The sequence below is a fragment of the Bacteroides sp. GM023 genome (assembly GCF_014750685.1).
GTDB lineage: Bacteria > Bacteroidota > Bacteroidia > Bacteroidales > Bacteroidaceae > Bacteroides.
The window spans coordinates 1-57,671 of the sequence record NZ_JAAXGE010000001.1; the positions used below are offsets into that span (position 1 = coordinate 1).

The 57,671-nt window shown below is 42.0% G+C and carries 45 protein-coding genes (1 of these 45 running past the window's edge); 30 read left to right on the plus strand and 15 right to left on the minus strand.

Annotation, left to right across the window (positions count from 1 at the left end; all coding sequences use genetic code 11):
• The first annotated feature begins 393 nt into the window (after positions 1-393).
• From HC965_RS00005 to leuB, 5 genes are all read left to right on the plus strand, one after another.
• Positions 394-1,890: a 2-isopropylmalate synthase gene (locus tag HC965_RS00005; RefSeq protein WP_191029500.1), complete on the plus strand. Its 1,497-nt coding sequence runs from the start codon at positions 394-396 to the stop codon at positions 1,888-1,890.
• 70 nt (positions 1,891-1,960) lie between these two features.
• Positions 1,961-3,355 carry a 3-isopropylmalate dehydratase large subunit gene (gene leuC, locus HC965_RS00010; protein ID WP_191029501.1) on the plus strand — a complete coding sequence of 465 codons (1,395 nt, stop codon included), beginning with the start codon at positions 1,961-1,963 and terminating at the stop codon, positions 3,353-3,355.
• A gap of 42 nt (positions 3,356-3,397) precedes the next feature.
• Positions 3,398-3,994 carry a 3-isopropylmalate dehydratase small subunit gene (gene leuD / locus HC965_RS00015; protein WP_073342741.1) on the plus strand — a complete coding sequence of 199 codons (597 nt, stop codon included), beginning with the start codon at positions 3,398-3,400 and terminating at the stop codon, positions 3,992-3,994.
• Entirely contained in the window at positions 3,976-5,526 is a 1,551-nt protein-coding gene (locus HC965_RS00020; RefSeq protein ID WP_191029502.1) for an alpha-isopropylmalate synthase regulatory domain-containing protein, read from the plus strand. Before leuD ends, HC965_RS00020 begins: the two co-directional genes overlap by 19 nt.
• 88 nt (positions 5,527-5,614) lie before the next feature.
• Positions 5,615-6,676, plus strand: a complete 1,062-nt coding sequence (gene leuB, locus HC965_RS00025; RefSeq protein WP_191029503.1) for a 3-isopropylmalate dehydrogenase — start codon at positions 5,615-5,617, stop codon at positions 6,674-6,676.
• Between the two features lie 93 nt (positions 6,677-6,769).
• Here leuB and HC965_RS00030 read toward each other — a convergent pair whose 3' ends face one another.
• Both HC965_RS00030 and HC965_RS00035 read right to left on the minus strand, forming a co-directional pair.
• Positions 6,770-7,459, minus strand: a complete 690-nt coding sequence (locus HC965_RS00030) for a phosphatase PAP2 family protein (protein ID WP_191030023.1) — start codon at positions 7,457-7,459, stop codon at positions 6,770-6,772.
• Positions 7,460-7,555: 96 nt separating this feature from the next.
• Complete coding sequence (locus tag HC965_RS00035; RefSeq protein WP_191029504.1) at positions 7,556-9,391, minus strand: LTA synthase family protein; 1,836 nt, start codon at positions 9,389-9,391, stop codon at positions 7,556-7,558.
• A gap of 131 nt (positions 9,392-9,522) precedes the next feature.
• Between HC965_RS00035 and cysK the strand changes: the two genes are divergently transcribed.
• Positions 9,523-10,473 carry a cysteine synthase A gene (gene cysK, locus HC965_RS00040; RefSeq protein WP_191029505.1) on the plus strand — a complete coding sequence of 317 codons (951 nt, stop codon included), beginning with the start codon at positions 9,523-9,525 and terminating at the stop codon, positions 10,471-10,473.
• A 23-nt stretch (positions 10,474-10,496) separates the two neighbouring features.
• Positions 10,497-11,315, plus strand: coding sequence for a lipopolysaccharide assembly protein LapB (locus HC965_RS00045; RefSeq protein ID WP_191029506.1), 819 nt, complete (start codon positions 10,497-10,499; stop codon positions 11,313-11,315).
• A 227-nt stretch (positions 11,316-11,542) separates the two neighbouring features.
• Here HC965_RS00045 and recQ read toward each other — a convergent pair whose 3' ends face one another.
• The gene (gene recQ / locus HC965_RS00050) at positions 11,543-13,351 is read right to left on the minus strand and encodes a DNA helicase RecQ (RefSeq protein WP_191029507.1); all 1,809 of its coding nucleotides are present in this window, start codon (positions 13,349-13,351) and stop codon (positions 11,543-11,545) included.
• Between the two features lie 269 nt (positions 13,352-13,620).
• Between recQ and HC965_RS00055 the strand changes: the two genes are divergently transcribed.
• The 7 genes from HC965_RS00055 to HC965_RS00085 all read left to right on the plus strand — a co-directional run bounded on the left by HC965_RS00055 (position 13,621) and on the right by HC965_RS00085 (position 20,947).
• Positions 13,621-14,085, plus strand: a complete 465-nt coding sequence (locus tag HC965_RS00055; protein WP_167966763.1) for an AraC family transcriptional regulator — start codon at positions 13,621-13,623, stop codon at positions 14,083-14,085.
• Positions 14,086-14,181: 96 nt separating this feature from the next.
• Positions 14,182-16,230: a dihydrofolate reductase gene (locus HC965_RS00060; protein ID WP_191029508.1), complete on the plus strand. Its 2,049-nt coding sequence runs from the start codon at positions 14,182-14,184 to the stop codon at positions 16,228-16,230.
• Positions 16,231-16,237: 7 nt separating this feature from the next.
• Entirely contained in the window at positions 16,238-16,897 is a 660-nt protein-coding gene (locus HC965_RS00065) for a DNA alkylation repair protein (protein ID WP_191029509.1), read from the plus strand.
• 80 nt (positions 16,898-16,977) lie between these two features.
• Positions 16,978-17,466, plus strand: coding sequence for a Fur family transcriptional regulator (locus HC965_RS00070; RefSeq protein WP_191030024.1), 489 nt, complete (start codon positions 16,978-16,980; stop codon positions 17,464-17,466).
• Positions 17,463-18,734: an adenylosuccinate synthase gene (locus HC965_RS00075; RefSeq protein WP_191029510.1), complete on the plus strand. Its 1,272-nt coding sequence runs from the start codon at positions 17,463-17,465 to the stop codon at positions 18,732-18,734. Before HC965_RS00070 ends, HC965_RS00075 begins: the two co-directional genes overlap by 4 nt.
• A gap of 105 nt (positions 18,735-18,839) precedes the next feature.
• Positions 18,840-20,147: an alpha-L-fucosidase gene (locus HC965_RS00080; RefSeq protein ID WP_191029511.1), complete on the plus strand. Its 1,308-nt coding sequence runs from the start codon at positions 18,840-18,842 to the stop codon at positions 20,145-20,147.
• A gap of 119 nt (positions 20,148-20,266) precedes the next feature.
• Entirely contained in the window at positions 20,267-20,947 is a 681-nt protein-coding gene (locus tag HC965_RS00085; RefSeq protein ID WP_191029512.1) for a zinc metallopeptidase, read from the plus strand.
• A 172-nt stretch (positions 20,948-21,119) separates the two neighbouring features.
• Here HC965_RS00085 and HC965_RS00090 read toward each other — a convergent pair whose 3' ends face one another.
• A complete protein-coding gene (locus tag HC965_RS00090; protein WP_223854618.1) occupies positions 21,120-22,715 on the minus strand; it encodes a hypothetical protein in 1,596 nt (531 codons plus the stop codon).
• A gap of 180 nt (positions 22,716-22,895) precedes the next feature.
• On the opposite strand from HC965_RS00090, the gene hisS reads away from it, so the two are divergent.
• Entirely contained in the window at positions 22,896-24,260 is a 1,365-nt protein-coding gene (gene hisS, locus HC965_RS00095; protein ID WP_191029513.1) for a histidine--tRNA ligase, read from the plus strand.
• A gap of 78 nt (positions 24,261-24,338) precedes the next feature.
• Here the strand turns inward: hisS and HC965_RS00100 are convergent, their stop codons facing one another.
• The 5 genes from HC965_RS00100 to HC965_RS00120 form a co-directional block, all read right to left on the minus strand.
• Entirely contained in the window at positions 24,339-26,882 is a 2,544-nt protein-coding gene (locus HC965_RS00100) for a S9 family peptidase (protein WP_191029514.1), read from the minus strand.
• An 85-nt stretch (positions 26,883-26,967) separates the two neighbouring features.
• Positions 26,968-28,158: a [FeFe] hydrogenase H-cluster maturation GTPase HydF gene (gene hydF, locus HC965_RS00105; RefSeq protein ID WP_191029515.1), complete on the minus strand. Its 1,191-nt coding sequence runs from the start codon at positions 28,156-28,158 to the stop codon at positions 26,968-26,970.
• A 59-nt stretch (positions 28,159-28,217) separates the two neighbouring features.
• A complete protein-coding gene (gene hydG / locus HC965_RS00110) occupies positions 28,218-29,639 on the minus strand; it encodes a [FeFe] hydrogenase H-cluster radical SAM maturase HydG (RefSeq protein WP_191029516.1) in 1,422 nt (473 codons plus the stop codon).
• The gene (hydE, locus tag HC965_RS00115) at positions 29,636-30,682 is read right to left on the minus strand and encodes a [FeFe] hydrogenase H-cluster radical SAM maturase HydE (protein WP_191029517.1); all 1,047 of its coding nucleotides are present in this window, start codon (positions 30,680-30,682) and stop codon (positions 29,636-29,638) included. Before hydE ends, hydG begins: the two co-directional genes overlap by 4 nt.
• Positions 30,663-32,132: a 4Fe-4S dicluster domain-containing protein gene (locus HC965_RS00120; protein WP_191029518.1), complete on the minus strand. Its 1,470-nt coding sequence runs from the start codon at positions 32,130-32,132 to the stop codon at positions 30,663-30,665. The genes hydE and HC965_RS00120 overlap by 20 nt, the downstream gene beginning before the upstream one ends.
• A gap of 145 nt (positions 32,133-32,277) precedes the next feature.
• Between HC965_RS00120 and HC965_RS00125 the strand changes: the two genes are divergently transcribed.
• The 3 genes from HC965_RS00125 (at position 32,278) to HC965_RS00135 (ending at position 33,799) form a co-directional block, all read left to right on the plus strand.
• Positions 32,278-32,451, plus strand: a complete 174-nt coding sequence (locus HC965_RS00125) for a hypothetical protein (RefSeq protein WP_162842103.1) — start codon at positions 32,278-32,280, stop codon at positions 32,449-32,451.
• 74 nt (positions 32,452-32,525) lie between these two features.
• Positions 32,526-33,074, plus strand: coding sequence for an NUDIX hydrolase (locus HC965_RS00130; RefSeq protein ID WP_191029519.1), 549 nt, complete (start codon positions 32,526-32,528; stop codon positions 33,072-33,074).
• Positions 33,075-33,091: 17 nt separating this feature from the next.
• The gene (locus HC965_RS00135) at positions 33,092-33,799 is read left to right on the plus strand and encodes a DUF5039 family protein (RefSeq protein WP_191029520.1); all 708 of its coding nucleotides are present in this window, start codon (positions 33,092-33,094) and stop codon (positions 33,797-33,799) included.
• Positions 33,800-34,097: 298 nt separating this feature from the next.
• Here the strand turns inward: HC965_RS00135 and HC965_RS00140 are convergent, their stop codons facing one another.
• Entirely contained in the window at positions 34,098-35,144 is a 1,047-nt protein-coding gene (locus HC965_RS00140; protein WP_370539954.1) for a L,D-transpeptidase family protein, read from the minus strand.
• A gap of 246 nt (positions 35,145-35,390) precedes the next feature.
• On the opposite strand from HC965_RS00140, the gene HC965_RS00145 reads away from it, so the two are divergent.
• The 6 genes from HC965_RS00145 (at position 35,391) to HC965_RS00170 (ending at position 43,423) form a co-directional block, all read left to right on the plus strand.
• Positions 35,391-35,663 carry a co-chaperone GroES gene (locus HC965_RS00145; RefSeq protein WP_004314007.1) on the plus strand — a complete coding sequence of 91 codons (273 nt, stop codon included), beginning with the start codon at positions 35,391-35,393 and terminating at the stop codon, positions 35,661-35,663.
• A 43-nt stretch (positions 35,664-35,706) separates the two neighbouring features.
• On the plus strand, positions 35,707-37,344 hold the full coding sequence (groL, locus tag HC965_RS00150) for a chaperonin GroEL (RefSeq protein WP_191029522.1): 1,638 nt from the start codon (positions 35,707-35,709) through the stop codon (positions 37,342-37,344).
• A gap of 142 nt (positions 37,345-37,486) precedes the next feature.
• Positions 37,487-38,776, plus strand: a complete 1,290-nt coding sequence (locus HC965_RS00155; RefSeq protein WP_191029523.1) for an AAA family ATPase — start codon at positions 37,487-37,489, stop codon at positions 38,774-38,776.
• The gene (locus HC965_RS00160; RefSeq protein WP_191029524.1) at positions 38,760-39,284 is read left to right on the plus strand and encodes a hypothetical protein; all 525 of its coding nucleotides are present in this window, start codon (positions 38,760-38,762) and stop codon (positions 39,282-39,284) included. The genes HC965_RS00155 and HC965_RS00160 overlap by 17 nt, the downstream gene beginning before the upstream one ends.
• Before the next feature lie 184 nt (positions 39,285-39,468).
• Positions 39,469-40,407, plus strand: a complete 939-nt coding sequence (locus tag HC965_RS00165) for a site-specific integrase (RefSeq protein ID WP_191029525.1) — start codon at positions 39,469-39,471, stop codon at positions 40,405-40,407.
• A gap of 373 nt (positions 40,408-40,780) precedes the next feature.
• Complete coding sequence (locus HC965_RS00170) at positions 40,781-43,423, plus strand: PL29 family lyase N-terminal domain-containing protein (protein WP_191029526.1); 2,643 nt, start codon at positions 40,781-40,783, stop codon at positions 43,421-43,423.
• A 351-nt stretch (positions 43,424-43,774) separates the two neighbouring features.
• On the opposite strand, the gene HC965_RS00175 is transcribed toward HC965_RS00170, so the two are convergent.
• Positions 43,775-45,523 carry an ATP-binding protein gene (locus HC965_RS00175; protein WP_191029527.1) on the minus strand — a complete coding sequence of 583 codons (1,749 nt, stop codon included), beginning with the start codon at positions 45,521-45,523 and terminating at the stop codon, positions 43,775-43,777.
• A gap of 206 nt (positions 45,524-45,729) precedes the next feature.
• On the opposite strand from HC965_RS00175, the gene HC965_RS00180 reads away from it, so the two are divergent.
• The 6 genes from HC965_RS00180 (at position 45,730) to HC965_RS00205 (ending at position 53,834) form a co-directional block, all read left to right on the plus strand.
• Positions 45,730-46,668: a site-specific integrase gene (locus HC965_RS00180; protein WP_191029528.1), complete on the plus strand. Its 939-nt coding sequence runs from the start codon at positions 45,730-45,732 to the stop codon at positions 46,666-46,668.
• 375 nt (positions 46,669-47,043) lie between these two features.
• On the plus strand, positions 47,044-49,668 hold the full coding sequence (locus HC965_RS00185; RefSeq protein ID WP_191029529.1) for a hypothetical protein: 2,625 nt from the start codon (positions 47,044-47,046) through the stop codon (positions 49,666-49,668).
• Between the two features lie 365 nt (positions 49,669-50,033).
• Positions 50,034-50,993 carry an ABC transporter substrate-binding protein gene (locus HC965_RS00190; protein ID WP_191029530.1) on the plus strand — a complete coding sequence of 320 codons (960 nt, stop codon included), beginning with the start codon at positions 50,034-50,036 and terminating at the stop codon, positions 50,991-50,993.
• Between the two features lie 16 nt (positions 50,994-51,009).
• Positions 51,010-52,356 carry a hypothetical protein gene (locus tag HC965_RS00195; protein ID WP_191029531.1) on the plus strand — a complete coding sequence of 449 codons (1,347 nt, stop codon included), beginning with the start codon at positions 51,010-51,012 and terminating at the stop codon, positions 52,354-52,356.
• Entirely contained in the window at positions 52,346-53,077 is a 732-nt protein-coding gene (locus HC965_RS00200) for an ABC transporter ATP-binding protein (RefSeq protein ID WP_191029532.1), read from the plus strand. The genes HC965_RS00195 and HC965_RS00200 overlap by 11 nt, the downstream gene beginning before the upstream one ends.
• Positions 53,067-53,834 carry an ABC transporter permease gene (locus tag HC965_RS00205; RefSeq protein WP_191029533.1) on the plus strand — a complete coding sequence of 256 codons (768 nt, stop codon included), beginning with the start codon at positions 53,067-53,069 and terminating at the stop codon, positions 53,832-53,834. The genes HC965_RS00200 and HC965_RS00205 overlap by 11 nt, the downstream gene beginning before the upstream one ends.
• Positions 53,835-53,854: 20 nt before the next feature.
• Here the strand turns inward: HC965_RS00205 and HC965_RS00210 are convergent, their stop codons facing one another.
• From HC965_RS00210 to HC965_RS00225, 4 genes are all read right to left on the minus strand, one after another.
• Positions 53,855-54,358, minus strand: a complete 504-nt coding sequence (locus HC965_RS00210; RefSeq protein ID WP_191029534.1) for a GDYXXLXY domain-containing protein — start codon at positions 54,356-54,358, stop codon at positions 53,855-53,857.
• Entirely contained in the window at positions 54,345-55,313 is a 969-nt protein-coding gene (locus HC965_RS00215; RefSeq protein ID WP_191029535.1) for a DUF4401 domain-containing protein, read from the minus strand. The genes HC965_RS00210 and HC965_RS00215 overlap by 14 nt, the downstream gene beginning before the upstream one ends.
• Positions 55,297-56,244 (minus strand): DUF2157 domain-containing protein, encoded by a 948-nt coding sequence (locus HC965_RS00220; protein WP_191029536.1) that lies wholly within the window; start codon positions 56,242-56,244, stop codon positions 55,297-55,299. The genes HC965_RS00215 and HC965_RS00220 overlap by 17 nt, the downstream gene beginning before the upstream one ends.
• 66 nt (positions 56,245-56,310) lie before the next feature.
• Positions 56,311-57,671, minus strand: the 3' portion of a protein-coding gene (locus tag HC965_RS00225) for a thiamine pyrophosphate-dependent enzyme (RefSeq protein ID WP_191029537.1). 379 nt of this gene lie beyond the right edge of the window; the window shows 1,361 of its 1,740 coding nt (coding positions 380-1,740); its start codon lies off the right edge, out of view; its stop codon occupies positions 56,311-56,313.

A 57,671-nucleotide genomic window follows, 5' to 3' on the forward strand; every position in this document is an offset into this window, starting at 1 on the left:
TGTGAGAGGTCGGAAAATGAAAGTAGGAAGAAAACTACTTTTATTTTCCTCCTACTCGATTTAATGGAATATGTCTCTCTATTCGTGATATATTTTAGCTAATATTCGGGTTTAACTTATGAAATGAAATTTTATTCGATAAAAAAGTAACGTTTTATTTGGTGGTAACGAAATAATCCATACCTTTGCACCGTCAAACTATAAAAAGAGACAAGAAATGAATCAAATGTTTATACATATTCTACTATGCGGTATTATTATTCTACTATCAAAGGTTAGTGGAAGTGAGTGCTGCGCGTAAGTGTGTATAAATGAAGATATACGAAAGCCTTTCTCACTTCCAAGTGTGAAAGGCTTTTTTTAATGCTAATAATTACATAATATAAAAAGAATATGGACAATAGGTTATTTATTTTTGATACCACCCTTAGGGATGGCGAACAGGTTCCGGGATGCCAGTTGAATACAGTGGAAAAGATTCAGGTAGCAAAGGCATTGGAACTACTGGGGGTAGACGTGATTGAAGCCGGATTTCCCATTTCAAGCCCGGGTGACTTTAATTCAGTGATTGAAATTTCGAAAGCGGTGACTTGGCCTACTATCTGTGCTCTGACCCGTGCCGTTCAAAAAGATATTGATGTAGCTGTCGATGCGTTGAGATTTGCAAAGCATAAACGTATTCATACAGGTATCGGCACTTCCGATTCACACATTAAATATAAGTTCAACTCGAATCGTGAAGAAATTATCGAACGTGCGGTAGCTGCTGTGAAATATGCCCGTCGTTTTGTAGACGATGTAGAGTTCTATGCGGAAGATGCCGGTCGTACGGACAACGAATATTTGGCGCGTGTAGTAGAAGCTGTTATCAAGGCAGGAGCTACGGTAGTCAATATACCAGATACGACTGGTTATTGCTTGCCTTCGGAATATGGCGCTAAGATTAAATACTTGATAGACCATGTAGACGGCGTTGAAAATGCAATCCTTTCCACTCACTGCCACAATGACTTGGGTATGGCTACTGCCAATACGATTGCAGGTGTTTTGAATGGCGCACGCCAGGTGGAAGTTACCATCAACGGTATCGGCGAACGTGCCGGAAATACTGCGCTCGAAGAAATTGCAATGATTATCAAGAGCCACCACGAAATTGACATTCAAACTAATATCAATACACAGAAGATTTATCCGACCAGCCGCATGGTATCCAGCTTGATGAATATGCCGGTACAGCCGAATAAGGCTATCGTAGGTCGCAATGCCTTTGCCCACTCTTCGGGTATCCATCAGGATGGTGTGTTGAAGAATGTACAGACGTATGAGATTATCGATCCGCACGATGTGGGCATTGACGACAACTCAATCGTATTGACTGCCCGTAGCGGACGTGCCGCTTTGAAGAACCGCCTGACTATCCTGGGTGTTGAGTTAGACCAGGAAAAACTGGACAAGGTTTACGAAGAGTTCTTGAAGTTGGCAGATAAGAAGAAGGATATTAACGATGATGATATTTTGGTATTGGCAGGTGCAGACCGTAGCCAGAACCACCGCATCAAACTGGAATACCTGCAAGTGACGAGTGGTGTCGGTGTTCGTTCCGTAGCCAGCCTGGGATTGAATATTGCCGGTGAGAAGTTTGAAGGTTGTGCCAGCGGTAACGGTCCGGTAGATGCAGCTATCAAGGCATTGAAGAAGATTGTAGACCGCCACATGACGCTGAAAGAATTTACTATTCAGGCCATTAGCAAGGGAAGTGATGATGTAGGTAAAGTTCATATGCAGGTGGAATACGATAACCAGGTTTATTATGGTTTCGGCGCAAATACGGATATTATTGCCGCTTCAGTAGAAGCCTATATCGACTGTATCAACAAATTCAATTCGTAAAAAGCAGGCTTGGAAGTAGATAAGCCGGTTAAAAAAGAAAATAGTAATTAGTAAAATAGTAAATAAACAGATGAATACATTATTTGATAAGATATGGGATGCCCATGTGGTGACTACCGTGGAAGATGGCCCTACACAGCTTTACATTGATCGTCTATATTGTCATGAAGTAACAAGCCCGCAAGCCTTTGCCGGATTGCGCGAACGTGGAATCGGGGTGTTACGTCCGGAAAAGGTATTCTGTATGCCCGACCACAATACGCCGACTCACGATCAGGATAAACCGATTGAAGATGCTATCTCCAAGACACAAGTGGATACTCTGACGCAGAATGCTAAGGATTTCGGCCTGACACATTACGGCATGATGCATCCGAAGAATGGTATTATCCATGTGGTAGGCCCGGAGCGCGGTCTGACTTTGCCGGGAATGACCATTGTTTGCGGTGACTCCCATACTTCTACTCATGGTGCCATGGGAGCGATTGCTTTCGGTATCGGAACGAGTGAAGTGGAAATGGTACTGGCTTCGCAATGTATCCTTCAGTCAAGACCGAAAACGATGCGTATCACTGTGAATGGTGAACTGGGTAAAGGTGTGACTGCAAAAGATGTGGCTCTGTATATGATGTCCAAGATGACTACCAGTGGCGCTACCGGATACTTTGTAGAATATGCAGGTTCGGTTATCCGCAACATGACTATGGAAGGACGCCTTACGCTCTGTAACCTTTCTATCGAAATGGGTGCACGTGGTGGTATGGTTGCTCCTGATGAAGCGACTTTTGAATATATCAAAGGTCGTGAGAATGCTCCGAAAGGAGAAGAGTGGGAAAAAGCTTTGGCACACTGGAAAACACTGAAGAGTGATGATGATGCCGTATTCGATAAGGAAGTACGCTTTGACGCAGCTGATATCGAGCCGATGATTACCTACGGAACTAATCCGGGAATGGGTATGGGTATCACTCAGCATATCCCTACTACTGAAGGAATGGGCGAAGCCGCACAGGTTTCTTTCAAGAAATCATTGGATTATATGGGATTCGAGCCGGGTGAGTCTTTACTGGGCAAGAAGATTGACTATGTATTCCTGGGTGCTTGTACAAACGGTCGTATTGAAGATTTCCGTGCATTTGCTTCTCTTGTGAAAGGTCGCAAGAAAGCGGATAACGTAATCGCATGGCTGGTTCCGGGTTCCTGGATGGTAGATGCGCAGATTCGTAAGGAAGGCATTGACAAGATACTGACTGAAGCAGGTTTTGCTATCCGTCAGCCGGGATGTTCTGCTTGTCTGGCGATGAATGATGATAAGATTCCTGCCGGCAAATATTCGGTATCTACCAGCAACCGTAACTTTGAAGGTCGCCAGGGACCGGGTGCACGTACATTGTTGGCTAGTCCGCTGGTAGCGGCTGCGGCTGCGGTGACAGGTGTGATTACCGATCCGAGGGAATTGATGTGATTTCAATCGTAAATCGTAAATATTTAAATAGTAAATAAACAGATGGCTAAGACAAAATTTAATATCATAACAAGTACTTGTGTACCCCTGCCTTTAGAAAATGTAGATACCGACCAGATTATTCCGGCTCGTTTCCTGAAAGCAACTACTCGTGAAGAGAAATTCTTTGGTGATAACCTTTTCCGTGACTGGCGTTACAATGCCGACGGTTCTCTGAATCAGGATTTTGTGTTGAATAATCCTACGTACAGCGGACAGGTATTAGTGGCAGGAAAGAATTTCGGTTCGGGTTCGAGCCGCGAACACGCAGCCTGGGCGATTGCCGGATATGGCTTCCGTGTGGTGGTATCCAGTTTCTTTGCCGATATTCATAAAAACAACGAGTTGAACAACTTTGTGCTTCCGGTGGTTGTTACCGAAGAATTCCTGCAAGAACTGTTCGATTCGATTGAAGCGGATCCGAAGATGGAAGTGGAAGTGAACCTTCCCGAACAGACCATCACCAACAAGGCGACAGGTAAAAGTGAACATTTCGAAATCAATGCTTACAAGAAACATTGTTTGATGAACGGATTGGACGATATAGATTTCCTGCTAAGCAATAAAGACAAAATAGAAGAATGGGAAAAGAAGGCGTGAAAATAGAAGTCATGGACACAACGCTCCGTGATGGTGAACAAACCAGCGGAGTATCTTTTGTGCCTCATGAGAAGCTAATGATCGCCCGTTTGCTATTGGAAGATTTGAAGGTAGACCGGGTAGAGGTTGCCTCGGCACGAGTATCGGAAGGCGAGTTTGAAGCCGTGAAGATGATTTGTGACTGGGCAGCCCGGCGCAATCTGCTCCAAAAAGTGGAGGTGCTGGGATTTGTAGACGGCCACACTTCGGTAGACTGGATACAGAGTGCCGGTTGCCGTGTGATTAATCTCCTTTGCAAAGGTTCGCTGAAGCATTGTACGCAACAACTGAAAAAGACACCGGAAGAACATTTGGCGGACGTTATCGACGTGGTGCACTATGCCGACGAGCAGGATATAACCGTCAATGTCTATCTGGAAGACTGGAGTAACGGCATAAAAGATTCTCCCGAATATGTATTCCAGTTGGTGGACGGATTGAAGGAAACGAGTATCAAGCGTTTCATGCTGCCCGATACGTTGGGAGTCCTGAATCCGTTGCAGGTAATAGAGTATATGCGGAAGATGAAGAAACGTTATCCGAATACTCATTTCGATTTCCATGCGCACAATGATTATGATTTGGCGGTGAGCAATGTGCTGGCAGCGGTATTGAGCGGTGTCAAAGGATTGCATACTACCATCAACGGACTGGGCGAACGGGCGGGCAATGCTCCTCTCGCAAGTGTACAGGCTATTCTGAAAGATCATTTCAATGCGGTGACCAATATCGACGAAAGCCGTTTGAACGATGTCAGTCGGGTGGTTGAGTCATATTCGGGTATCATGATACCTGCCAATAAGCCGATTGTGGGCGAGAATGTCTTTACGCAAGTGGCGGGCGTGCATGCCGACGGTGACAATAAAAATAACCTGTATTGCAATGACTTGCTTCCCGAGCGGTTCGGGCGTAAGCGCGAATATGCGTTGGGCAAGACAAGTGGCAAGGCGAATATCCGCAAGAACCTCGAAGACCTCGGACTGCAACTGGACGAAGATTCCATGCGCAAGGTGACGGAACGCATTATCGAACTGGGCGACAAGAAAGAACTGGTGACGCAGGAAGATTTGCCGTACATTGTTTCTGATGTATTGAAACATGGTTCGATAGGCGAGAAGGTCAGACTGAAGAGTTATTTCGTAAATCTCGCTCATGGCTTGAAGCCGATGGCAACGTTGAAGATAGAAATCAACGGAAAAGAATACGAAGAAAGTTCGGGTGGAGACGGTCAGTATGATGCTTTTGTCCGTGCATTGCGTAAGATATATAAGGTGACACTGGGACGTAAATTCCCGATGCTGACCAATTATGCGGTAACCATCCCGCCTGGCGGACGTACGGATGCGTTTGTGCAGACGGTAATCACATGGAGCTATGACGAACAGGTGTTCCGTACCCGTGGACTGGATGCCGACCAGACGGAAGCTGCCATCAAAGCTACTATGAAGATGCTGAATCTCATAGAAGATGAATACGAGAAGAATAACGATTAATGATTATCGATTAGTGATTAATGGAGAGTGAATTATACTACGGTCTTCGGTTAATCACTAATCACTAATAAACTAAACATTAAATAACATGGATTTTAAAATTGCTGTATTAGCAGGCGACGGTATCGGACCGGAAATCTCAGTGCAAGGTGTAGAGGTAATGAGTGCCGTTTGCGAAAAGTTTGGTCACAAAGTAAGTTACGAACACGCCATCTGTGGTGCCGATGCGATTGATAAAGTAGGCGACCCGTTCCCGGAAGCAACCTATCAGGTTTGTAAGGATGCGGACGCTGTACTGTTCTCTGCCGTAGGCGACCCGAAATTTGATAATGACCCTACTGCTAAGGTACGTCCTGAACAAGGTCTGCTGGCGATGCGTAAGAAACTGGGACTTTTTGCTAATATCCGCCCCGTACAGACATTCAAATGCCTGATTCACAAATCTCCGTTGCGTGCGGAACTGGTAGAGAATGCCGATTTTATCTGTATCCGCGAACTGACCGGTGGTATGTATTTCGGTGAAAAATACCAGGATAACGACAAGGCTTATGATACCAACTATTATACCCGCCCTGAAATCGAACGTATCCTCAAAGTGGCTTTCGAATATGCAATGAAACGCAGAAAACACCTGACAGTGGTAGATAAGGCGAATGTCCTTGCTTCTTCCCGTCTGTGGCGTCAGATTGCACAGGAAATGGCTCCTAATTACCCGGAAGTAACGACTGACTATATGTTTGTGGATAATGCTGCCATGAAGATGATTCAGGAACCGGCATTCTTCGACGTGATGGTTACTGAAAATACATTCGGTGATATCCTGACAGATGAAGGTTCGGTAATCAGTGGCTCTATGGGATTGCTTCCTTCTGCTTCTACAGGAGAGAGTACTCCGGTATTCGAACCGATTCACGGTTCATGGCCGCAGGCTAAGGGGTTGAACATTGCTAATCCGTTGGCACAGATTCTTTCCGTAGCTATGTTGTTCGAATATTTCGACCTGAAAGAAGAAGGCGCGTTGATTCGCAAAGCGGTAGACGCTTCTTTGGACGCAAACGTACGTACACCGGAAATCCAGGTTGCCGATGGTGAAAAATACGGAACGAAAGAAGTTGGACAATGGATTGCTGACTATATCAAGAAGGCTTGATAAACGCTGATAATAAACTGATAATATATAAAGCCTGGCATCGGAAACGGCGCCAGGCTTTTATAATTTTAAGAAAACTCAATGGTTTGCTTTTTACCAGCTTTTAATCGTGGAATAGATAAGAATACCGAGCACTGTCAGCAATCCTACGTAAATCGTGATTGACGACTGTTTTATTTCATTTCTTCTTATACGGGTAGACGGTTCTATATAAGCGGCTGCCTTATGAGCAAGAGCACTGAACATCCATCCGCCGAATCCGCCGATAATACCGCCGACAAGTAAGTCGCCGGGATAATGTACGCCCAGGTAGATGCGGGTATAGCAATTGAGGATAGCCCATGTTACAATGAAAATACTCAGCCAGCGTTTGCGGAATGTGAAGAGCACATACATGGCAAGACCGAATGAATTGGCGGCATGGCATGACGGGAAACCGTAACTTCCGCCACGATAACCATTAACGATATATACCATATCCACAATCGGGTTTTCGAGGTTGGCAGGGCGAAGTCTTGCTACAACCGGGCGAATAAGACTACTGCACATTTGATCGGCGAAAGTGATAGTGAGAGCGATAGCCGCCACATAACAAATTACCGCTTTCCAGTGAAAGTTCTTTAGCAGGATATACAAGATGGTTGCGTACATAGGTACCCAAATAATCTTTCCGGTGAAGGAAGTCATAAAGTAATCCCAAAAAGGGGAGTGGATACCATTGAAAGACAGAAAGATACTGGTATCTATCTCTGACAGGAATTTGACGATGTCTGTATTTACCATCATTCTTTATTGTTCTATTTTTTAACGCAGCAAATATACAATAAAGAATAGGAAATTGTCCTATATTACCTTATAAATCTTCTGTAATGCCCGGTCTTATCTCTTGGCAAGATCATCGTAGAGCTTTTGCAGGAAGGCTTTTCCTTTTTCCAGGTTCGCTCCTTTTTCTGTACCTTCGTCGAGTTGTACGGTGTTGGCATCCAAGTTATACACCAATTGATTTTCGGGAGTCACCATACCAAAGAAATTCGGGCGGGTGAAATATCCGAAATGCGGGGATGCCGGATTCATAATATCCTTGCTGAAGGTAAATTCATCGTGCGGCAATCCTAGCTGTGAAAGCAGGGTGGCGGCAATGTCGATTTGTGAAGCATAGGTATCTATGACACGGGGCTCTTTGACTGCTCCGCCGAACATAATCAGCGGAATAGTTTGGCCGTCCAATGGATTTTCTATCGGATAAGGATAGGCGCCCTGATGGTCGGGAACAAGTACAAACAGCGTATTCTTCCATAGCGGTGTCTCCTTATACTGCTTTACAAAATCACCCACGCAACTGTCTGCATATGCAAACGCATTGAGCACTTTATCGTCAAGCCTGTGGAACGGCACTTCGAACGGCTCGTGACTGCTTGAGGTCTGAACGAGTTTCAGGAAAGGTTCCTGTTGCTTTTCTTCTTTAATGTCTTTCATAAGCCGTTGGAACAGGACATGATCCTGTGCCCCCCATTTTCCGGTGCGTTCGGACAAAGGGAAATCTTTATCGCAAATAATCTTTTCGATGCCGGAAGATATCAGATAAGAGCGCATATTCGTAAAGTCTGCGTCTCCGCCGTAATAATAATCTAAACTATATCCGGCATTTTTCAGGCTGCGCGGGATGGAAGGAAGTTTATCCGTCTTTTCGGGATACTTCATGATGCTGGTACTCGGCTGTCCGGGATAAGCACTAATGATGGATGCCAGTCCGCGGTCGGTACGGAAACTGCTGGCATAGAAGTTACTGAATAAGATGCCTTCTTTTGCGAATTTATCCATGTTGACAGCAACATTGGGCTGTCCGCCGAAAGTTTCCATCAAGTGTGTGGAGAAACTTTCGAGAATGATAAAGACGATATTCGGGCGTTGGGTATTCAATAATTGCGGGATGCTGTCTGTGGCTGTGACGGGCTTGTCGAGCATGGTTGCAAATAGTTCGTCCGCCACTTTCGGATCCATGAAGCGGAATTGCTTGTCGAAATTGGTCTGATGAGTAGCGGAGTACATGAAGCTGAATGCCGGATTGATGGCAGCATGGTTCATCCGCTGGTCCTGGCTGAAATATACTTTGCTCAAATTCATGGTCGATACGGTGAAACCGCCGCGGATAGGAATAAAGAGGGCGGCTGTCAGCAACAGAAGTGCGAGAGAGACATTTTGTCGCCGATAGGGTATCTTCAATGGTTTTCTTTCGCGGATGAGCACCATATAGAATATATAGTATAAGAGGGCGGCGTAGATAAGCATCGCCAGTATGCCTAACAGGACAAACCAAAAGCTGACACTTGCCATGGCGTCTTTGGGCGAAGAGAAGAAATAGAAAATAGGGGTGGCATCCAGGCGGAATCCCCAAAAACCGTACAATCCGAGGTCAACGATAAAGATGCAAGCCATGACGAAAGCGATTATTCCGAAGTAGACTTGCCGGATGCGCCGGAGTATGGATGATTTTGTCCAGGCGGAAGCTATGAGTATAAGTCCCGGAATGGCGGTGAGGTAGCCGGCGAGTGAAAAATCCAAAGGCAGTCCGTGCCACATGACACTGAAATAATCGCCGAAGGACACACCGCTATATAATTCATGGTAGTAAACCATGAAGATAGGTTTTTGAAGAACAAACAGAAGGACAAACAAAAAATAGGTCGTGAGAAATTGTATAATTCTCTTTTTCATATATGTAAACTTAAAAAGATTGAACGGATACAAAGTTACTATACTTTTCCTTATCTTTCTTATGATGTGATGTAAAACATACCTTTTTTTCCATATCTTTGCCCTAAATGTGACAAAAATTAAGTAATGAAATGGCTAAGATTGCAAAGAAACTAACAGATTTAGTGGGGAATACCCCTTTGATGGAACTTTCCGGTTATAGCGAAAAGTATGGTCTGAAACAAAATATAATTGCCAAACTGGAGTCTTTCAATCCGGCTGGAAGCGTAAAAGACAGGGTGGCTCTTTCGATGATTGAAGATGCTGAAGCACGCGGAGCGTTGAAACCCGGCGCAACAATTATTGAACCGACAAGTGGAAATACCGGTGTCGGACTGGCAATGGTGGCTACCATTAAAGGGTATCATCTGATATTGACTATGCCTGAAACGATGAGCCTGGAACGTCGGAATCTGTTAAAGGCACTCGGCGCTGAAATTGTACTGACGGACGGATTGGGTGGGATGACTGCTTCTATTGCCAAGGCGGAGGAGTTGCGCGATAGTATTCCCGGTTCGGTGATTTTGCAACAGTTTGAAAATCCTGCCAATGCTGCCGCCCACGAACGTACGACGGGTGAAGAAATATGGCGGGATACGGACGGTGAAGTAGCGGTTTTTGTTGCCGGAGTCGGTACAGGAGGAACTGTTTGCGGTGTAGCTCGTGCGTTGAAGAAACACAATCCGGATGTTTATATAGTAGCGGTGGAACCGTCGTCGTCTCCTATACTGGCAGGCGGACAGGCAGCTCCGCATCGTATTCAGGGAATCGGGGCGAACTTTATTCCGAAGTTATATGATGCATCTGTGGTGGATGAAGTGATTGGTGTGCCCGATGATGAAGCGATTCGTGCCGGACGTGAATTATCGGCAACGGAAGGTTTGCTGGCAGGCATTTCTTCGGGTGCGGCAGTATATGCAGCCCGCCAGTTGGCAGAGCGTCCCGAGTTTCAGAACAAAAAAATCGTAGCGTTGTTACCTGATACGGGAGAGCGTTATTTGTCTACCGAGTTGTTTGCATTTGACGCGTATCCGTTGGATTGATTCATTAATTATACCCGAACTATATGATAAGAATTATTATAGCATTGCTCTTTTGTTTTCCGGTTGCCATTTGTGCGCAGACCTATCAACAGTTGTCAGAAAAAGCAATCGAATGCATCGAGAAGGACAGTCTTCCCCAAGCTGAAAAACTTCTGCTTCAGGCATTGAAACTAGAGCCGAAAAATGCAAAGAACGCCCTACTCTTTTCTAATTTAGGATTGGTGCAGCGTCGGCTGGGAGAGTTCGACAAGGCTTTGGAATCGTATTCGTTTGCCTTGAACTTTGCTCCGTTGGCAGTGCCTATTCTTCTTGACCGTGCTGCCATTTATATGGAGATGGGAAAGACAGACCGTGCTTACACGGATTACTGTCAGGTGCTTGATGAGGATAAACAGAACAAAGAAGCATTGTTGATGCGTGCTTATATTTATGTAGTTCGCAGGGATTATCCGGCTGCGCGGATAGACTATAACCGTTTGCTGGAGATTGACCCGCAGAGTTACAGCGGCCGTTTAGGACTGGCTACCCTTGAACAGAAAGAAGGAAAGTTTCGTGAAGCTCTTGATATTCTGAACAAGATGATTGTGGAAAGTCCCGACGACGCAATACTTTATGTCGCCCGTGCCGATGTGGAGCGTGAGATGAAACACGACGATTTGGCATTGGTGGATTTGGAAGAAGCTATCCGGCTGAATCCGTCATCGGCAGATGCTTATCTGTTGCGTGGAAATATCTATCTGGCTCAAAAGAAGAAAGCATTGGCAAAAACTGATTTTGAGAAAGCCATCTCTTTAGGAGTTCCGCCTGCTGATTTGCACCAACAACTTCAACAGTGCAAGTAAAGCCATAATTGAGCAATTATATATTCCCGATTAGCATAAAGGAAAGCCCTTTATTATAAGAATGGGTTCGTTCCACCTATGTTTCCCTTTAGTTCTACCTATGTGGAACTAAAGGGAAACATAGGTGGAACTTAAAGATAACCACTGTGGAACGAATACTGATTAGTAAAGCGGCTCACTAATATATACTATGTGACTTACTAATATATGCTATCAAAGAATCTCTTTTATTCAACGAACTGCCTAATCAGATTAACGAAGTCTTTTCCATATTTCTTTTTCTTATATTCTCCGATACCGCTGATTGAACCGAAATTTTCAATGGTAGTGGGGCGTGAAATACTAAGCAGATGCAACACCTTGTCCGACAAGACAATATAAGCGGGCAAAGCTTCCTGGTCGGCAAGCTGTTTTCGTAATCCGCGCAATGCTTCGAACAAATCCTCGCTTTCGCCGCCTGCCACACCGAAGGGAAGTTCTTTGGCGATAACCACCTTCTTCTTTTTTCCTTTGGGAGTGGCAGCTTCTTCGTGGTGGATAACCACCAGTGTCGCTTGTGTTCTACCGAAAAGTATATCGCTTCCGCTTGACGTGATTTTGAGGTGATTATTCTCATTATAAGCTATCTCGAAGTAGCCCAACTGGAGCATTTGAAGCAGATAATCCTGCCAGTCGCGAGGTGGAATATCTCGCCCTGCACCGAATGTTTTAAGTTCCTGGTATCCTTTTCCGGTCACTTCCGCCGAGTAATTCCCGCGCAGAATGTCAATCAGCAATCCTGTGCTGATTTGCTGTTCTGCACGTGCGATGGCGCTTAATGCTTTCTGCACGATAACCGTCCCGTCAAATCGTTGAGGAGGATTTTTGCAGACATCACAGTTTCCGCAATCTTCGGTAGTCGTTTCTCCGAAATAACTTAGCAGGATTCGTCTCCGGCAAATATCCGCTTCCGAATACTGCTGCATACGTTGGAGCTTTTCCAGGTTGATGCTCTGCTGGTTGCTTTCCGTGGCAAACTTAGTCAGCAATATCAAGTCGCCCAATGAGTAAAACAAGACGGTGTCGCTTGGCAGACCGTCCCGTCCGGCACGTCCTATCTCCTGATAAAAGCTCTCTATGCTTTTAGGAAGGTTATAGTGGATAACCCAGCGGACATTCGACTTGTCGATACCCATGCCGAAAGCAATCGTGGCACATACCACCTGAATCCGGTCATTGATGAAATCATCCTGCGTCCCATCCCGTTGCTGCGTAGACAATCCGGCGTGATAAACCCCGCAACGAATCCCCTGCTTCTGCAACATTTGGGCTACCGCCTCCGTCTTGCTTCTGCTCATGCAGTAAATGATTCCGCTTGTTCCCTCGTGCCGATGGATAAAATCGAGGATAGCTTTATTCTTTTCCTTTGCCTGGAAACCGCGTTTTACTGTCAGGCTGATATTAGGTCGGTCGAAAGAAGATATAAAAGTGCGGGGCTCGATAAGATGGAGTTGGCGGACAATGTCCCCGCGGGTGATTTTATCTGCGGTGGCAGTCAGGGCAACAATCGGCACTTGCGGGAATTGTTGATGAAGTACCCCCATTTGAGTGTACTCCGGTCGAAAATCGTGTCCCCATTGCGAAATACAGTGCGCTTCATCAATAGCGAACAGGGAAATATGCATATCTCGCAATAAATAGTCTTTTTCTGCCAGCAATTTCTCCGGTGAAATGTAAAGCAGCTTCAAACGTCCCTCGATGCAAGCACGGCGCAGGTTGGCGTTTTCTGTTTCGTCATTACTGCTGTTCAATGCTCCGGCAGCGACTCCGTTTGCCAACAATGCTTCCACCTGATCTTTCATTAATGAAATCAGCGGCGACACTACGACGGCAGTACCTTCGCAGAGCAGGGCAGGGAGCTGGTAACAGATTGATTTTCCCCCGCCAGTGGGCATTAGCACTAATGCATCCTTCTTGTTGAGGATGTGGCGGATGATATCTTCTTGCAGGGGACGGAAACTATCGTATCCGAAATATTTCTTCAGAGTTTCTCTCATGGATGCCATTTTAATCTTGCTGCAAAGGTACGTTTTTCTTTCGCAATTTCCGCAATGTGTAGATTTCAGTTTCCGAGATGAAATATAAAAAGGTTAAAGTTTCTTATTATTCGAGCTTATTCCCTCTTTTTCAAGGTTTTTGATTGTTTATTTAGAAAAAAAATGCACAAAATAATTGTGTGTTTAAAAAAAAAGTAAGACATTTGTAACATGTAACGTTGCAAATATGCGAGTACTAACAAATGAACAAACCCTAACCAGTTAATTCAATGAGTGATTTAGAGAACAAAAAATCGGAAGAAACTCCGAAAAAACGTCCCTACAATTTGAGGGAAAAGAAAGAAAAGAAGGCTGCATACAGGTCCTTAATCAGACCGGAATTGGCAGACGAGTTGTATGACAAGATCCTGAATATCATCGTTGTACAGAAGAAGTACAAGGATGCTGACTATTCAGCGAAAGATTTGGCGAAAGAGCTAAAGACGAATACTCGTTACCTTTCTGCAGTAGTGAACTCACGTTTCGGCATGAACTATTCTTGTCTGCTGAATGAATACAGAGTAAAAGATGCTTTGCATTTATTGACGGATAAACGTTATGCCGACAAAAATGTGGAAGAGATTAGCGCCATGGTTGGCTTTGCAAATCGTCAATCTTTTTACGCTGCATTTTACAAAAACGTAGGTGAAACTCCTAACGGATATCGCAAAAAACATTTGGAAAACAAAAAGTAATTGCGCATTCCGAAATTAATCGAAAGGAATTACCTCTAAATGAAAAATTTTGGAGATAATTCCTTTTCTTGTTTTTAATTAATCAACACTAGCATTATGAATAAACATCTTATTTCAATGGCGGTAACTGCAACGATTCTAACGTCGTGTGGCGGAGCCAAAACAACAACTGCCGAGGCAGATAAATTCAATTATACAGTGGAACAATTTGCAGATTTACAGATTTTGCGTTATAAAGTCCCCGGATTTGAGGAACTGACGCTGAAACAGAAAGAACTGATTTATTACCTGACAGAGGCTGCTCAGGAGGGAAGGGATATTCTGTTTGACCAAAATGGAAAATATAATTTGAGAATCCGTCGGATGCTCGAAGCAGTATATACTAATTATCAGGGTGATAAAACGACTCCTGATTTCAAGAACATGGAAGTGTACCTGAAACGGGTATGGTTCTCCAATGGTATTCATCATCATTATGGAACGGAGAAGTTTGTACCCGGCTTCTCGCAGGATTTTCTGAAAAAGGCTGTGCTCGGACTTGATGCCGGGTTGCTTCCGTTGGCGGAAGGGCAGACTGCCGGACAACTTTGCGATGAACTTTTCCCTGTTATCTTTGACCCGACTATCCTGCCGAAGCGAGTGAATCAGGCGGATGGTGAGGACCTTGTACTGACTTCCGCTTGTAACTACTACGACGGAGTGACGCAGAAGGAAGCGGAAGATTTCTATGGCGCGATGAAAGATCCGAAAGATGAGACTCCGGTTTCGTATGGCTTGAACAGCCGTTTGGTAAAAGAGAACGGTAAGTTGCAGGAGAAAGTATGGAAAGTAGGCGGACTTTATACACAGGCTATCGAGAAAATCGTTTATTGGCTGAAGAAGGCTGAAGCAGTAGCCGAGAATGATGCGCAGAAAGCGGTTATCACCAAGCTGATTCAGTTCTATGAAACCGGTAATCTGAAAGATTTCGATGAATATGCCATCCTTTGGGTGAAAGACCTGGATTCACGCATCGACTTTGTGAATGGATTTACGGAAAGTTATGGTGACCCGCTGGGAATGAAGGCTAGTTGGGAATCACTGGTGAACTTCAAGGATATTGAATCTACACACCGCACGGAGATTATCAGTAGCAATGCACAGTGGTTCGAAGACCATTCTCCGGTAGATAAATCGTTCAAGAAAGATGAAGTGAAAGGCGTATCGGCAAAAGTGATTACTGCCGCTATCCTTGCCGGTGACCTTTATCCGGCTACGGCTATCGGCATCAACCTGCCGAACGCAAACTGGATTCGTGCTCATCACGGTTCCAAGTCGGTGACTATCGGCAACATTACAGATGCTTATAACAAGGCGGCTCATGGAAACGGATTCAACGAAGAATTTGTGTACAGTGATACGGAAAGACAATTGATTGATGCCTATTCCGACCTGACGGATGAACTTCATACCGACCTGCACGAATGTTTGGGACACGGTTCGGGCAAGTTGCTTCCGGGTGTCGATCCTGACGCGTTGAAGGCTTATGGTTCTACGATTGAAGAAGCGCGTGCCGATTTGTTCGGACTCTATTATGTGGCTGACCCGAAATTGGTGGAACTGAAATTACTGTCTTCTCCCGATGCTTACAAAGCTCAATATTATACGTATCTGATGAACGGCTTGATGACGCAGCTGGTACGTATCGAACCGGGAAACACGGTTGAAGAAGCTCATATGCGTAACCGTCAGTTAATTGCCCGTTGGGTATTTGAGAAAGGGGCGGCCGACAAGGTAGTGGAATTGGTGAAGAAAGACGGAAAGACGTATGTCGTTATCAATGATTATGAAAAGGTGCGTGAATTGTTCGGCGAATTGTTGGCTGAAATTCAGCGTATCAAATCGACAGGCGACTTTGCGGGTGCCCGTTCGTTGGTAGAGAATTATGCGGTGAAGGTAGACCCGACTCTGCATGCTGAAATATTGGAGCGTTATAAGAAGCTGAACCTGGCTCCTTACAAAGGCTTTGTGAATCCGAAATATGAATTGGTGACAGATGAAAACGGAAACGTTACAGATGTCACTGTGGCTTATGATGAAGGGTATGTAGAACAAATGCTGCGTTACAGCAAGGATTATTCTCCACTTCCTTCAGTAAACAACTAATCTGAAAATGGATATTAAAGAACAACTGAAAGATATCAAAACACAGCTCCGTCTCTCCATGAACGGGGCTGTGTCCCAAAGTATGCGTGAAAAAGGGCTCGTGTACAAACTCAATTTCGGAGTGGAGCTGCCCCGCATCAAAACAATAGCCGAAGGCTATGAGAAGAATCACGACCTGGCGCAAGCCTTGTGGAAAGAGGAGATTCGCGAATGTAAGATTTTGGCGGGAATGCTTCAGCCGATTGACACTTTCTATCCCGAAATTGCTGATATTTGGGTGGAAGACATCCGGAATATCGAAATCGCGGAACTGACCTGTATGAACCTTTTCCAAAACCTGCCGTATGCTCCTGCCAAGTCTTTCCACTGGATAGCCGATGAACGGGAATATGTGCAGACCTGCGGTTTCCTGACTGCCGCCCGGCTTCTGATGAAGAAGGGGGATATGACCGAACGGGCTTCCGGCGAGCTGCTCGACCAGGCGATGTGCAGCGTTCATTCCGAAAGTTATCATGTGCGCAATGCGGCTTTGCTGGTAATCCGCAAATATATGCAGCATAGCGAAGAGCATGCTTTCCAGGTGTGCCGCATGGTGGAAGGAATGGCTGATTCTGCCGTAATAGGAGAACAGATGCTTTATAATATGGTGAAAGCGGAGACAGAATGACTGCTCTGATAAATATCAAAGAAATCCTTTTGCGTTCCGCAAAAAAGGCTTAACTTTGTTGGCGCTAATTTTGGCTGATGATGGAAACTCAAAACGTGAAAGATACAGTAAGGCAGATATTCACGGAATATCTCACGGCGAACGGGCATCGTAAGACTCCTGAACGATACGCCATACTCGATACAATCTATTCTATCGACGGCCATTTCGATATAGACATGCTCTATTCACGGATGATGGACCAGGAGAATTTCCGGGTGAGCCGGGCAACTCTCTACAATACCATTATTCTTCTTATCAATTCAAGGCTGGTCATCAAGCACCAGTTCGGTACTTCCTCCCAATACGAAAAATCATACAACCGCGATACGCATCACCATCAGATATGTATGCAATGCGGTAGAGTGACCGAGTTTCAGAACGAGGATTTGCAGCATGCCATTGAAAATACGAAATTAAGCCGCTTTCAACTTTCGCATTACTCCTTATATATATATGGAATATGCAGCAAGTGCGACAGAGCTAACAAAAAGAAGAAAGTTAATAACAACAATAAAAAAGAAAAATGAAAGTAGATGTTCTTTTAGGATTACAATGGGGCGACGAAGGTAAAGGAAAAGTAGTCGACGTTTTAACACCTAAGTACGATGTGGTTGCTCGTTTCCAGGGCGGCCCGAATGCCGGTCATACACTTGAGTTCGAGGGACAGAAGTATGTGCTTCGTTCTATTCCTTCCGGTATTTTTCAGGGAAACAAGGTAAACATTATCGGTAACGGAGTGGTACTTGACCCGGCACTGTTCAAGGCAGAAGCGGAAGCTCTTGAAGCATCAGGCCATCCGTTGAAAGAACGTTTGCACATCTCAAAGAAAGCTCATCTTATTCTTCCGACACACCGCATTCTCGATGCTGCTTACGAAGCTGCCAAGGGTGATGCCAAAGTAGGAACGACCGGAAAAGGTATCGGCCCTACTTATACGGATAAAGTTAGCCGTAACGGTGTTCGTGTAGGTGATATACTTCATAACTTCGAACAAAAATATGCGGCTGCGAAAGCCCGCCACGAAGAAATCCTGAAAGGTCTGAACTATGAGTATGACCTCACGGAACTGGAAAAGACCTGGTTGGAAGGTATTGAATATCTGAAACAATTCCATTTCGTAGATAGCGAACATGAAGTGAATAATCTGCTGAAGGATGGCAAGAGTGTTCTTTGTGAAGGTGCGCAAGGTACGATGCTTGACATTGATTTCGGTTCATACCCGTTCGTGACTTCTTCCAATACGGTTTGCGCAGGCGCATGCACCGGACTGGGAGTAGCTCCTAACCGTATCGGCGAGGTGTATGGTATCTTCAAGGCATATTGTACACGTGTAGGTGCAGGCCCGTTCCCATCAGAGTTGTTTGATGAAACAGGAGATAAGATGTGCACATTGGGACATGAATTCGGTTCGGTAACGGGACGTAAACGTCGTTGCGGATGGATTGACCTGGTAGCGTTGAAGTATTCCGTGATGATAAACGGTGTTACCAAATTGATTATGATGAAGAGCGATGTTCTCGATACATTCGACATTATCAAGGCTTGTGTAGCTTACAAAGTGGATGGTGAGGAAATCGATTACTTCCCGTATGACATTACCGACGGCGTGGAACCTGTATATGCAGAACTTCCGGGCTGGAAAATTGATATGACTAAGATGCAGAGCGAAGATGAGTTCCCTGAAGAATTCAATGCTTACCTGACTTTCCTGGAAGATCAACTTGGTGTGGAAATCAAGATTGTATCTGTTGGACCGGACAGAGCGCAGACTATCGAACGTTATACTGAAGAATAACAAGCTGATAAATTATATAGGGGGAAGGCGGAGTATTTTTATCTCCGCCTTTCTTATTCCAAACCTCTTGTTTCCTATTTTAAACACACATAAATAATAACGCTTATGAAAACACGTTTTCTTTCTATCTTTTTATTGCTCGCTATGGGCATGAGTACATTTGCTCAGTCTTCTTCTTATCAACCTACCGAAGAGAATCTGAAAGCACGTCAGGAATTTCAGGACAATAAGTTTGGTGTTTTCCTTCATTGGGGACTGTATGCCATGTTGGCTACCGGTGAGTGGACTATGACAAACCATAATCTGAATTATAAAGAATATGCCAAACTGGCAGGTGGATTCTACCCTTCCAAGTTTGATGCCGATAAATGGGTGGAGGCTATCAAGGCTTCGGGAGCGAAATATATCTGTTTCACTACCCGCCATCACGAAGGCTTTTCTATGTTCGACACCAAGTATTCGGACTATAATGTAGTCAAGGCAACTCCTTTCAAAAGAGATATTGTGAAGGAATTGGCAGCTGCTTGCGCAAAGCATGGAATCAAGCTTCATTTCTATTATTCACACCTCGACTGGGCGCGTGAAGATTATCCCTGGGGACGTACAGGACGCGGAACGGGACGTACAAATCCGCAGGGTGACTGGAAAAGCTATTATCAATTCATGAATAACCAGTTGACGGAATTATTGACGAATTACGGGCCGGTAGGTGCTATTTGGTTCGATGGATGGTGGGACCAGGACCAAAACAAGTCATTTAATTGGGAATTGCCCGAACAATATGCATTGATTCATAAGCTGCAACCGGGATGCCTGATAGGTAATAACCATCATCAGACGCCTTTTGCGGGTGAAGATATTCAGATTTTCGAACGTGACCTGCCCGGTGAAAATTCGGCAGGACTTTCGGGACAGGATGTAAGCCACCTGCCTTTGGAGACTTGCGAAACGATGAATGGTATGTGGGGATATAAGATTACTGACCCCAATTATAAATCGACTAAGACATTGATTCATTATTTGGTGAAGGCTGCCGGTAAGGATGCTAATCTACTGATGAATATCGGCCCTCAGCCCGATGGAGAGCTTCCGGCGGTGGCAGTAGAACGTTTGGCGGAGATGGGAGAGTGGATGAAGCAGTTTGGCGAAACCATTTATGGAACACGTGGCGGTGCAGTTGCCCCGCATGACTGGGGAGTGACAACGCAGAAGGGGAATAAACTCTATGTGCATATCCTCAATCTGAAAGATAAAGCGCTGTTTTTACCTTTGGCAGATAAGAAGGTGAAGAAAGCGGTGTTGTTCAAAGACCAGTCACCGGTTCGCTTTACCAAGACGAAAGCAGGTGTTTTGCTGGAGTTTGCCGATGTGCCGAAAGATATTGACTATGTGGTAGAACTTACAATTGACTAATTTTTAGCTAATTCTTCATAAAAGCAGGGGGAAACTATTCTGACATTGATAGTTTCCCCTTACTTTTGGCAAACAATTTGTTTATATAGATAGTGAGTAATAATTAAAATGAAAAGTATATGATGTCTTATTGGGTATTATTTATTGGAATTGCCGTAGTAAGTTGGTTGGTACAGATGAATTTGCAGAACAAGTTCAAGAAGTACTCCAAGATTCCTACCGGGAATGGCATGGCAGGACGCGACGTAGCTTTAAAGATGTTGCATGACAATGGAATTTATGATGTACAGGTTACACATACACCGGGTCAGTTGACCGACCACTACAATCCCACTAATAAAACAGTGAATTTGAGTGAAGGGGTCTATGAAAGTAATAGTATAATGGCGGCTGCCGTAGCAGCCCATGAATGTGGACACGCTGTGCAGCATGCACGTATGTATGCTCCATTGAAAATGCGTAGTGCGTTGGTTCCGGTTGTGAACTTTGCGTCTTCCATTATGACATGGGTTCTGTTGGGTGGTATCTTGATGATAAACTCTTTTCCGCAATTATTGTGGGCGGGTATTATCCTGTTTGCTATGACTACACTGTTCAGCTTTATCACGCTGCCGGTGGAAATCAATGCAAGTAAACGTGCACTCGTTTGGTTGAGTTCATCCGGCATTACCAATTCACGCAATCATGCGCAGGCTGAAGATGCTCTCCGCTCTGCTGCTTATACGTATGTAGTTGCTGCATTAGGTTCATTGGCTACGTTGGTTTACTACATCATGATTGCAATGGGTAGAAGAAACTAAGAAATGAAAAGGGGGAACGCAGATTTGCGGGACTTCTGACATTAGAATATAAAGGGGCTGTGTCAAAACTCCCCTTTTAACGAAATCATCCTCGCCACAGATTGTTGTAGCGAGGATGTTTTTTTATTTATAGGGGTTTTGAAACACTCTCTTTTTTGGTATAAGCTCTTATTTATTCGTAATACGTATATTCACGCTCTTCGTATAGCACGGGTTTGTCATCAATAAATTTGATTCTCTTCTTCCAGTTACCATACTTGTCATTATAGAATTTATATACGAATTTTGCAGGCGGTTCGTTGTTCATTGTTTCCGTGCCGGAAATAACTTCGCCACGAGTACTGTATTGATAGGTATAATGACGCTCATTTCCGGGAGCGCCGATTTTCTCTTCCACAACTCTTCCACGGGCATTCCATATGCGTCTGAGGGGCTCATATTCTGTTCCTTTGGCTTCTGCCGGAGCTACCAGCACTTCTTTAATCATCAGATTTCCATACGGGTCATACTGATTACGGATGTCGCTGTATCTTGAACCATCTTGATTGAAACACAGTTCTGCGGTGCAATTCCCCTCTCCGTCATAGCGGAAAATGGTTTTGCGTTGCATTTCTCCATTGGCATCCATCAATGCTTTGCTTTTTAATCTGCCCTCATCATCGTAATACATTTGGTCGGTACTCTCTATCTTGCCAGCGGTTGATTTATGTATTTCTTTCTCGATGTAACCGTTAGCATCATATACATATTCAGTGCTACCTTCTGGAACACCGGCATCCGAAAAATGACTGGTGGCTGTTATTCGCCCGTCCTTGTCAAATTTGTGAATAAAGAAAGTTCCTTTTTTCTGTCCTCTGTTGATGATGTCCGGTCCATTAGGGAGTGCTATGTATGAGGCCTGATACACAGACTTTACTTTTCCCTGAAGTAACAGCTTCTTGCAGTCGGTATCATCCTGTCCGGCATACTCAATGTGGCGCATGACAATAAATTCGGGAGTAGCCCCGTTATATTCCATACGTTTTATCCAGTTGCCATACATATCATAGGCGGTATCCACTCTTTTACTTCGCGGGGCATTATATCTCTCGAATACGCTTCCTTCCGAGTAGAGTTTCAAGGGTATCGTATCTCTTTTAAGTAATTTCCGGTTACCGGGATTCCCGTTTTTATTCAGCGTACTTTCTTCGATCACTTCTGTCACTTGTCCCTGGTCGTCATAGAAGATATTCACTGTTTCCTGATAGGATGTCACTAGTTGGTCTTTCATACGGATGCTAGTTCCTTGGTGGATTCGTTGTACCACTAATCCCGCTTCGTTGCGTATAATGCTGTCTATGCCCACAACCTTTTGTTCAGGATTCAGGTGGTGCTTCCCGTTCCTTCTTCCTGATGAATCATAGTAGTATTGATAGACATCCGTAATTCCGCCTTGCTTGATGGATGCTATGATTTCTTCTTTCACATGACCGTCTTTGTCATAAACGTAAATGATTTTTTTATCGGCACTGCCATCCGGCTTTAATGAGTTTTCTGCTATTTTTCTTCCGAGACGGTTGTATCTCACGAAATGTATTTGGTCTACGATAGCGCCTGGCGTCCATGCTGTATCCTTTTGCACCGCCCGATGAACGGTTGTACGTGTACTTTTGAAAGGTGGAGCATCCTGAACCTTATTTTGTGCCAGTGTCGGTGCTGTTATCAGCGAAGCAACCGTGAAAAGAATAGGTATTGCCCGCATCGGGTGAATAATAGTGTTGTTCATCATATTAGTGAGTTTTACTGTTTTTGAGCTTCTAATGTCGCTCTTTGTTTAGAGAATTTGTATTACTTGTTTGAGAATTTGTATTACTTGCGGTACAATATTGATGATTTTTTTAGATATATGCAAGCGTTGCTCGGAAATTTGCAGTAAATTTGCGCAATTAAAATTATAAACAGTAATATTATGGCAGCAAAACCAAGTATTCCTAAAGGAACTCGTGACTTTTCGCCGGTAGAGATGGCGAAGCGTAATTATATATTCAATACGATTCGTGACGTATATCATTTGTATGGATTCCAGCAGATAGAGACTCCTTCGATGGAGATGCTTTCTACGTTGATGGGAAAGTACGGCGATGAAGGGGATAAACTACTCTTTAAGATTCAGAATTCAGGAGATTACTTTTCCGGGATTACTGACGAAGAGCTGTTGAGCCGCAATGCTGCCAAGTTGGCAAGTAAGTTTTGTGAGAAAGGGTTGCGTTATGACTTGACAGTGCCTTTTGCACGTTACGTAGTGATGCATCGTGATGAAATCACTTTTCCGTTCAAACGTTATCAGATTCAACCGGTATGGCGTGCCGACCGTCCGCAGAAAGGACGTTATCGTGAATTTTATCAATGTGACGCGGATGTGGTAGGCAGTGATTCTTTGTTGAATGAAGTAGAGTTGATGCAGATTGTTGATACGGTATTCAGCCGTTTCAATATCCGTGTATGCATTAAGATTAATAACCGCAAGATTCTTTCCGGTATTGCTGAAATTATAGGCGAATCGGATAAGATTGTCGATATAACCGTTGCCATAGATAAACTGGATAAGATTGGTTTGGATAACGTCAATGCCGAGTTGAAAGACAAAGGTATCAGTGATGAGGCTATTGCCAAGTTGCAGCCGATTATTCTTCTTAGCGGAACGAATACGGAAAAACTGGCCACATTGAAGAATGTATTATCTGCCAGTGAAGTGGGAATGAAGGGAGTGGAAGAAAGCGAATTTATTCTGAATACATTGTCAGCAATGGGACTGAAGAATGAAATCGAACTTGACCTGACTTTGGCTCGCGGACTGAACTACTACACAGGTGCTATTTTTGAAGTAAAAGCACTGGATGTGCAAATCGGCAGTATCACAGGTGGCGGCCGTTATGATAACCTGACCGGTGTGTTCGGTATGGCAGGAGTATCGGGTGTCGGTATCTCTTTCGGTGCGGACCGTATTTTCGATGTATTGAACCAGCTCGAACTTTACCCGAAAGAAGCTGTGAACGGAACAGAAGTTCTATTTATCAACTTCGGCGAAAAGGAAGCTGCCTTCTCTATGGGAATCCTGGCTAAAGTACGCGCGGCAGGTATTCGTGCGGAGATTTTCCCGGATGCTGCCAAGATGAAGAAACAGATGAGCTACGCTAATGCAAAGAACATTCCGTTTGTTGCTATCGTAGGCGAAAACGAGATGAACGAGGGCAAAGCAATGCTGAAGAATATGGAGACAGGAGAGCAGAACCTTGTTTCGGCTGAAGAATTGATTGCTGCTGTGAAGAAATAAGCAGAGCTAATAGATAAATAAGGATATAATAAAAGGTGTCGTTGACTTTAGAATCAGCGACACCTTTCTTATTTTAGATTATAAATGACGTTCCGGATACAACTCATTCCACCATTCGGGACGGTCTTGCAGCCAGCGTGAGAACCAAGCCATGATAGAATTGTGCCATTTGATACGCTTATCGTAGTCAGAAATGAAATGGTTTTCACCATCTACTGTGATAAATTCTACCGTCTTACCTAATATCTTCAGTGCATTGAAAAGCTGAATACTTTCCCCGATAGGTACATTCGTGTCGGCAGTGCCATGCAGTAATAACAACGGAGTGTTAATCTTATCGGCATTGAACAGAGAACCTTGTTTGGTGAACAGTTCAGGATTCTTCCAGGGATAGCTGTCGGCAGCCGCAATCGCATTGTATGAATAGCCCCAGTAACCTTCTCCCCAATAGCTGGTTACATCACTGATACCTGCATGAGATACGGCGGCAGCGAAAATATCGGTTTGAGTCTGCAAGTATTGAGTCATGAATCCACCATAAGAAGCACCGATACATCCGATTCGTTTCGCATTCACAAACGAGTGTTCTTTGCAGAATTGTTTCGTTCCTTCGATAATATCATCGGCAGTACGTTTTCCCCAGGCATTGACGTGGCGTGCGGAAAACTCTTGTCCGAAGCCGATAGTACCGCTAGGCTGAATGACATATACTACATAATCACGTGAAGCGAACAGTTGTGCGCAGTATGGACTTCCGATGCCACGTGTCGTAGGAGTGGTTCCACCATAATAATAGACAATCATGGGATACTTCTTATTCGGGTCGAAGTCGGGTGGGAGACACACTTTTCCGGTGATAACCGTTCCGTCTGAAGCGGTGAAGTTCCAGGGTTCTGTTTTGCCTAATTCTATTTTATTCAAAATCGGTTTCATCGGGTCGGACAGCAGGCGGGAAGTCTTTTTCTTTATATCGTATAGATAGGCAACCCCTGAACTTGTATCCGATTGACCGATATAGGCGGCAATAGCCGGATTATATTCTGATAAGCTGAAAGCGCTGATAACATCCTCTTCCAAGTTCAGCTTCTCGAAGTTTCCGTTTTTCGGAGAATAGCGGTAAATGTTCTTGCAGTCGCCATCGTCCGTGTTGAAGTAGATGCATCCGTCTCCGCGATTCCATTGAAGCGGACTTACGGTAGGGTTGAAGTCTTTGGTTATCGGCTGTATTTTGCGGGTAGCCAAGTCCATGATAAAGGCTTGCGTATCGAAATCATTAGCTATGGGATGATTGCCGCAATTCTTACCGATACCGCCGAATGCTTCGGGACTTGCGGTCAGTAACAACTGTTTTCCGTCCGGTGAATAGCTGGCACCACCCAGGAATCTTTCGTTCTGGAAAAGAGTATCTACTTTCAGAGTCTCCAAATCTACGATATAGAGAGAAGATAGGGAGAAAGGACGTTGAGTGATATTTTCTTTGGAAGTGCTGTATATCATATACTTCCCGTCAGGAGAAATATCCTGTAAGTAAGTACTGTGATTTCCATAAGTCAGCCGTTCGGAAACTCCGTTGGCTATGTCATACTTAGCCAGGAAACTGCGTCCCCGGGTATTAGGAATACGGTCTGCCGGACTTACAATACGGCGGAGAGCACCTTCTTCCTTTTCCCCTTCTTCCCTGGGATAGTAAATGAGGAAGTCTTCATTGGGCGACCAGGTGAAACCTTGTTCGGGTATTCCTTTTAAAATCACTTCTTCTTGAAGGGTAGCGGGATTGAGGGCGATTACGTCATTTCCGCTTAGTGCCGTAACAGTATAATACAACTTGTCGCTTTTCGGCATCCATCGCATACCGTCTCTTGCGTTGTCCAAAAGAACCTTTCCGGTTTTTAAGTCGCTGAGCTGGCAATACGTGCGTGAACGTTTGGCAGAATGATTATCCCAATAGCGGGTTAATAAATACTTCCCGCTGGGAGAAATGGCGACAGAGATTGTCCGGTTTCCATACACAGTATTGTCGAGTGAGAAGCGTTGCTTGACATCGGGAGTAAGCGTGCAGGCGATTTCCTTGAATTTATCATCTTTAATCAATTCGCATTTCAGGGTAGGAGCTACTTTGTCTTCCGAAGCGGAAAGCAGTTTGAAAGTAATTTCATAATCGCGTTCCGGCTCCATAGTGATGGCTATTTCGCGGGATGAAGCGGAAGTTATACTGTCTTCGGCAGCATCTTTCGTCTGCTTGGAAACTCCGTCGATAAACATTTCCCAACGGACGGGAGAAGTAACTTTCAGTTTTCCTTTCAGGAAATGTTCTGCACGTATTTGTGTTTTAAACAAGTAGAGCTTATTGTTTTGCTCTGCTTTTTCCAAACTTAGATAGCCTGCCGTATCGACAGTCAATGTTTGCATCTGTGCGTCCGGTAAGTCCAGTACTACCGGAGTTTTGAGCAACATCTTTACAGAATGTTTTTCTCCTTTCGGGTTAATGCTGTCGTTCATAATAGGGGTACGAATTTCGATAGCATTTCTTACTTTGTACTCTGTCAGTTTCTCTTGTGCCTGTGCTTGGAAAGCAAGCCCGGTTGCCAGAAAAATGGTAAAGACCATTCCTTTCTTTCTCATGTGTTTCAAGTTAATAAGGGGTTAATAATAGATTCGGACAAATGTAAGGATTCTGATTTTAGCATACAACTAAATAGCTTCCTTTTTAGTATTCTATTTGATTAAGTATTCCATTGAGATAAGCAATGGCTACTCCGTAGTTTGTCATGGGAATATGTTGCTCCCGTGCCCGCTCGATACGACTAAGTACATATTTACGATTAAACATACATGCTCCGCAATGGATAACCAAAGAATAAGGAGTTAAATCTTGAGGGAAATCCGTTCCGCTTACTATGTCGATTGGCAATTTCTCACCGATTTTCTTTCGTAATAAATGCGGAAGTTTCACTCTTCCTATATCTTCGGAAAGGGGGGCGTGCGTACAGGCTTCCGCTATCAGTACACGCGACGATTCCGTCAGACTTTCAATAGCGGCTGCGCTTTCTACATAATAATGAATATCCCCCTTGTATCCGGCAAAGAGAACCGAGAAAGAAGTCAGTTTACTTTCTTCCGGTTTCTGCTCGTAGACGGTCTTAAAGACTTGTGAATCGGTGATGATTAATTTCGGCGGGCGGGCAAGAGCCTGCAAGGTTTCCGAAAGCTTGTCAGTGGTACAAGTCATTACAAGGCATTTTTTATCCAGCAGTTCACGGATAGTCTGCACTTGTGGCAAGATAAGCCTGCCTTTAGGCGCCTGAATATCCTGCGGCATGACTAGCAGCACGAGGTCATTCTCTGCGACAAGTGCTCCGGTGATACTTTGCTGACCGAAGTCTGAAGGAAGTTTTTCAAGAATCGCCTGTCGGATTTCCTCGATTCCTGTCCCTTCTTTTGCGCTGACAAGCAACGGACGTATGTTGAATTGCTGCTCCATATGTCCAGCTAGCTCAACAGCATTTTCACGAATATCCATCTTATTCAGTATCAGTATAACAGGAATATTCTTCTCTTTCAGTTGCTTCCACATTTCGTATTCGCAGGAAAGCGCATCATCTTCACAAAGCAACAAGGCAATATCCGTCTTTTCAATCGCTTTTAATGTCCGGGCGATACGCATTTCTCCCAGTTCTCCTTCGTCGTCAAATCCCGGAGTATCAATAAAGAGGCAGGGGCCGATACCATGGATTTCCATAGCCTTGGATACAAGGTCAGTCGTCGTTCCGGCTGTATCCGAGACGATTGCGGTATCCTGTCCTGTCAATGCGTTGATAAGGGAAGACTTGCCACTGTTCCGTTTACCGAAAAGGGCTATATGAAGTCTGTTGGCATTTAGGGTATCTGTTAAGCTCATATTCTTTCTATATTTTAATTAGTATCCATCCGCATGGAAATTTGGCAAGGCACCTTGCCTTAAAACCTGAAGTCTCTTTTACCTTCAGCGATAGCTTTCAGGTTCCGGATGGCTATTTCTCTGATTTTAGGGTTAGGGATTCGTTCTGTTTCATTCAGAATAAGTGCTAAACCTTTTTGACGCGTATCTTCCGAAGCATAATCTTCCAGGTATTCTTTTAAAGTCATTAAGGCATTCGGAGCGCAGCAATTGGCTATCTGACCGGATTTGACTAAAGACATAAAGCGGTCGCCCGTTCTTCCTTCCCGATAACAGGCTGTGCAGAAACTGGGGATATAGCCAAGTTCGAGCAACCAGTTGACTACTTCATCCAATGTCCGTGTATCACTGACATCGAACTGGGCAGAATTATTATCAGGCAATTCTTTTTCTGCATATCCGCCCACACTGGTACGCGAACCGCCACTGATTTGCGAAATACCCAGTTCGAGCACTTTCTTCCGGGATTCCTGCGACTCACGGGTGGAAATAATCATTCCCGTATAAGGAACGGCAATACGGATGACAGCTACAATCTTGCTGAATATCTCATCGGAGATAGCATTCGGGAAATCTCCCGCGTCAATATCATCTGCCGAGCAAATGCGTGGAACACTAATGGTATGCGGACCTACACCGAATTTGGCTTCCAAATGCTCCGCGTGCATCAACAAGCCTGTAAAGTCATACCGATACGTATTCAGACCGAATAGTACGCCTATTCCTACATCATCAATTCCCCCTTCCATGGCACGGTCCATCGCTTCGGTATGATAAGCATAGTTGCTTTTCGGGCCGGTGGGGTGGAGGGTTTCGTAGTTTTCTTTGTGGTAAGTTTCCTGGAATAAGATATACGTGCCGATACCCGCTTCTTTCAGGCGACGATAATTCTCTACCGTAGTGGCGGCGATGTTGACGTTCACCCGCCTGATTGCACCGTTCTTGTGCTTGATGCTGTAAATCGTTTGGATAGATTCAAGGATATACTCTATCGAATTCAGTGACGGATGCTCTCCGGCTTCGAGAGCCAGGCGCTTATGTCCCATATCCTGCAAAGCAATCACTTCCCGGCGGATTTCTTCCTGTGTCAGTTTCTTGCGTGCGATAGTCTTGTTCTTGGCATGATACGGGCAATATATACAACCGTTTACGCAATAATTCGACAAATAAAGCGGTGCGAACATCACGATGCGGTTGCCGTAAAACTTCTGTTTGATTTCTTTGGCGAGATGAAAGATACGTTCTATCAGGTCAGGTTGGTTACATTCCAGCAGGACAGCTGCTTCGCGGTGGGTCAATCCCTTGCACAAGGCAGCTTTTTCAATAAGTTGTTCAATCAGTGCACGGTTATCCTTGTTGTTTTGTGCGTATTCCAGTGTATCCAGAATCTCCTCATGGTGGATAAACTCTTCCGCTTTTGATGAATCTGCTTGGTATATCATAATTCTATTGTATTAAAGTCTCCTCTTTCGGTGGAAATCTCGTAGCCGATGGCGTTCAGTTGCTTTTGCAGCGCGGCGAGTCCTTCGGCGGATTCTGCTCCGAGTGAAGCCTTGTCATTGTATAATTCATATTTCTTCCGCTCTTCCCGGGGGGACAGATTGGGCATGACTACATTCGCTCCTGCCAATATTCCCCGTTCCCTGCCGTCGGGAGTCAGCGTGGCCAAAGCCGTTGTTGCCGGAATCAGTGCGGACGGATGCATCAGGCGGAAGATGGATAATAAAAGAAGGGTCTGCTCCACCGTGCCGCCGGGATATTTGGCAAAAGGCGTGTCATGATGGGGTAGGAAAGGGCCGATACCAATCATTTCAGGGCGAAGTCTTTCTATAAACAGAATATCTTCTATGATATGCTCCACCGTTTGTCCGGGGCTGCCGACCATGATTCCTGTTCCCGTCTGATAACCGATATCCTTTAAATCCAGCAAACATTGCAAACGTCGTTTGCCGGACATTTCCGCCGGGTGCAGTTGCTGGTAATGCTGTTCGTTGTGGGTTTCGTGGCGGAGCAAATAGCGGTTGGCGCCTGCCCGGAAGAAGCGTTCATACGCGTCGTGCGGCTTTTCACCAAGCGACAGGGTGATAGCGCAATCCGGGTAATTCTGGCGGATGGCAGAGACTGTTTTTTCTATCCGGTCATCCGTCAAGGCAGGGTCTTCCCCGCCTTGCAGTACAAAAGTACGGAACCCCAAGTCATAGCCTTGCTTGCAGCAATCCAGGATACTTTCTTCGGTCAACCGGTAACGCTCGATAGTCGGGTTTCCTTTTCGGATGCCGCAATAATAACAATTATTCCGGCAGCAGTTACTGACCTCAATCAGGCCACGGATATAAATCTTGTTTCCGAAGTGAAGCAGGCTCACTTCCCGCGCCTGCCGGTTGATGGTTCGCAGAGTTTCTGCGTCACATTCAGTCAACAGTTGCCGGAATTCTTCCTGCCGGAGCGTTCTTTCCTTCCGTAATTTATCTATCCATTGTTTCATAGCTCTCTTTCCGTTTGAGAAGCTCCTGTGCCAGTTGGCGACGTCCTGAAACAATGTCATTGTGCGTACTTGGACCGGTGATACATCCACCTTCGCAAGCCATCACTTCGATAAACTGCCCGGCAGCTTTTCCTGTCTTGGCACAAGCACGTAGCAGAGCTATATTCTTCTTGTTAATGTCCGATACCTGTATCGCATTAATTCTCTCCGCTTCCTCTTTCAGATAAGCCTTGACCGCTCCCATCACACCGCCTGCCTGGGCAAAACCGTGTGCTTCGCGGACAGAAGTATGCAATACGGAGAATTCCTGTATTTGATCCAACTGAATATCCAGTCCGTCGAGGATAGAACCTACCTCTTCAAACGTCAGAATGTAGTCCACGGCTTCATCGCGACGTACCTCTTTGCGTTTAGCGACGCAAGGGCCGACGAATACGATTTTTGCATCCGGATGCTTCTCTTTGGCAATCCGTGCCGCATAATACATCGGTGAGCCGGTGGTAGATACATAAGGTTTCATCCCCGGAATATGTTTCTCCACCAATTCTATATAAGAAGGGCAACAGGAAGTAGTCATGAAACTCTGTCCCTCTTCCAGTTTCTCCAGTAATTCATGGGCTTCGTGGCTGGTAGTCGACATAGCGCCTTCGGCTACTTCGATCACATCAGTGAATCCTATTTCTTTAAAAGCGCCATATACCTGTCCGATGGAAGTCTTGAACTGTCCGAGAATAGACGGAGCAATGATGGCAACCATCTTTTCTCCTTTCCGAATCCGTTGTAGCACATCGAAAGTCTGTGAAATCTCGAAGATAGCACCGAACGGGCAAGCGTTCATACACTTACCGCAATAGATACATTTGCTTTCGTCGATATGTTCTATGCCATTCTCGTCTTTGCTGATAGCCTTTACCGGGCAAGATTCCTCGCAAGGCACAGGAATATACACAATGGCATGATAAGGACAGCTTTTGTGGCAAATACCACAACTGATACATGTATCATGGTCAATCATGGCCTGACCGTTTTTCTTAAAACGTATCGCGTCCTTCGGGCAGTTCATGTAGCAACTGCGAGCTACACATCCACGGCAAAGGTTCGTTATTTCATAATTGATTTGTACGCAGGAAGAACATGCTTCGTCAATGACGCACATGATATTCTCCTTCTCCGGTTCGGGACGGCTCAACGCCATGCGTGCGTAATCAGAAAGCGGAGTCACTTCGTCGTGTTCGTCTGTCATGTCCAGTCCCATCAGCGGAAAAGTCTTGTATCTCCATACCGCCCGTTCTTTGTGTACACAGCAACGTCCCAGCGGTTTTGATTTCCGCGGACTCAGCTCAATCGGGAGTCGGTCTATCTTTTCTACTAACTGGTCGTTTTTCCAGAGTCTAACAAGGTCAGCCAGCAATTTGTGCCGGACAATCATAATATTATTCGTAAATGCCATATTGTAATAAAGAGGTTGTTAGTTAGCCGGTGCAAAGATACGAACAGAATTTCAATATTTAAGTTTTTTGTAACATTCTTGTCTTTTTTTTGTAGCCTCCGCGTGTTATCTTTGTAGTAGACAAAAAAGGAGAGGAGACAGAGGTATGAGTAGCAGTATTTTAGAACAACGCAGCCGGTTTGCAATGATTGGCGCGCTGATGGTTATTATCAGCTTGATGTTTTTATTCTATATGGGAAGTTCCCTGGTTAGTTCGACCAAGAAATACCTGGAACAAATACAGGGGATAGAGATTACCTGTATCGACATAGACGAATAAAAAGACAGTAAACAGAAAAAGGTGCGGTATTCCGGTAAAAATCATTATTTTTGTCGGAATAAAAACGAAACCTTATGGAAGAAAAGAATAAAGCATGGAAAACGGTGAGTAGCAAGTATCTATTTCGCCGTCCATGGCTCACTGTACGTTGCGAAGATATGTTGCTTCCCAACGGAAACCATATCCCCGAATATTATATCTTAGAATATCCCGACTGGGTGAATACGATTGCCATCACGAAAGAAGGCAAATTTGTATTTGTTCGTCAGTACCGTCCTGGAATCCAGCGAACCTGTTATGAACTTTGTGCCGGTGTGTGTGAAGCCGAAGATGCTTCGCCGTTAGTTTCCGCCCAGCGTGAACTGTGGGAGGAAACGGGCTATGGAAAAGGAAACTGGCAGGAATATATGGTGGTTTCCGCCAATCCGAGCACTCACACCAACCTGACACATTGCTTTCTTGCCACAGATGTGGAACTGATAGACCATCAGCATCTGGAAGCTACCGAAGACCTTTCCGTTCATTTGCTCACTTTGGAAGAGGTAAGGAGTCTGCTTGAAAACAATGAAATCATGCAGTCACTGAATGTCGCTCCGCTTTGGAAATATATGGCTAGTCTATAATTTTAAATCATCATCATATGAAAACAGTATTATTGAGCATCCTTTGCCTGTTCATCTCAGGGTGGGGGAGTATGCAAACCGCGTTAGCGCAGGATTTGCAAGAAATGGAGAAAAACTTGTCCGCCATCAATGAGGAACTGAATCAGAAAACGAAAGAATATAGCTGGCAGCTTTTGGCCGCTTACGCAGACTATTGCGAAGCGAATAATAAGTATATCAGTTGGAATGATATACCTTACTTGCAGGAAATTGTGGAATTTGACCGCCCTGCTTCACTGGAAAATTACCGACTGGAACATAAAGCCTGTAAAGATGAACTGGATAAGTTTCTGAATACATATAAGGAATACAAGGAGCTTAAAAAGAAACAATCGGGCGCTGTGTCAAAGGAAGAGAAAGATGCAGTATCGGCAGCCTTTTCTGCTTTTTGGAAGAAGTTGCGAAGCGAAGATAATTCGTACAGGGATTTATATTATGCGGAACGAAAGGCTGCCTGCAAGTATAGAGCAGAAGCTCTGCGGTATATGATCGAGCAGCATAAAAAGGAGAATAAGGCAGTTCCCACTTCTGTGGTTAAATACTCTGACCGTTCTTATTTATTGGAGAAAGGCTCTGCTTTGGAATTGTTGGACAAAGAAGTGAATGCGTTGGAAAACGTACAAAGAGAACTTGTACGGAAAATGACGAGAACAAAGTATGGTTTGAATGAAACAGAAGAGAAGTAAGAAAAAGCTTTGCATATAACTATATCGTAGTGCGGGATAAGAAAATCCTTTTACATAATCAGAGGTTTGAATTGAAAGGTTCAAGCCTCTTTGTTTTTCCTTCAGTAATATTGGTTTCGTATCTGTATGCTTCTAATTTAAAATGTTTATGTAGTTATAAATTAAACGTTTACAGTTTCCTTCAGTTTCTATTAATGGAAACTCTCGTTTCTCGCCGAGGGAACGCTCGTTTCTCTACGAGGAAACTGGCGTTTCCCAGTATGGATACTGGCGTTTCTCTACGAGGAAACGGATGCTACTATTCCAATACGAAAATAATAGTCTCATTAACCGGAGCCCAATCATAAATAAATTTTGCGTGAGAAGTTGCATTTCGTACACACATATGCGAGCGTGGTGTTGTTCCCAGTGACGGGCTGTATTCTATCAACGTCTTGCGGGGAGCATTGACTGGTACACCATGAATATAGGCTCCATCCGTGAAACGGCTGGCATAAGGCGCGTAACCGCCTGTCTCTTTCGAACCGTCTTTTAGAAATACCATTTTGGCCTTCTTCTCTTGTAATACAAACATTCCTAAAGGAGTTTCCTGTGCATATGGCGGAAGATGACGTCCCGTAGTGGATGGATTCATGCTACGTACCGTCCATTCTTCTTTTCCGGTACACTCAAGAGAAACAATATTCTGATTATGCCGGTCTACGAAAATAGCTTTGTTAAATACAATTGTATCTCCGATTACCTTCACATATTTCTTGGGAATCATCCATTCATCTCCCGTAAATATAGGCTCCGCTTTGACAAACTTTTCTCCGTCTTCTATAAAACGGGTCAGTTCTCCGTCCTGACCGTAACGCTCGGCTACTAATGTGTCAGTGAGCAAATAGAGTGGGACAGATTGATACCGCTCCACTCCGAGAGTGTCTGCCACTCGCCCGTAAGCATTTCTCTTGAAGTTCCTTACAAGGGGAGCTTCCCCGTTCCTATTCTTATAGTTCTGAAGAATAGCCCATGTAGTGGGTTGTAACTGTATATTCTCAAGCAAGGCCAACCGTTCTTTTATTTTATCCCATTGAAACTGCCGGGTAGTATCTTTATAAGGATAGGTATCATCCAGTGTATATTTGTCATAGAGTAACTCCTTGGTGAGTTGTATCTGTTCCCCTGTCAGCTTTTTAACGACAGGTTTAACGGCGGTTTCAGTAATCGTGTCCTGCGTCAATGAATCCGATGGCTGGATTTCGGCAGACGAAACCTCTCCTGTACGCGAATTACAGGAACAGAAGATGCAAGAGGCGATAAGTATGCCGGATGCTATTTTATTCATATTATTAGTACAATGCATTAAATGGTCTGTTTACGAATATACGTCATTATAAGGAATAAACCTTTTATTTTGTTTAAAAAGTATGGAACAAATATACTTTTTTGCCAGATGGTATGGGTTGTCAGTCATTTTGTCAGTCAATTTCTGACAAAGAATCATTAATCTACTTTGGCACGCTTTTCGCAATGTCTTTAGCGTTCCGCCTGAAAAAGACGGATAACATCTACCATATAAATGTATAACTAAAATATAAAAAAAGTAACTATGAACATTAAACCATTAGCAGACAGAGTGCTTATTCTCCCTGCACCTGCAGAAGAAAAAACAATTGGTGGTATCATTATTCCTGATACAGCAAAAGAAAAACCTTTGAAGGGTGAAGTTGTGGCAGTAGGTCACGGTACGAAAGACGAAGAAATGGTATTGAAAGTAGGCGATACAGTTCTTTATGGTAAATATGCCGGAACAGAACTTGACGTTGAAGGTACTAAATATCTTATCATGCGTCAGAGCGATGTTCTCGCTGTTTTGGGTTAATTAATAATAGTAAATCATAAATCTTTAAATAGTAAATAAAGAGATGGCAAAAGAAATATTATTCAATATCGACGCCCGCGACCAATTGAAAAAAGGTGTTGATGCTTTGGCAAATGCAGTAAAAGTAACTCTTGGCCCGAAAGGACGTAACGTTATCATCGAGAAGAAATTTGGTGCTCCTCACATCACAAAAGACGGTGTGACAGTAGCAAAAGAAATCGAATTGGCAGACGCTTATCAGAATACCGGTGCACAGTTGGTAAAAGAAGTTGCTTCCAAGACAGGTGATGATGCCGGTGACGGTACAACAACTGCAACCGTTCTTGCACAGGCTATCGTAGCTGAAGGCTTGAAGAACGTAACTGCCGGTGCCAGCCCGATGGATATCAAACGTGGTATCGACAAGGCTGTTGTCAAAGTGGTAGAATCTATCAAGAACCAGGCTGAAACTGTAGGTGACAACTATGACAAAATCGAGCAGGTTGCTACCGTATCTGCAAACAATGACCCGGTAATCGGTAAATTGATTGCTGACGCTATGCGTAAAGTTTCTAAAGATGGTGTTATCACTATCGAAGAAGCGAAAGGTACTGACACTACTATCGGTGTAGTAGAAGGTATGCAGTTCGACCGTGGTTATCTGTCGGCTTACTTCGTAACGAATACGGAAAAGATGGAATGTGAGATGGAACAACCTTACATCCTTATCTACGACAAGAAGATTTCTAACCTGAAAGATTTCTTGCCTATCCTCGAACCGGCTGTACAGTCAGGTCGTCCTCTGTTGGTAATTGCAGAAGATGTAGATAGCGAAGCGTTGACTACACTGGTAGTAAACCGTCTGCGTTCTCAGTTGAAGATTTGTGCTGTGAAAGCTCCGGGCTTCGGCGACCGTCGTAAAGAAATGCTTGAAGATATCGCTATCCTGACAGGTGGTGTTGTTATCAGCGAAGAAAAAGGTCTGAAACTGGAACAAGCTACTATCGAAATGTTGGGTACTGCCGACAAAATAACAGTATCTAAAGATAATACGACTATCGTAAACGGTGCCGGCAACAAGGACAGCATCAAAGAACGTTGCGAGCAAATCAAGGCCCAAATCGTTGCAACTAAGTCTGACTATGACCGTGAGAAATTGCAGGAACGTCTGGCAAAATTGTCAGGTGGTGTAGCTGTTCTTTACGTAGGTGCTGCTTCTGAAGTGGAAATGAAAGAAAAGAAAGACCGCGTAGACGATGCATTGCGTGCAACTCGTGCTGCTATCGAAGAGGGTATCATCCCGGGCGGTGGCGTAGCTTACATCCGTGCAATTGATTCTCTCGAAGGAATGAAGGGTGACAATGCCGATGAAACAACCGGTATTTCTATCATCAAACGTGCCATCGAAGAACCACTTCGCGAGATTGTTGCCAACGCTGGTAAAGAAGGTGCAGTAGTTGTTCAGAAGGTACGTGAAGGAAAAGGTGATTTCGGTTACAATGCCCGCACGGACGTTTACGAAAACTTGCATGCTGCCGGTGTAGTAGACCCTGCTAAGGTTGCTCGTGTAGCTTTGGAAAATGCAGCTTCTATCGCTGGTATGTTCCTGACTACTGAATGTGTTATCGTAGAAAAGAAGGAAGACAAACCTGAAATGCCGATGGGCGCTCCCGGAATGGGAGGTATGGGCGGAATGATGTAATTCCGGTTTCCTTTGAATGAATATAGAAGTCGCTTTCGGTTTACCGGAAGCGGCTTTTTTGTTATAAACTGCTCTGAAACTTTAAAGAATCTCTTTTTGTTTCTTATCTTTGCATATCACTTGTATTATAGAATATATCTATATGGATAAAATAGTAGAACTGTCGGTTGAGAACTTCAAGGCTGTGAAGAAGGCTGATATAACGTTGAATGGGATAACAGTAGTGTCCGGTATTAATGGCTGTGGAAAAAGTAGTTTGTCACAACTGTTGTACTATTCGTTTTATTATGCGAATCGGTATGATGAGATGGTAGATAATGCTTTGAATACAGAATTATCCAAATATGCTGAAGTATTAAAGCAGATAGAACGAGAAACAAAAGATGATACATCTGCTGTTGATTCAATCATAATGCGTTATAATTCAGTGAAGGAAAAAGAACAATATTTGCATTATGTGGGACAATTGTTTACATGTTTTCTATATTATCAGGATTTTGTAAATAAGAAAGGAAATAAGGATACGGTGAATTCTTTTAATCGTATTGTTCGAATTATTAGAGAAACACTGAATAATCCTCTTGATGATTTAAACAAATTATTAGATCAGTTTTATTCTAATCTGGAACGTATTTTTAATGATGCATTAAGAGAATTAAGCCAAAGAGATTATTTCTTTTTGGAGAATTATTTAAATTTTCATTTAAAACGTGTATTGCCCCAAAGATGGATGATTCAAGAATATGCAGTTCCTTTTGCAGGAACTGGAACTAAGAATGTGCCTTTACTTCATTATATAAAGAGAGTTGGTTATATTGATACTCCTATGATAGTGGGAAGCTATTTGGTTAATGGTAAAGATTATTGGAAGAATTTGTCTATATTGTTAAATAATGATTCTCATGATATAGGTGAAAATATCTCCTTGTATGAGAATATTTCGCAGATAATGAACGGTGAATCTGTTGTTAAAGGAGATGGTATTCGTAATTTAAAATTATCTTATAAAAGATCCGATGGTAAAATCTTTGATTTGGGAGATTGTGCGACAGGAATTAAGTCATTTTCTATTTTGCAACTTCTGCTGAAGAATGGCTTTCTTCAAAAAGATACATTACTAATTATAGATGAGCCGGAAGCACATTTACATCCCCAATGGATTGTGGAATATGCTCGGATGATTGTTTTGCTCCATAAAGAGATTGGAGTTAAGTTTTTTGTAGCCAGTCATAGCACAGACATGATAAGTGCTATTCGATATATTGCGGCTAAAGAGGAGGTGCAGGATAGTCTGAATTTTTATTTAGCTGAGGATTCGGAAGATGCCCCTTATGAATATACTTATCGTGATTTAGGTTTTGATATAGATCCTATTTTTAAGTCATTTAATAAATCCTTTGATAAAATAGACGAGTATGGAGCTTTCGAATAAGTTGTCATGTAAGTGCCTTTCGATAGACTCTTATTGTTTCCCAGAGAAATTTGTAAAACAGTTTTCTGCATATTATGTTAGTCTGACTGATTTACTTATCCGTGAGGGAGCCTCAAAGAAGATACCTGATTGCAAAAGAACCATTTTAGTGATTGATGTCGACCAATGGGAAATAGAACAGGCAAAACGGCAGCATCGTTGTCTGAACAGTACGATGGACTTTGTAGCATTACTCAACAACAAAAGAATGCTTTTGGTTGATGCTAAATTTAGAGTGAAAACGAATGAATTGAATTCATCTTTTATTCAGAGTATAAAAGCCAAGTTAGCCTACACAAAACCTCTATTTTATGCTCACTTACCCATTCATGAGAATATTATATTATTATTTCAGACCGATAAGGTAGGGCAGTGTGAAAATAGAATAAGGCAATTGATGAATAATAAACCAGGTATTGAAGTAATGGATATTTCAAAATTCTATGATACGTATATTATGTGGAAATAAATGTTTGAAAGCATAAGAGTAAGAATCGTTTTTCCGAATGGAGAAGCGATTCTTTTTGTAATCAATCTATCCTGTAAATCAATCTTTTCAAAACATCCTTGCTTTATATTTTGTTTGCTCAACGTATTCTTGATGCCAAGAATACTTCGTATATTTAGAATCAAATTTATTAATAAAAAGTGAGATGTTGAAAGTATTAACATTTATGAAGCAGGTAGCCTGCGGGTTACAGGTGGAGGGAAACTTTGGTACTGCGCACGTGTATCGTAGCAGTCTGAATGCCATCATTGCTTATCGTGGGAAAAGCGACTTTGTCTTTAGCGAAGTGACTTCGGAGTGGTTGAAAGGGTTCGAAGTCCATCTTCGTAATCGTGGGTGTAGTTGGAATACAGTTTCCACCTATATGCGTACCTTCCGTGCTGTTTACAACCGTGCGGTCAATATTCGGAAGGCCCCTTATGTTCCGTATCTGTTTCGTTTCGTTTACACCGGTACACGTGCTGATCATAAACGTGCCCTGGCTGATGATGACATGAAGAAGGTCTTTGTTAATTTATCTCGGAAGGCGGGAGTATCATTGTCTGTCCGTCAGGCTCAAGAGTTATTCATTCTGATGTTTCTGCTTCGTGGTATGCCGTTTGTCGATCTTGTCTATTTACGCAAGAGTGATTTACGTGATAATGTGATAACGTATCGCAGGCGCAAAACAGGGTGTTCTTTGTCGGTGACACTGACTTCAGAAGCAATGATTCTGATAAAGAAGTATATGAACCGTGACTCTTCTTCGCCTTATTTGTTTTCGTTTTTGAAAAGCCGTGAAGGGACTAAGGAAGCCTATCGTGAATATCAGTTGGCATTGCGCAGCTTTAACCAACGATTGATGTTATTGGGAGAATTACTAGGATTGGGAGACAAACTAAGTTCGTACACCGCCCGTCATACTTGGGCTACGACGGCTTATTATTGTGAAATCCATCCGGGTATTATCTCCGAAGCGATGGGACATTCATCTATCACAGTGACTGAGACTTACCTGAAACCTTTTCAGGATAAGAAAATAGATGAAGCAAATAAACAAGTACTTGATTTTGTGAAACGTGTTGTAGGTAGTGTAAATGCCTGAAAATTATTCTGTTACTTCGTAGGTAACGGGAATAAATTCCGGTGCAAATATGAGCATATTTCTTAAAACAACCAAACGAAATCGCACATTTTTTCTAATAAACCACACAAAATAAGAACTAGACAGATAAAACACGTGGATTCTTTGTATTAGGGCTTTGTTAACTTCTAAATTTTGCAATAGATTTCCCTCCCCTCTGCCGCTTATCAGAAGCAGGGGTAAAAAAGTTTCATTGCATATTGTATCATTTTTCAGTATTGACTACTCTAAAAGAGCAGGACAAAGGTTTTCCCGTTACCTACGAAGTAACGGGCTGTCTATTATTGAAACTTAGTGTTTAATAATATATTATTAATGTAATTTTTAAGTAGTTATGAAAAGAAAATTTGTAAAAGTGATGTTCTTCGGGGCGCTGGCACTTTCTACTGTCACCTATGTAGGTTGTAAGGACTACGATGATGACATCGACAATCTGCAAACACAGATTGACGCAAACAAAGCTAGCATTGCCGAGTTGCAGAATTTTGTGAAAGAAGGTAAGTGGGTAACCAATGTTGAACCAATTACCGATGGATTTAAGATAACTTTTAATGATAATAAAAGTTATTCTATCACAAGCGGTAAAGATGCTACACCAACGACCATTAAGATTGATCCAACAACAAAGAACTGGATTATCAATGGTACAGACCTTGGTATTTGTGCTGAAGGAAAGAAAGGAACAGATGGTAAACCGGGTGGTGAAGGAAAACCTGGCGAATCGGGTGCAGCAGGATACGCACCGCAGATTTCTGAAGATGGATATTGGATGGTTTGGGATGCTGAAACTGAAAAACCTAAAAAAACAGATGTGAAAGCTGCTACAGATATTTATGTAACTGCTGATGCTGATAATCCATTGGTTTGGGTATTGAATATCCTTAATAAGGAAACAAAAGAATGGGAAAAAGTTTCTATGCCGAAGTCAGCTCGTATCACGAGTATGAGTGTACTTGGTGTAAAAGAAGATGGTACTGTTGATGTAAGTTCTGCTGAGGCTGAAGCTACTTTATATTATGGTATAGTAAAGACTAAAGCTATTGAGTTTCCTAAAGGTACAAAATATGCGGTAGATGATGTGCTTGTTGCCAGAGGCGGTAGTAAGATTCATGCATTGATTAATCCGGCAGACTTGAAAGCTGCAGATATTCAAGCTTACGAAATCGGCTTAACAGACTCTAAAGGTAATACTAATTTTGTTGTTGCTAATATTGCAGATAATTTTAGTTTAGATGCTTTGACTCGTACTGCGGATCCGAAAAAAGAACCTACAGCAAATAAAGGTGTATACGACTTGACTCTTAAGTTTGCGAACGGATTGACTAAAGATGAATTGACAGCTTTGGAAACTGCTGAAACGGCTTATGCGCTTACAACAAAAGATGCATGGGGTAATGAAATCATTTCTGGATATGACGTAAAAGTTAAGGTTGAACAAGGTGCACCGGACGTTGATTTTCAAGTTCCTGACGAAAAATTGACTTATCAAAAGTCCTATAGTTTAGATGAATTGTTTAGTAGTGAATTGGATAAGGTGGTAGCTCACTATTATACGGTTGCAGAAAATGATAAGGTAGAGTTTGATAAAAAGAACAATACAATTATTGCAAAGGAGCCAACTAAAGTAAAAGTTACCATTCATTATCTTGCTGTTGATGGAACGATTGTTGATAATGTAGAAGTAGAATTGACATTTACTTATGTGGCAAAGAAAGCTGAAATCAAAGATATGACTTGGGTTGTAAGTGGTGATAAGAAACAGCTAACAGCTACTTCTGAAATTGTAGGTCCTTCAGTAGAAGATATTATAAAAAATGTCAACTTGAGCGCCCCTATAGAAGCATCTATTGCTTATACTGACGATAAGGCAATGATCAATGGAGCACCAGTTCGGAATTATGTAGATAAGAGTATTGAGTTGGAGTTGCTAGGTTTGGGCAAAGACGGAAATCCAGTAGATAATTGGAATACTAATACAGACAAAGTTACTAAATTTGTAATCAAAGCTACATTTAATTTTGAAACAGTTGCTGCTGTGCCTCATACTGCAACAGTTAAATTCAAGAATAGTAAGCCTGGAGATAATTTAGGCAATGAGTACTTGTATGAAACAACATTCAAGATTACTGTAGATCAGCAAGATGATAAATTGTTCGTCTTTAAGCGTGCAACTGCTTACTTTGATAAAGATGGTAATGCTAAGGCTTATGGTACAGTGCCGACTATAGATAATAATAAGATTAGCTTCGATCTCTATACTCTATATAAAGAGGGTTCTATATCTGATGCGGATAAGGACAGTAAATATATTTCGTTTACAGAAGAGAAACCTTCTAGAGTAGAAAGTGGTAAGAAAGTGTATGCTTCTGCATGGTTGACTGAGGAGGAAGGTGATGTACCAACTCATGATTCAAAGATTAAGGTTTTCCCTTATGTTTCTAAGCCAGCAGCTGATAAAAACTGGGGTGGTGCTTATACTGATCGTTATATCACTGTATCTTATGCGCCATTTGGAAATGATGGTTTGAAGGCCATTACTGATAGAATCAATTTGACAATACAGTCAGAAATCTATGAAGGTACTTTTGAATTTATCAAAGAGGTAGAGGAGAAAGCTATAGGAACAAAAGAGAACCCGTTCGTAATCGCAGGAAATACAGTAACTATATCACCTGATGATTTCAAGAGAATAGATGCTCGTGCTAAGACCTATGATTTCGACGATGAGAGAATAGAGTCTGTTGAGACTAAATTAGCAGACGAAGACGCTCAAACTTATTTGGAGATGACTGGTAAGCTTATTTCTGATCCTGCTACTCCTGCTGCTGATGATGATGCTGATAAGGCGGAAGTTGTTATATCTAAGAAAGAGGGTGCAGTAATCCAAATTCCTCCTACTTGTAAAGTAAATGTTAACATTCTTGATAAGTGGGGCAGAACGAAATCCGTATCCATCTATGTAACAGTAAATAAGTAATCTGGATTAAAAGATTTGTAATTGAGGGCATCTTAATTCTTCATAGACTGAAGATGCCTTCTCTTTACAAGTTGTAATATAGGATTATAAATCCTTTACAAGAAATATACTGGGAGATGGACTGAAAATTATGCTTGTGAAAGTATGTTTTTAAATGTTTATCTCTTGGAAGGGATACCTCCCTTATTTCCCACAGGTATCCCCTATTTTTCTCTTAGGTACCTTCTTTATTGCGCTAGAAACAATATGCTAGTCCCTTATTTCCCTATAGATAAGGAGATATCTTGAGAAAACAAAAGCCCGGGCTTGCGAAAGTCTGGGCTTTTCATATCTTTATCTTTTTATTGAATATTAAATCTCCTCACATACCGCCATCTTCATACCTCGGTAAACCACAACGATTTTGTGTAAAGTTGTTGTTCCTATTGCTTTCTGCACCGTTTCGCTATCAGCATATCGTCTGGCTTGTGCGATAGCTTCCTGCCTGAGTTGTTCCACCTTTTCATCACTGTCCTTTCCTTTGGCATACTTCAGCTCTATAATGTATGAATGAAGCATATCTTTGTAGATGTCCAATAAAGGAAACATGAAAATGTCAGCATATCCTTCCTGGTTTTCCTGCTCTGAAATAGGACGATAGAATCGGTTCTGTGCAGTCATAGCCAGTGTAAATCCATGCACATACGCTTCACCCTTTTGCTTGTCGCGCTGTGAAGAGTAGCTGTGCAGGCATTCGGCGATATAGTTGAAGTAGGCTTTCCAGTTGCCATCATATGCCATTGCTGATGCCAGTTCTCCTTTTTCCCAATTATCGAAACGGAGGTTTGCTTCATTGTACGTATCTAGCAAGTAGCTGTACAATTGTTCACGTACTACTTGATTGGGGATAGTCAATAATGTCTTGCCACGTTTAGTTCCGCTGATAGTCAACATCCCGAAATAGAACAGCAGGCTGATAAAGTTATCCGGTTCTGCTATTGTTTCGGCAGGAAAGCCAGTTTTCAACTCACCCGTAATGTAACCTTGTTGCACCAATGTTTGGATAGTAGATGCGTCATGGGCGAATTCTTTGTCTTTACGGATGAGCATTCGTAGTTTGTTATAATCTACGCGGATGTTCTCTTCTACCATATCATCAGGCATGTGCCCTCCGTTGCGAATGTAATTATCTACAAAGTAGAGCACCATGTTGGAATTGTACATCGTAGTGCGTCCATAACTTTTTTTAGCAAAACAGTAATTGTCATACCAGGGCTTCATGGCCTCTATCAATTCGTCGGTAGAGTGGTGGAACTCGCAGGTAGTGGCGTAATAATCCAGCATCGCGCGCACTTCTTCTTCGTTGAATCCGGTCATTTCATTAAATTCCGGAGAGAGCGAATAATTGGTTCCGATATTGAATCCACTGGTCAGGTCATCCATCGTGACGGGACTGACACCTGTCACGAAACAACGTTTGATAGTAGAATAAGTGCCTGCTTTCACCGTATCGAAGAAACTGCGTAGATACCCTGTTCCGTGCGTTTCACTTTTATAATCTTCCAGGCAGGAAGGCTCTGACAAGATTTTGTTTGTGAAATGGTCGTATTCATCAATGAACAGATAAATCTGTTGATTGGTCTTGACACATTCTTTATATAAATAGTCCAGTTGCTCTACGGCTCCCTTCTTCTTATTCATTTCTTCCTTTATTCCTTTGGGAAGATATTGGGCGTAGACATCGCAGAAGAAGTTGAATTCAGTGTTGCAATGCGCGTCCAATGACTGCCGGTAACTGTTCAACTCGGCATTAACTACGGCAAAGTTCAGATAGATGATGAGATATGAATTTCGTTCGGGAGTGGGATGCTTTCCTATATACAGGTCGCCATACCATTTCTCGAACTTGTCCGCTTCCAAAATATTATAATAATGATGGAGCATGGAGATGGTTAGGCTCTTCCCGAACCTGCGCGGACGGATGTAAAAGAAATACTTGTTCGCGTTCTCTATGAGCGGGATATAATGCGTTTTATCCACGTAGTAACAGTCGTCTTCGCGGACATCGATAAAGTTCATCATTCCGTATGGAATACGTTTGCGCTTTACTGGTTGGTTCATAACTCTTTCATTTTCTCACAAAAGTAACAATAAAAAATGAATCTTGATGAATGGCAGTTATATAAATGATGGATTATCTAGGGATGCTGTTAAAGATACTAAAGTAATAACTATGTTCCTTTTTATATTGTTTGTTTCTTTACTAGTATTCTTGATGCCGGGAATACTTCGTATATTTATGGTCAAATTTATTAATAAAAAGTGAGATGTTGAAAGTATTAACATTTATGAAGCAGGTAGCCAACGGGTTACAGGTGGAGGGAAACTTTGGTACTGCGCACGTCTATCGTAGCAGTCTGAATGCCATCATTGCTTATCGTGGGAAAAGCGATTTATTCTTTAGTGAAGTGACTTCGGAGTGGTTGAAAGGGTTCGAAGTCCATCTTCGTAATCGTGGGTGTAGTTGGAATACAGTTTCCACCTATATGCGTACCTTCCGTGCTGTTTACAACCGTGCGGTTAATCTTCGGAAAGCCCCTTATGTTCCGTATCTGTTCCGTTTCGTTTACACCGGTACACGTGCCGATCATAAACGTGCTTTGGCTGATGATGACATGAAGAAGGTCTTTGTTAATTTATCTCGGAAGGCGGGAGTATCATTGCCTGTGCGTCAGGCTCAAGAGTTATTCATTCTGATGTTTTTGCTTCGTGGTATGCCGTTTGTCGATCTTGCCTATTTGCGCAAGAGTGATTTGCGTGATAATGTGATAACGTATCGTAGGCGTAAAACAGGGTGTTCTTTGTCGGTGACATTAACTCCTGAAGCAATGATTCTGATAAAGAAGTACATGAACCGTGACTCTTCTTCGCCTTATTTGTTTTCGTTTTTGAAAAGCCGTGAAGGGACCAAGGAAGCCTATCGTGAATATCAGTTGGCATTGCGCAGCTTTAACCAACGATTGATGCTATTGGGAGAATTACTAGGATTGGGAGATAAATTAAGCTCATACACTGCCCGCCACACTTGGGCAACGACGGCTTATTATTGTGAAATCCATCCGGGTATTATTTCCGAAGCGATGGGACATTCATCTATCACGGTGACTGAGACTTATCTGAAACCTTTTCAGGATAAGAAAATAGATGAAGCAAATAAACAAGTACTTGATTTTGTGAAACGTACTGTGTCTGTAGTAAGCGTCTGAAAATTAAACCGTTACTCTGTAGGTAACGGGGATAAATTCCGGTGCAAATATGAGCATATTTCTTAAAACAACCAAACTAAATCACACATTTTTTCTAATAAATCACTCAAAAGAGGAACTATACCAAATAAAACAGACGGATTCTTTGTATTAGGGCTTTGTTAACTTCTAAATTTTGCAATAGATTTCCTTCCCCTACACTTCTCATCAAAAGCAGGGGTAAAAATGTTTCATCGCATATCATACCATTTTTCAGTATTGACTACTCTAAAAGAGCAGGCACAAAGGTTTCCCCGTTACCTACAGAGTAACGGGCTGTCTATTATTGAAACTTAGTGTTTAATAATATATTATTAATGTAATTTTTAAGTAGTTATGAAAAGAAAATTTGTAAAAGTGATGTTCTTCGGGGCGCTGGCACTTTCTACTGTCACCTATGTAGGCTGTAAGGACTACGATGATGACATCGACAATCTGCAAACACAGATTGACGCGAATAAAGCTAGCATTGCCGATTTACAAGCTAAAGTGAATGATGGTAAATGGGTGAAGGATGTTGTAAAGATTGAAGGTGGTTTCAGAATAACCTTTAATAATGAAGACTCTTATGACATCGTAAATGGAAAAAATGGTACTAGTCCTAAAGTTGAAATTAAGGATGGCTATTGGTATATTGATGGTGTAAAGCAAATTGAAGCTACTGGTCCACAGGGTCCTGTTGGCCCTGGTGGTTCACAAGGTCCTGTTGGTCCTGTTGGTGCTGATGGTAAATCACCCTATATTGGAACCGATGGTTTTTGGTATTTCTATCAACCTAAGCATGAAAATGCTATTAAAGAAGGTGATAAAACCGGATGGGTACAAGGTCCTGCTTCAGAAACTAGCATTTATGTAGTGAAGAGCCAAGATAAACCATGTTGGACTTTACATGTACGTAATGATAAAGATGAATGGCAGGAAGTTGTATTGCCCACTGCTGATAATTTGACGAGTATCAAAGGTGTGAATATTGAAGACGGACAAATTTCTACTGACGGAACAAAAGAAGTTAGCCTGTATTATGGTATTGCAAAAGACAAGGTTAAATTCGGTAACCCGGAAATTGAATATCCAAAAGATTATTTATTTACCAGTAGCGATGCTGTAATCAATACAATGGTAAACCCAGTAGATATTGATATTGAACAGTATACAGTAACATTGGAAGATTCGCATGGAAATACTTGCTTTGTACTGTCATCACCCGCAAAGAATATGTCATCTGATCCATTGAAGAATCCCACTACTCGTGCAGAACAATGGAACAAAGGAATTTATAATTTTGCTATTGCTTTTGCAAATGTTGATGCTGAAACTATCAAAAAAGGTGAGAATGTTGCTTATGCGTTATCTACCAAAAATGCATGGGGAAAAACAATTCTATCTGATTATGATGTGAAGATTAAAGCCGAGACTAATAATGCTCCTGATTTAATGGGTACGTCATATGCTACTGCTAAGGATATTGATATTAATGAAGAATGCATATTAGATGATCTTGTTCAGAGTGAAAATGTATTTGCTGATGGTAAGAGAAAAGGTTATAGTGAAGAAAATTTAGGGAAAGTCTTTGCTCACTATTATGCAATACCTAAGGATGCGAAAAATGTAACTCTAAAAGAGGTGGATGGGAAGACAGTTATTATTTCTTCTGAACCACAGACTGTGAAAGTTACTCTTAATTATCTGAAAGTTGATGGTACTCCTGATAAGAAAGAATTTAGTTTGAACTTTAAAACTCTTGCACAAAGTGTATCTTTGGATATGAATTGGGTTGTTGGTGCGAAGAATGCTGATTCTAAGGTTGCTTTGCCTAGTGATATTCTGAAATTATTGAAAGATACGAAGTATTCGATAGCTTATGCTTCTACTAAAAAAGTAAAACTTACTAGTACTGCTACGGCGGCAGATGGTAATATTGACTTTACTGCCGATGAAGTGAAAGTTAATGGTAAAGCTGTAACTTATAAAAATGGTAGTGTTAAACTTGCCTTGACAGATAATGACAAGACTGGTGATAAAAAAGTATATTATCTAACTCCAACATTTGATAATGCTTTAGTTACCGCTACATCTCATAAGATTGATTTGGTCGTTTATCATGAGGGTGGAGATGAAGCTACCGGTACGGATATTGCTAAGATAATTACAGTAAATCTGAACATCACTCAGGATAATAATACTATAAATGTCTTCAAACCGCTTAAGTCGTTCTTCGATGCTGATTTCAAGAATGCTACTGCTTATGGTACGACAACTGCGGACGTAGAGACTATCTCTTATAATTTGTACACTCTCTTTGAAAAAATTGACGACGACGTTAAAGATAATATAGAGTTTACTTTGTACAAGCCTGGAAAAGATGACAAAGGTGAAGAATGGACTGCTAATACTGCCGCAGATGCAAAAAAAGGTGATATCTCAGTTGCAAAATCTGAGATAGATAAAGCAAGACTTGTAACTGCTATCTATAAACCGTTTGGTAATGACAATCTTACTAAAATAAAGAAGGAATTTAATCTTACTTTTGCTTCGCAAATTGTAGGGCCTAAGACTGAAGTATTTGCTGATAAGAAATATTATCTTTCTATGGCAAGTCAAACATTTGATATTGATATCAAGAATTTCCAATGGAAAGATTATCTTGGTAAAGAAATTATATTGGATGATAGTAGGATAGCTAGTGCAAAATTGTCTTTGAGTGATGAGGCTGAGAACTATATTAAATTGAGTGCTAATGAATTCCCAGCAGATACTAAAGAAGAAACAGGAGTTAAAAAAGGCATTGTGAAAGTATCGTTGATTGTTACTACTACTACTGATATTCAAACAACAACGCCGGGTAGTGAAAGTTATATCATTATAACAGTGAAAGATATCTGGGACAAGATTACTACTGCCAAGATTGCTGTTCCTATCAAGAACAAGGCTGACGAAGACGCTGATAATGCTAAAAAATAAGCTTTGAAAATCCTTCACTTAATTGTGAAGATTATATAGAGGATGATAGATTAATAAATGATGCTTGTGAAAGTGTTCTTTATTATTTGTCTTCCTCTTCGATAGGGGATACCTCCCTTATTTCCCACAGGTATCCCTTTTCTTTGTCTCAGGTATCTTCTTTATTGCGCTAGAAACAATATGCTAGTCCCTTATTTCCCTATAGATAAGAAGGTATCTTGAGAAAACAAAAGCTCGGGCTTGTGAAAGTCCGTGCTTTTATTTAATATAACTATATATAAGAGTATGTAATAAATTAATGTCCTGAAAATTTTGACATAGAATTTAATCTATGTATTTCTGGATATATATAAAAATAATCGATTATGAAAAGTGTATATTATTATCTTGTAGTGCTGATTATACTTCTTTCAGCATGTCATACCAATAAATCGGAATTAGAAACAATCAAAGTTGCACAGTTTGGAGATGTATTTATATATACACCTCTATATTTGGCAAATGCCAAAGGATTCTTCAAGGAGGAAGGCTTGAAAGTTGATTTGATAAACACTGGAGGGGACGATAAAACTTATGCAGCGGTAATTGGCGGTTCTGCTTTATTTGGTATTGCTGATCCGACTTTTGTTGCCATTGCTAAGGAGCAAGGAATAGATGGACGTGTGATAGGAAGTATTGTCAACAGTGTTCCCTTTTGGGCTTTGACAAAAAATCCCGAAGTTCCTCAGATTGTGAATGCCGCAATGTTAGCACCTTACAGCGTAGCTACATTCTCTGCTCCATCTACAGCATATACAGTTCAAACTGAAATGTTCAAAGAAGCCAATCTGCCTCTAAATATCAAACAAGGTGCATTTGGAACTTTATTACCAATGCTTGATACTGGTAATGCTGACATTGCTCTTGAATTGGAACCTAATGTTTCAATTGCAATAGCCAATGGAGCAAAGGTCGTTTATTCTTTTGCTGATAAATATCCGGACTTTACCTTTACAGGTATCACAACAAGTAAAAAGACTATCGATGAAAAGCCTGAAATAGTTCAACGTTTTATTAATGCTATTACCAAAGCTGAAAAATTTGCGCATCAGTATCCCGATAGTACTGCTTATTATATGGTAGAGCTATACCCTGATGTGAACAAGGATATAATAATGCAAGCTATCAAACGTATGGTAGATTCAAACACATTACCTCAGAACGCAGTAATTTCACCGGAAGCTTGGAAGGAGGCTGTTGCATTACGTCATCGTATGGGTGATTTAAAATCATTGGATAATATAGAAAGTGTATTAGATATGAATTTTGCTGAGAAAGCACGTTAACAAAAAACTATTGAATATGAAAATCACATTTATGTTAGCCGCGAAAACATATATGTATCTCCCTCTTTTTCTGGCAAAAGAAAAAGGTATTTTTAAATCTGTATTTGAAGCAAAAAGAATAAAGGAGGAAATAGAGTTTCACGTTTGTGATGGCGATGACGACGCTATTGACAGTATGTTGGATTTTAACAGGAATGCGCGTAAATGTAAATTAGACGAAATAGCGATTGCAATTTCAGATCCGACCTCAATATTGCGGCAACATAAAAGTTTTGATAATAAAACAGATATAAAAGTTATAGGCAAATTGATAAACAAATTGCCTTTTTGGGTTATTTGTCCCTATAATGAGGAATTAGATAATAATTCACATAATGGATTTATGGATATTAAGGAATTAAAAGCTAAACGCCTTTATACACCTAATAGTTCATACATTACTGCTAACTCTTGCTGTTCTCAACTAGTAAAAAAAAATAATTATAGAATTAAGCAAGTTGATTTTTCCGAAGAAATACAGAAATGCATTGATGATCCCGAATCTATAGCCCTCACGGGCGATTTAAATTTAATGGCAAGAAAGTATATTGAAAATAAAATTTGTATTTATAGCCATATGGCAAATAATAATGATGAAAGTATAGCTACAACTATTGTAACCAGTAGATTCATATGTAAGCAGTACGAGGATATACTTGCACTTGTCTTAGAAGCTATTCAAAAAGCTATTTTTATTATATATTCATCTCCTGAAATAGCCACAGAAGTATGTTATAAAATCAGTGATGATATTGATAATTATAGAATGCCTGATGCTCAAAAGGAAAAAACAGAAATCATTATATCAATTATTAACAGCGATCATCTGTATCCGATGACTACTGATATCTCATTTTCTGACTGGAAAAAGACTGTCAATTATTACCTTTCACATGGGATAAATATATTTGAGCATATGAGAGATCGCAATTCACCAACCAGACCTAATGAGAATGAACCATATGTTGCAAGTATATATCAAAAAATGTTCTTTAAAAATCCTGCACACACTGCAGAAAGAAAGATTGTTGAGGATTTTGGAGTAGATTGCAATACTTTCGACAAAGAAATACCATATCATTTGATAAGAAAAATGAAAAATAAGATTTTGTTTTTCATGAGAAGAGATTTTTGGTATATCCTGTGCGTTATTTTATTTGTATGCGTTGTAGGTTATGTGGTATACCAGACTTTTTATAACAATAATCATGACTACATATCGAATGTTGGTTTGATATTTGGTGTATTATCCTTAATATGGGGTATCTTAACTAGTCTGGGGGTATTCCCTAAGTTGAAAAAAACGAGTAATTATGATGATTGAATTACAAGATGTTGGCTTTGCCTATAATAACAAACATTTACTATTCTCTAACTTGAATCTCCATATTGATAGAGGAGATATTGTATCTATTGTCGGTAATAGTGGCTGTGGAAAAACTACATTGCTGAATCTTATTGCTGGAGTTTTGTTACCTTCTAAAGGAGAAATTAGGATGTCGGATAAAAATATAGCCTATTTGATGCAGGATGTCACTCTATTGCCTTATAGAACAGCATGGGAAAACACCTTTCTGGCTTGTGAACTGAGGGGAATGGCTGTTGACAGAAAACGGAAGCAGGCCGCTAAAGAAACATTAGACTTATTCAATATAGAAACAGAAGCTTTAGACAAGTTTCCAAAAGAGCTCTCTGGAGGAATGAGACAACGGATTGGATTGTTACAAACTCTGCTTACTGACGCTTCTTTATTTTTGCTTGACGAACCTTTTAACGCCATTGATATTAATGCACTGAACAGTATTAAGTTATATATATGGGAATACCTCATCAGGAGTGATAAAACAATGATTTTTATTACCCATAACATTGATCAGGCATTGCTTTTAAGCAACCGGATTCTAATAATGAGAAGCTCAACTGAGCTATTAGAAATAAAGCCCGTTAAAGAATATTGCGCACTTTCCCCTGACGAAAGAGTAGATACAGACGAATATAAAAGACTTTTTTTTGAAATCGTTGAGAAATTGAAATATGAGAAATAAAATATTACAATGGCTACCATTAGCTGTTTTACTGATTGCTTGGGAAGCATGTGCTCATTTCCGATCAGGTTTTTCAACTATGTTTTCTTCCCCTGTGAAAATAATAACATTGTTATATGAAAAGACTGTATCTGGTGACCTGCCATATCATACGTTCATAACTGCTTATGAAGCATTTGCCGGATTATTGTTGGGGCTATTCATTGGATGTGTTATAGGTTTCATTTTGGTCTATTTCCCAAAATGTTCAAAAATATCTCATCCATATATAATTGCACTTAGCTCGATTCCTACATTCGCATTGGCTCCTCTAATGATTATCTGGTTTGGAACTGGACTGCAAATGAAAATTATATTGGCGTTCCTCTCTACCGTCTTTATTACTGCTTTTCAAACCTACGAAGGAGCAAGCAAAATTTCTGAAAGTGACGATACTTTTTTCAGAATTAATCATGCGACCAATAAACAACGCTTTTGGATGCTCTCATTTCCAGCCTCATTGGATTGGGTTATTCAATCACTCAAACTGAATGCCGGCTTCTGTATATTGGGAGCATTCATAGGTGAATTTATTGCCTCTGAAGCAGGTTTAGGATATATCATTCTAAAAGCAAGTGGTTTATATGACACTACCTATGTCTTTGTTTCCATTATATGTATTATTCTACTTTCTATGTTTTTTAATTTACTGGCTGTGTTTGTGAATAAATATAAATTAAGGATAATTCGTTTCGCTGCAATGAAATACGGCAAATAAAATAATTCTGCATACGATTTTTATTTATCCGGTTGTAATTGCTGAAAGTTCTCATCATATAATCCAATAAGTAAACTTTGTCCTTTATCATCCACTTTTAGCCCACCATACATGGCATCCTGATAAAGAGTATCCTGTCCCTCTTCAAAGAAGAAGGATTCGGCGCCGAGAAATATCCGCCCATTTACTATTTTGTATTTGATAGCTATCTCATTATCACTCAAAGGTGTTAGAGTATTCTGTAATCGTATAAGTTGACCTACCTGATTGCTGTCCGTTTGGAGAATAGCATAACCGCGTGTGGCAGTCTGCTCATCTATAAAGTCTGACGAAGATGAGTTTATTTCGTAGTTGAGTCTCATGTAGTCCCCTTGCATGAGAGAACGAGGGTCAACGGGAGCTAAGTGTAATAACACTAACTGCCCATCCTTCAAAGTCTGTTCTTTCTTGAAAACAGACCAGTTGAAGTATCCCAGTAACAATATAAGATTTACAATAATCAATATCCGGCTATATTTTTTCATGTCTTATTCTTTTTTGAGTGAAGAAATACCAGGCTGCAATGAATGCGATTCCAATAATGAATAACGTGATAGACTTAATAAGTAAGCTTATATTCAAATCATAGTAGTATTTGGAAACAGCATAGATAAAGAGAAGGAGTGAGGCTGCACACTCTGCTTTATAGCCATAATGGAAACATATCAGAATCAGTAATAAGCTACCGGACAAATAAGGGGCAAATGCAGTGGGCAGACAGATGACGATACAAAGAATATAGATGCCGACCTGATGTACCGGGTTATCCACTTGCATAACTTTCATAATCCGTTGAACCATGATAAGAAGTCCTATCCATATAGATACAGACAGAATGCAGGATACAATCCAATAATTCATATCCTGTGTCAGATAATTGATTGACAGTCCACTCATTAAAACAAGACAAGAAACGAATAGCCCGTAGTGGAATGGCATGTATTTGGAAAAATTATTTCCTAGTCGGGCAAGCAGTTTCTCTTCAAAAAGATTGGTGAACAGGAATGCTGCCATAACAGGAATTACTGCAATCTGCAGAGCATAGGAAGAAGAAAAAATACGAGTTATTTCTCCAAAGAAGGATATAATAAACGCAATCACTGAAAGAAAGGGCAGGATGAAACCTTTCGACAGCCTGAAGGTGAGCATACTGATTCCTATAAGTACAATGAAAAGTATATTCATGGAATCACTAATCCCAAAGCCAACCAATACGCATCCTGCAATATATAAAGTGATATTCATAGCATCCAGGAAAGACCGGATGACAAGACGGCTGATTGTTAATGTGGCAATAATTAATAAACTTCCAACTAGCAGGCATGAAATTTCGGAACTTAGGATTCGGGCAAGTGCAAGAAATCCGAGAAAGAAGATAGCAGTCAGTATTCCACCGATGATGGATACAACTTGAATTGTAAGATTATGCTTCTGTGCCATACCACTTCTTTTTTAGTTGAAGAATAATGTAGATAAGTAAGGTCGTTCCGGTGATAACCATAATTCCTGAAAAGAAGAATAGATTGACATCTCTCAAATCGCTATGGCATATGAATGCAGTCAATAGAATCATCAATGTCGCAAAAGGAATAACAGCCAGATAAAACAGATTCTTTTCTTTCCATCCAAACCATAGCCCTGCGGAGAATATAAGAATAGTGCTTATGAGTGAAACGATGATAGCTTTTTCTTCGCAGATGGTTGCTATTGTAAGCGAGCTGGCATCTGAAATCGCCAGCATCGTAAGAAAACTCGTGTGCACAATGGTAGCCAATGAAAGAAGGCTGACAAACCAGCGGTTCTGTTTATTCAGGCTTCCTTTTATACTCATCCATTCTGTGATGACAGTTGCCAAAGCACATATCCAAGTCACTGCATTGGCAAGCAAAGTCATTTCCCATGAGTCAGGATTAGCTATTTGTATATTATACAGCCATATCGTCGTACAAAGTAACCCGATAAAAGTCAGCCATAACGGAGCAAAACGAATGGCAACCGCCCAAAGGATAGTAAAGAGTGTCCAGCCCAGGAAAAGATCATAAGCATCAGCCCCCGTCTGATAAATTTGTCCGAAGACAGCAAAGAGCGTACCTATCAGGAAAGTCGCTCCTGTAAGAAGAATCTGTTTGACAAGCCTGTTCCATCGGGTGAATACGGCAAGCAAGACAGAAGATATTAATAATACTTCTACAATTCCCAGTTTTGCAAATTTAGGCAGGTCGTTCCAGTTATAGGCAAAGAAAAAAATGATACCTGATACAGTAAAACCAATGCCCACTGCTAATAGGAAAATGGATAGAAACCGGTTCCATTCCTTTTTGTTTGCGTACAAAGCTTGTCGTGACAAGGGTGAAGAGTCAGCCTTTTCCATATGTTTCAACTTTTAGATGATTACAAACATAAGAAAATAAAATGATAATCACCCTTGTCACTCAACTTAAAATACTTCCCGTATATGCTTATAATTCGAATTGATAGTATCAATTACCTCTTGTGAACGTCCGTTGATTAACAACTTATACATGGATTGGGCAAAACCTACCATCTGTCCCAATTCAATTTTAGGCGGCATGGCAAGCGCATTCGGGTCAGTCATGATATTCACGAGCACAGGGCCATCCAGTTCGAAAGCATTGAATAGAGTCGTTAATACTTCTTCCGGGTTGCTGACATTGAATCCTGTCATTCCCATTGCTTCGGCTACCTGGGCAAAATCAGGATTCAGCATATTTGTTTGCCAGTCCGGTAGCCCGTCCACTTCCATTTCCAGTTTCACCATTCCCAGTGAACGGTTATTGAATACAATAATCTTAATCGGCAATTTATATTGAACAACCGTCTCCAAATCTCCCAAAGTCATCGACAGTCCGCCGTCTCCACAAAGCGCAACTACCTGACGGTCGGGGCAAGCCAAAGCCGCGCCAATAGCTTGCGGTAACGCATTAGCCATAGAACCGTGATTGAAAGAACCCAGCATATGGCGCATTCCTGTTGCTTGCAGATAACGTGCTCCCCATACGCAAGTCATCCCCGTATCTACTGTGAATACAGCATCATCCGAAGCCAGCTTGTCAATCTCGGACATTACATATTCAGGATGAATCTTATTCACCTCCCCTTTATCTTCCGTATAGGCAGCGAGGTCTTTCTTCACCCCCTCATACCTTTTGAGCTGCTTCACCAGGAATGTATCATCCGTTTTCGGATTCAGCATACGGAGTAAAGCCTGAATACTCAGCTTTACATCTCCGCAAAGCCCGATATCCACTTTGGCACGCCGACCCAAACGTTCGGGTTTTATATCAATCTGAGCTATCTTAATGTCATCCGGCAAGAAAGCAGAATAAGGAAAATCCGTTCCAAGCATAAGAAGCACTTCCGCTTCGTGCATGCTGTAATATCCCGAAGGCATTCCCAAAAGTCCGGTCATACCCACTTCATACGGATTCTCGTATTGCACTTCCATCTTCCCCTTGAAAGTATAAACCACTGGCGCATTTAGTTTCTCTGAAAGTGCAATTACTTCCTCATGAGCTCCCCGGCAGCCGATACCGCAGAAAAGAGTGATACGTTTATGCTTGTTTAATAAATCAGCCAGTTGCGCCAAATCCTCTTCCGCCGGACAAACTTCCGGCACGGCAGGATAGTTACGAACCGACGAATCGACAGAAACGGCAGAAGCCTTTGCCAAATCTCCCGGCAACCCGATAACCGATACCCCTTTGCGAGTGATAGCCGTCTGAATAGCCGATTGAAGCATGCGGGGAAATTGCGTGGGCGTGGTAGCTACCTCATTAT

Coding starts and splice junctions, on each gene's coding strand:
- HC965_RS00005 (WP_191029500.1), top strand. CDS start 394: ATGGACAATAGGTTATTTATTTTTGATACCACCCTTAGGGATGGCGAA.
- leuC (WP_191029501.1), top strand. CDS start 1,961: ATGAATACATTATTTGATAAGATATGGGATGCCCATGTGGTGACTACC.
- leuD (WP_073342741.1), top strand. CDS start 3,398: ATGGCTAAGACAAAATTTAATATCATAACAAGTACTTGTGTACCCCTG.
- HC965_RS00020 (WP_191029502.1), top strand. CDS start 3,976: ATGGGAAAAGAAGGCGTGAAAATAGAAGTCATGGACACAACGCTCCGT.
- leuB (WP_191029503.1), top strand. CDS start 5,615: ATGGATTTTAAAATTGCTGTATTAGCAGGCGACGGTATCGGACCGGAA.
- HC965_RS00030 (WP_191030023.1), bottom strand. CDS start 7,459: ATGGTAAATACAGACATCGTCAAATTCCTGTCAGAGATAGATACCAGT.
- HC965_RS00035 (WP_191029504.1), bottom strand. CDS start 9,391: ATGAAAAAGAGAATTATACAATTTCTCACGACCTATTTTTTGTTTGTC.
- cysK (WP_191029505.1), top strand. CDS start 9,523: ATGGCTAAGATTGCAAAGAAACTAACAGATTTAGTGGGGAATACCCCT.
- HC965_RS00045 (WP_191029506.1), top strand. CDS start 10,497: ATGATAAGAATTATTATAGCATTGCTCTTTTGTTTTCCGGTTGCCATT.
- recQ (WP_191029507.1), bottom strand. CDS start 13,351: ATGAGAGAAACTCTGAAGAAATATTTCGGATACGATAGTTTCCGTCCC.
- HC965_RS00055 (WP_167966763.1), top strand. CDS start 13,621: ATGAGTGATTTAGAGAACAAAAAATCGGAAGAAACTCCGAAAAAACGT.
- HC965_RS00060 (WP_191029508.1), top strand. CDS start 14,182: ATGAATAAACATCTTATTTCAATGGCGGTAACTGCAACGATTCTAACG.
- HC965_RS00065 (WP_191029509.1), top strand. CDS start 16,238: ATGGATATTAAAGAACAACTGAAAGATATCAAAACACAGCTCCGTCTC.
- HC965_RS00070 (WP_191030024.1), top strand. CDS start 16,978: ATGGAAACTCAAAACGTGAAAGATACAGTAAGGCAGATATTCACGGAA.
- HC965_RS00075 (WP_191029510.1), top strand. CDS start 17,463: ATGAAAGTAGATGTTCTTTTAGGATTACAATGGGGCGACGAAGGTAAA.
- HC965_RS00080 (WP_191029511.1), top strand. CDS start 18,840: ATGAAAACACGTTTTCTTTCTATCTTTTTATTGCTCGCTATGGGCATG.
- HC965_RS00085 (WP_191029512.1), top strand. CDS start 20,267: ATGATGTCTTATTGGGTATTATTTATTGGAATTGCCGTAGTAAGTTGG.
- HC965_RS00090 (WP_223854618.1), bottom strand. CDS start 22,715: ATGATGAACAACACTATTATTCACCCGATGCGGGCAATACCTATTCTT.
- hisS (WP_191029513.1), top strand. CDS start 22,896: ATGGCAGCAAAACCAAGTATTCCTAAAGGAACTCGTGACTTTTCGCCG.
- HC965_RS00100 (WP_191029514.1), bottom strand. CDS start 26,882: ATGAGAAAGAAAGGAATGGTCTTTACCATTTTTCTGGCAACCGGGCTT.
- hydF (WP_191029515.1), bottom strand. CDS start 28,158: ATGAGCTTAACAGATACCCTAAATGCCAACAGACTTCATATAGCCCTT.
- hydG (WP_191029516.1), bottom strand. CDS start 29,639: ATGATATACCAAGCAGATTCATCAAAAGCGGAAGAGTTTATCCACCAT.
- hydE (WP_191029517.1), bottom strand. CDS start 30,682: ATGAAACAATGGATAGATAAATTACGGAAGGAAAGAACGCTCCGGCAG.
- HC965_RS00120 (WP_191029518.1), bottom strand. CDS start 32,132: ATGGCATTTACGAATAATATTATGATTGTCCGGCACAAATTGCTGGCT.
- HC965_RS00125 (WP_162842103.1), top strand. CDS start 32,278: ATGAGTAGCAGTATTTTAGAACAACGCAGCCGGTTTGCAATGATTGGC.
- HC965_RS00130 (WP_191029519.1), top strand. CDS start 32,526: ATGGAAGAAAAGAATAAAGCATGGAAAACGGTGAGTAGCAAGTATCTA.
- HC965_RS00135 (WP_191029520.1), top strand. CDS start 33,092: ATGAAAACAGTATTATTGAGCATCCTTTGCCTGTTCATCTCAGGGTGG.
- HC965_RS00140 (WP_370539954.1), bottom strand. CDS start 35,144: ATGCATTGTACTAATAATATGAATAAAATAGCATCCGGCATACTTATC.
- HC965_RS00145 (WP_004314007.1), top strand. CDS start 35,391: ATGAACATTAAACCATTAGCAGACAGAGTGCTTATTCTCCCTGCACCT.
- groL (WP_191029522.1), top strand. CDS start 35,707: ATGGCAAAAGAAATATTATTCAATATCGACGCCCGCGACCAATTGAAA.
- HC965_RS00155 (WP_191029523.1), top strand. CDS start 37,487: ATGGATAAAATAGTAGAACTGTCGGTTGAGAACTTCAAGGCTGTGAAG.
- HC965_RS00160 (WP_191029524.1), top strand. CDS start 38,760: ATGGAGCTTTCGAATAAGTTGTCATGTAAGTGCCTTTCGATAGACTCT.
- HC965_RS00165 (WP_191029525.1), top strand. CDS start 39,469: ATGTTGAAAGTATTAACATTTATGAAGCAGGTAGCCTGCGGGTTACAG.
- HC965_RS00170 (WP_191029526.1), top strand. CDS start 40,781: ATGAAAAGAAAATTTGTAAAAGTGATGTTCTTCGGGGCGCTGGCACTT.
- HC965_RS00175 (WP_191029527.1), bottom strand. CDS start 45,523: ATGAACCAACCAGTAAAGCGCAAACGTATTCCATACGGAATGATGAAC.
- HC965_RS00180 (WP_191029528.1), top strand. CDS start 45,730: ATGTTGAAAGTATTAACATTTATGAAGCAGGTAGCCAACGGGTTACAG.
- HC965_RS00185 (WP_191029529.1), top strand. CDS start 47,044: ATGAAAAGAAAATTTGTAAAAGTGATGTTCTTCGGGGCGCTGGCACTT.
- HC965_RS00190 (WP_191029530.1), top strand. CDS start 50,034: ATGAAAAGTGTATATTATTATCTTGTAGTGCTGATTATACTTCTTTCA.
- HC965_RS00195 (WP_191029531.1), top strand. CDS start 51,010: ATGAAAATCACATTTATGTTAGCCGCGAAAACATATATGTATCTCCCT.
- HC965_RS00200 (WP_191029532.1), top strand. CDS start 52,346: ATGATGATTGAATTACAAGATGTTGGCTTTGCCTATAATAACAAACAT.
- HC965_RS00205 (WP_191029533.1), top strand. CDS start 53,067: ATGAGAAATAAAATATTACAATGGCTACCATTAGCTGTTTTACTGATT.
- HC965_RS00210 (WP_191029534.1), bottom strand. CDS start 54,358: ATGAAAAAATATAGCCGGATATTGATTATTGTAAATCTTATATTGTTA.
- HC965_RS00215 (WP_191029535.1), bottom strand. CDS start 55,313: ATGGCACAGAAGCATAATCTTACAATTCAAGTTGTATCCATCATCGGT.
- HC965_RS00220 (WP_191029536.1), bottom strand. CDS start 56,244: ATGGAAAAGGCTGACTCTTCACCCTTGTCACGACAAGCTTTGTACGCA.